The sequence below is a fragment of the Clostridium sp. AM43-3BH genome (assembly GCF_003479985.1).
Lineage (GTDB): Bacteria > Bacillota > Clostridia > Lachnospirales > Lachnospiraceae > Otoolea > Otoolea fessa.
The window spans coordinates 214,079-271,749 of the sequence record NZ_QUIH01000004.1 but is presented as its reverse complement, the minus strand read 5'-3'; the positions used below and the strand labels follow the sequence as shown (position 1 = coordinate 271,749).

Genomic DNA, 57,671 nt, shown 5'->3' with positions numbered 1-57,671 from the left:
CCAGAAGTTCTGCCATCCTGTCAAACTGCTCGGTCAGATAGAGATAGCCCATCAGCGCCTCAAATCCGGTCGCCATCCGGTAATCCTTCATCGTCGCGTGCTTCGGCATCGTAAAAGATTTCGCATTGCGTCCGCGTCGGTATGCCGCCTTCTCCGCATCCGTCAGCTCTTCCTCCAGAAGCAGATAAAAATGTGCCTGTGCGTCCGCCTTGACCAGGTTCGCCGTCTTCTTGTGCATCTTGTTGACCTGCATATTGCCGCGGTTCATGACAAGGGTGCGGATCGCCAGCTCATAGACCGCATCGCCGATATACGCCAGCGCCAGCGGGGAATACTCCCCCGCCTCAACATGTTTTAAATGCAGCGCTTCCTTAAACGCATTTAAGCCCGTTTCCATTTGACGCCCTCTCTCGTATCTTCCAGAATAATTCCCATATCGAGAAGCTGTCCACGGATCTCATCCGCCAGTGCGAAATTCTTGTCTTTTCTCGCCTGCTGGCGTTTTGCGATCAAGTCTTCTACTTCGCTGTCCAGAATCTCTTCCTTCTTCTCCGTGATAATACCGAGCACATCGCAGAGTTTATCCATCGTCTCTTTAACATAGGAAACGTATGCCTTCGTCGATGCTTCCGAAATCGTGGAGTTGCTCAGGCGTACAATCTCAAAAATAGCTGAAATCGCATCTGCGGTGTTGAAATCATCGTCCATCGCCGTCTCGAACTTCTGAACCAACTCCTCGACTGCTGCCTGATTCTGCTTCTCCTCTGCCGTCATCTCGCCCTCTTTCGCTGCTTTCAGGCAGTCTGCCTGATGCTCTGCCGCAGTGCGGATGCGCTCTAAGCTGTTTTTCGAAGCTTCCATCAAATCCGCGCTGAAATTGAGCGGGCTGCGGTACTGGGCGCTCAGCATGAAGAGACGCAGAACCTGCAAATCGTATTTCTCACTGATCTCACGCACAGTAAAGAAGTTTCCAAGAGATTTGGACATCTTGCGGTTATCAATATTTAAGAATGCGTTGTGCATCCAGTAGTTGGCAAAGGTCTTGCCATTCGCGCACTCGCTCTGCGCGATCTCATTTTCATGGTGCGGGAAGATCAGATCCTCTCCGCCTGCATGGATATCGATGGACTCGCCAAGGTATTTCTTGGACATCTCGGAGCACTCGATATGCCAGCCTGGACGGCCCTGGCACCACGGAGACTCCCAGAACGGCTCTCCTTCTTTTTTCGGTTTCCAGAGAACGAAATCGGTCGGATCTTCCTTGCCTTCCTCGCCGGTTACCTTGATCTCACGGAAGCCGGACTGCAGATCGTCCAGATTTTTATGGGACAGTTTTCCGTACTCTTTAAAGGATTTGGTGCGGAAATAAACCGTGCCGTCAGCTGCCACATACGCATGTCCTTTTTCGATCAGCGTATTGATCATCTCGATCATACCGCCGATCTCCTGAGTCGCCTGCGGATTCTTCGTCGCCGGTTTGACGTTCATCATCTCCATATCTTTTTTGCACTCTGCGATATAGCGCTTGGAGATCGTCTCCGCATCCACGCCCTCCTCAATGGCTTTCCTGATGATCTTGTCATCCACATCAGTAAAGTTAGATACATAGTTTACTTCGTATCCTTTGTACTCAAAATACCGGCGGACCGTATCAAATACGATCATCGGTCTTGCATTTCCAATATGAATAAAATTGTAAACGGTCGGTCCGCACACATACATCTTAACCTTGCCCGGTTCGATCGGCACAAACTCCTCTTTTCTGCGGGACAATGTGTTGAAAATTTTCATAACCTCATTACTCCTCTTCTATTTTAAATCTGCTTCCGGTGCTGCCTGACAGCCGCCACAGCCGCCGCATCCACCGCAAGCCGCTGCCTGCGTCATCATTTCACTATCATAACAGTAATTCTCCACTTCCGTCAACAGGGTAATCGCCTGTGAGGAAATGCCCTCGCCGCTGCCTGTAAAACCAAGCCCTTCCTCGGTCGTCGCCTTGACACTCACGCGGCTGACCGGAAGCCCCAGCGCATCTGCAATATTTTCTGCCATCTGTGGGCGGTATGCAGCCAGCTTCGGGCGCTGCGCAATGATCGTGGCATCGATATTTTCAATCACATAGCCGCGTTCCTGCAGAAGTTTCCCTACCTTTTTCAGAAGCTCGATGCTCGACGCACCCTCATATTCCGGATCCGTGTCCGGAAAATGCTGTCCGATGTCGCCCAGTGCCGCCGCCCCTAAGAGCGCATCCATCACCGCATGCACCAGCACATCCGCATCCGAATGTCCTAACAGCCCCTTCTCATACGGGATCGTCACGCCGCCTAAAATCAGTTCCCGATCCGGAACAAGTTTATGCACATCATATCCCTGTCCTATTCTCATCGTATTCCAGTTCCTTTCTTGGTCATTTTGTAACTGTCCGGACTGCCCGCAGTTACTTTATTTGATAAATTATTTTATACTTTTGAAAAATATACACTTATCCAACAATTTTTAATTTTCGCTCAATACAGCGGACTTCCAGATTGCTCTGGTACTGACAGCTCTCGCCGTCCACGTGAACTGCCATCGGGCGTTCCGTGTAGATCTGGACCTCCCGGCAGCTGAAGCACCGAAGCCCCCGGTTGTGGGAGCGCCGGAACAACGCCCGGAGCAGAGTTCCAAGCACCTGCCGCTTCGAGGCATGGCTGACAATGCAGACCTCCAGGTTGCCGTCGCTGCTGTCCGCCTTCGGCGCAAACCAGAATCCGCCACCCTCGCAGGGTTGAATCTGTGCACTGATAAAATAAATATAATTAAATTCCACCCGGCGCGTTCCATCGAGCAAAATATATCCCCGGATCGGTTTCGCCTTCAAATACTGTATAAATCCCAGTATCCGGTACGACAATCGCCGCAGATGAATCCGGTTGCAGATATTTTTGATCGCCGAACGCTGCATATGCTGGCATACCTCCGCATCCAGCCCGATCCCCGCGCTGACGATAAAACGCCGATGTCGGAGCACATCATCGCCATATGCAATCACACCATAATCGATCTGCCGGATCCGCCGCGCCTTAAAAATCCGGCGCAGTCCACGCATCGGTCTTCTCGAAAGCCGGAGCCCGCGCGCCAGATCACTGCCTGTCCCCACCGGAATATAGCCCAGCGTCACCATGTCGCAGGAAACGATTCCGTCCACGACCTCATTCATCGTCCCGTCACCGCCCACGACCACAATCACCCGTGCCTCCTTGCAGTGGGACGTCAGCTTCCTTGCATACTCTGTCGCCTGCCCCGCATATTCTGTCAAATATGCCTGATACTCAACCCCGTCCCGCACAAGCCGCTGCTCTATTTTCTTCCATATCTTATAGCCGCGGTCACTCTGTGAAGCGGGATTAATAATGAAATAATACATTACTCCATCCTCATATTTTGCCATAACGTCCCCTGCTTTCCGAAAATACAGAAACTCCCCTGCTGGGCCGTTATATTTTATCTTTTACCCTGCCAGAATACCTGTCACAGGATACAGCGCCATTACAATTTTGCATGAGATAAGTATACCATACTTCCTTTTAAATGATAAGAAAATTTCTATAAATTATTTTCTCAAAAGTGTTGACAATCTTGAAAATTTATATTATACTTGCAAAGCAGTCGTGATTTGTGCGAGTGTCAGCGGGATCTTAGCTCAGCTGGGAGAGCATCTGCCTTACAAGCAGAGGGTCACAGGTTCGAGCCCTGTAGGTCCCACTTTTTAAAATTTAATATGGCGAGATAGCTCAGTTGGCTAGAGCACGCGGTTCATACCCGCGGTGTCGAGGGTTCGAATCCCCCTCTCGCTATTGATGAAGCAGCTTGCAGTTGAGCAAGCTGTTTTTATTTTACTTAAAGTCCCTGTCCATCCATAAAATTTTTGTTTAACAAATTTCACATTCCATAACCTTTTTCTTAATATTTATAACAATCCCTATTTAGCCTTGAAGTTGGCGGGTGAGTGTGCTATAATCAGACGAACTTGGAGAGATGTTAAAATAATGTTAATTTATTTATGATAAAAAGAAAATCGAGGTTGATTGATATGAAACATTTTCTGAAGGAACTCCTGAAGAAATACGGGCATATATGGATTCTGGGATACGGATTTATCTATCTTCCGTGGTTTATGCATCTGGAAAAAACCGTGACCTCCAATTACCATATCATGCACTCATCGCTGGATGATATGATTCCGTTTAATGAATACTTCGTCATCCCATATTTACTGTGGTTCGCCTATGTGACCGCTGCGATTGCATACCTGTTCTTCAAGAACAAAGAAGAATATTACCGGTTATGTGCATTTTTATTTACCGGCATGACGCTGTCACTCTTAATCTGCACCCTGTTCCCGAATGGAACTGACCTGCGGACCGCCGTAGACCCGGACAAGAACCTCTGTTCCCGTCTTGTCTATATGCTCCACCAGGCTGACACGAACACGAATGTATTTCCAAGCATCCACGTGTACAATTCCATCGGAACCCACATCGCGGTCATGAAGAGTGAATCTCTGAAAAAGCACAAAGTAATTCGGATTCTTTCCGGTATCCTGATGGTCGCTATCTGCATAGCAACTGTCTCGCTGAAGCAGCACTCGGTTCTGGACGTCGCAGGCGCGATTCTTTTAAGCGCAGCTATCTATCCGTTAGTATATGCGGGAAGCACGCAGGAAGAGACAGAGAACGAACCGGAATATATTCGCTAAAGGATTTCTCAAGACAAGTAAACATAAGCTGGCGCCAAAGTATGACAGGTGCCAGCTTTTTATCTGCGATAAATCCCCCCTGCCGCAGCCGTTACGAAAACTAGGTTTCTAACATTCATCACGTGGTAATCCCTTATCGAATCATATCTAATGATTGACATAGAATCAGAAAATCCGACCATCTGGAAACACTCGACTTTCCAGACGATCGGATCTTTTAATTTCACTTTTATGATAGATTTGATTTCGTTTTCTAATCCATATTATTTCAATTTTTATAATGAATTTCTAGTTAAACCCATAAAACTTCTGCGAAATCTTATAGCAGGCGATCGACACCTTCCGTCCGCCTTTTCCCGGCAGGTTTACGCCCTGTCCGAGGAAGCCCCAGCGCAGGCGCATATACAGCGTGAAATTCTGCTGTTTCAGATACTGCCACAGTTCTTTTTTCTTCTTCAGATTCTCCTCTGTCTCCGAGCGGATCGCCAGAATTGAAGTAACTGTCATCATGATCTCCAGATAGCGGACCATGTAGTGGCGCAGCTTTGGATTCTTGATCTTGGTCACATCGTAATATCCCAGCATCAGCTTCGTGACGAGTATCTGCTGATCAATACGGCTGATCATGACTTTTTCATTGACTGACTGATCGTCGCGTCCGATGAAATAGCGGTAAAAATTCACATCCAGGTAGTACATGGATTTTACGTGTGGAAGCGGCTGATATACAAAAATATTATCCACGTAGAACGTATGCTTTGGCAGTTCCAAGCCGCAGTTCCGAAGCATTTCCACACGGTAAATGACCGAATGCATCAGGATATACTGTCCCAGGCGGAAGCCTCTTGCACCGTTCCAGTCGATGAGCTGGCGTTTTGGGAGCGCCATGTTGTAGTTCATGACCTTTTTGTGTTTTGCGCCCTGTTTCTCATAAACGAAGTTGGTAATCAGCATATCCAGCGTCACATTGTCATGGACAAATTTGCGCAGCGTATCCAGAACCTCCATATATGCCTCTTCGTTGACCCAGTCATCGCTGTCCACGACCTTATAATAGACGCCCGTCGCATTGCGCAGTCCCGCATTGACGGCCTCACCGTGACCACCGTTTTCCTGATGAATCGCCCGGCAAATTCCCGGATAGTTTCTCTCATACTCATCGGCAATCTCCGCCGTATTATCTTTTGTGGAACCGTCATCCACGATCAGGATCTCCACCTCATCGCCGCCCGGCAGCAGGGATTCGATGCAGTTACGCATATATGCCGCCGAATTGTAACACGGAATCGCTACCGACAACAGTTTCATTGGTTTATTTTCTCTCAAAACTCCAGTTCCTCCATCTCTTTGTTGACCCGATCCTCACAGGAACGCATGGCGAGAATCGTCTGTTCCATCAATTTGTCTAATTCCCAGCCAAGCTGCTCTGCCCCGCGGCGGATCACATCTCTGGAACATCCAGCCGCAAATTTCTTGTCCTTAAATTTCTTCTTAAGACTTGAAAGCTCCATGTCCTTGGTGCTCTTGGACGGGCGCATCTTCGCCGCCGCCCAGATAAGCCCTGTCAGCTCATCGGCTGCAAACAACACCTTTTCCATCTCATGTTCCGGAGCCACATCCACCCGTATGCCATAGCCGTGGCTGACAACCGCATGGACTAAATCTTCCTCTGCGCCTCCGTCGCGCAGAAGCTCCGGTGCCCGCTCGCAGTGTTCTTCCGGATAAAGTTCAAAATCAATGTCATGCAGCAGTCCTGCCATGCCCCAGAATGCTTTTTCGTCCCCGTATCCCAGCTGCTCAGCATACCACTCCATGACGCCCTCCACGGTCAGTCCATGTAAAATATGAAATGGTTCTTTATTATACTTGCGAAGGAGCGCAAGCCCCTGTTCTCTGCTCAGTGATGTCTGTTTCATCCTCCGTGCCTCTCTTTCCACGTTTCCGTGTCCGGATCCTTGATTCTCAGTAATTCACACTATCTATAGTTATAACAAAATTAACCAGCAAAATAAAGCAGATTTTTGTAAAAGTATTGTGAACAAGTCGTTGCTGTTCACGCATACGTGCCCAGTAATAACAACTCAAACTCCCCATGTCTGCCACATTGACTGAAATTCTCTTTCAAAATAAGTTACGCATCGTCTTAAACACCACTCATAATCAATCTTCTCCACTGTTTCTGCCGCATAGATCGGATAAGCAGCCACCTGCTCGTCATTAATATAATAGGATGCCTGCCCGACCTCCTGTCCTTCATGAACCGGTGCTTCCAGCTCGGTCGGGTACTCATAACGGATGTCTGGCTTCTCGTCCGCGCGCAGAAGCATCAGAAACATCTGTTTTTCCGATGGCAGATTCAGTGTGAGCGCCGTCGTTCCTTTCATGCCCCGCCTCACCTCCACCTCCGGAAATGTTTTCTCCCGGTCAAATATATCATACCAGTTATATGTATCAAATGCATACTGATCGAGTTTCCGCATATCCGCCCATTTGTACGTCTTGTGCGGCGGCCACCCGCAGCCGAGAAGCGCCACCGTAAATGCTTTTCCCTCTTTTTTTAACGCCGCCACATAACAGTACCCGGCTTTCCCGGTAAATCCTGTCTTGCCCGACAGCACCTCCGCGCACTGGCTTAAAAGCGCGTTGTGGTTTGCCAGGTAAAATGAACGGTTTCCCGACTCATCCTGAATCGTCCGTGATGCCGTACGGGTAATTTCCAGAAATGTTTCGCGGCACGGCGACTGGAACGCGCAGTAGCGCATGATCCGCGCCATATCCGCCGCAGAAGCGCTGTGTTCGTTTCCATCCTCATCCGCAACGTCCAGACCGTTCGGTGTCACGAAACAAACATTCTTACATCCTATCTCCCGCGCTTTCCGGTTCATTTTCTCCGCAAATCCTTCCACACTTCCCCCGATGTGCTCCGCCACCGCCACAGCGCTGTCGTTGTGGGATTCCAGCATCAGGGAATAGAGTAGATCCGATAGGCGGTACCGCTCCCCCGCCCGCATATTGAGCTGGACATCCGGCATGGAGGCCGCTTTCTCTGATACCTCGACCCAGTCATCGGGATTTCCCTGTTCCAGCGCGAGAATGCAGGTCAGAATCTTCGTCGTGCTTGCCATCGGATAAGCGGTATCCGCATCTTTCCCCGCCAGAATACGCCCACTGTCCGCATCCATGAGAACCCAGGCGCGGGCGTGAAGGGTCTGTTGTAGAGAAGTCTCTTTCTCTCCCAGAATCTCTTTATTTTCTATGTTTTCACGAACAAAAACCGCCCCGCCGGCCGGAACCAACTGAATCATCGCCAGTATACTTCCTGCCAGCAGAACGGCTATCCATTTTCTGATTCTATCTCCCATCCGGCTGCTCCGGAATCCCTTTTCAGGAGATTATATGAGAATAAACCTGTTTTCTATGACTTTTTCTTTTTATTTTTCCAGCGGCTCATTCAGCTTCTCCGTCCCCGGCAGCGCAAACCGTCCGCCCGCGATGATCTTTACACTCGTTCCATCTGGATGAATCGCCTCGATCGTATCCAGCTCGGAGTACGGGATTGTAATGTCTGTATGGCAGCCAAAATATGCCTCCTGCGGGTTTTCTTTGCGTTTTGCTGAAATCTCATTCTCACGCGCCACCATCTCGCGTCCATCCGGGTTGAAGACCGGGCAGTCCTCCATCCAGCTGTAGCAGGTATCGCCTACCGCAAAGTGCGGTCCCATCTTCTCGGCAATCAGAATCGGGAATTTGTCGAGAATGCCGTAGCGCAGCGCTACCTCATACGCAGTTGTGTTGGTACCAATCGCAAACTCGCCCATCGGCAGCGTCTCATGGTTTTTGAGGATCATCTGTTTCACTAACGCCTTATTTTCCTCTTCCGTCTCAAAGTTTTTGCAGGTATAGGAGACAGCGATACCATTTTCAAACCGGATTTCCAGATCTTTGAACTGAAATTCCCCAATATAGACGCTGCCGACATGCAGAAGCCCGTTTGTCCCAGCAAGCTGCGGGGAGGTAAAGACTTCTCCAACCGGAATATTTACATCCGCCACACAGTTTTCGAAATTCGACTGTTTCGTCGGCCCAGCAAGCGTGTGAAGCTGTACGGTCAGATCGGTACGGTTGCCGCCGCGTCCGCTGATGTGGACTTGCGATGCCTGATCCAGTTCGTTGATCATGATCTGCTGGATGTCGCGGTACAGCTCATAGTCCAGCGTATTGATGCGGATCGTCTCCTTAAAAATCGCCTCAAACTCCGCTCCGATCTCCGGAAGCGGGAATGCAATGATTGTGAAGCTCGTCTCCGTTCCCGGAATATACGCGTCCACAATCTGCATCGCCTCATTGCTGTAGGATAACAGCAGTTTCTCCTGTTTTTCACTTAAAGAAAAGGCTGCTGCTGCATTGACCGGCTCAAATCCGGCCTCGCCGAAGGTTTCCACAACTGCCGGACCGGCATATACCGACGCCAGATCCTTGTATGTCTCATATGCCACCTTCAAAATAGACAGTTTCCGCTCACGAAAGGCCTTGTCCAGGTAAACCGCATTGTCGTAGCGGTGATCATACTCGTACTGGCGGTTCGCCGGTGTGCCATAGTAACCGTTCGTGCGCGCCGCCATCCGGTTCACCGTGCCGATGGAGGCGCGGGCAATGATCGGCTCCAGACCGAGTTCGCGGAAATTTTCCACTGCCATCCGGATCATGCGCTCAAATCCGATGTGGTAACGGATCTGCACCGTTTTCTTGCCCTCATAGCTGCGTCCGGTCGCCGCAAATCCCTTGCGGTAGCCTTCTGTGTAGGTATCTGCCATCCGGCGTACCGTCTCCTCCGGCAGCTCATTCATAAAACGTGCCGTCGCAAGCTCTGTCTCCGAGATATATTCGCCAAACCGGTACAGATAACGCAGATCATTTAAATCACTGTCCATGATGATCGATTTTCCAAAATCCAGCGACGGATCCAGCGTCTCACGCACCCGCCACGGAAGCATCCTGTCGCAATAATCACTGACAAAATAGTAGAGCGGCTCGCGAAGCTCCGTCACCTCCGGAGTACCGCCCTCAAACAGGTTGTAAACCTCAATAAACAGTTCCTCCAACACCGTCACATCCACCAGACGGCTCTCATAGGCGTAAACGATCGCGCTGCGGATCTCCGTATAGAGAAATGACAGCCACGGACCATAGTTCTCTCCCAGCTCTTTTGCCGCATAGTCCGGGTTCGCAAAGCTCTTCCCATACGCCCCTGGAAGTATATCCGCATAAAGCGTCCGGTTAAATTCTGTTGCCTCTTTCTGGCTCATCGCCGCCAGCGTCCCATCCATCTGTTTCTGGAAGGTTTCTTCTATCAGCTCGATAAACTGGACGGTGCGCTCAAAAAATGCCCGGTATGGCTCGCCAACCGTCGCTTCTTCTTTCATATGGCCGATGCGCTCCATCGCGAGCTCATGGCGCTCCGCAACCGCCTCATTTTCTTCTTTCAAAAGTTCCCAATATTTCATGTTCAGATATTTCCCTCCTTCTGCCATCGCCAAATTTCACTTTCAAACCACGCCCGCCGCAAAGGCTCTTACCGGCGTTCCATTGGTCCGGCATTCCAGGCAAGCCACGCATAAAAACCATTCATTCTTAGCCCCGGATGCCAATCAAAATCGTCACAATCCACCAGATGACCAGAAGCCCCGACAAAATCGTACCAATTTTCGCGAATATATAATTTTTTTCTTCTTCTTTAAAAGATTTCCATCCGTACATCAGCGACGCCACGGAAAATAATATGCTCGAAAAGCACATCGACAGCGCGCCGACCGGCGTATTGCCCTGGCTGCGGACACTGAATGCCATCCCTGCCACGCACAGCAGCAGACCGACTCCCGCCAGTCCCAGGCAGAGATAGCCGTGTTCTGCCATCGGCTTGCGGATATAAGAAATCCGGTTATCTGTTTGACGTCCCATGCAGACACCTCCCAATTGCACGTGTAATCCACTGGCAGAGGTAGCCAGCAATTCCACCTAACGTATTTAAAAACATATCATCCACATCAAAACTTCCCACCTTGAATACGAGCTGAATCGTCTCGATGCTCAAAGTCAGAAGGAAGCTCAGAATCAACATCAGGTACCATTTTCCAAATCTCGGACTGATGATCGGCAGGAAAAATCCAAACGGCATGAAGCACACCACGTTGCCAGCCGTATTTAACAGGAACGCTTCCGTCCCCACTATATCACGATAAATATAAAACCGTTTGATTTCCTTAAATAAAACGAGATTATAGGCATACTCCACATGCGGCGCGCGCCCGAATCCGTCCGAAAAAAACATAAAATATATAAGAAGCACCAGGTATGCGACAAAGAATATCCAGCACACCTTCTGATGCGTTTTTGTCCGTTTCCACATAATTCCCCACATAAACTGCCAGAAATGAGAAAAACCGTACACCGTCCCCGGTCATACGGTTTTTCTCTTTCGACTGGGCATATCTGCCCTGTTTCAAATCCAATTTTTAGAATGTAATATCTGATTTGCGTTTCAGTAAAAACGCACCGCTGACGATCGCCATCACACCGGCTGCCAACCCTACCGTGATGATCACGCTTCCAATCACGATATTAATCACACCGGTTCCCTGCATCGTTTTGTAGATCTTTTCCATATCGATCCGCTCCTTCTTACACTCCGTCGCATGGCATTTCCCATTTCAAGCATGCCGCTCCGTGAACCAAATCTCTATTTTGCACCGTACTGCTCATAGTATGCGTCGATCGCTGCTTTCAGTGTATCATCGATCACGACCTTGCCCTGGCACTCCTTGTTGTACAGGCACTCTACGACATCTGACATCGATACGATCGCTGCGGTTGGGAAGCCGTACAGTTCCTTGATCTCATCCAGCGCACACTTTTCTCCCTTGCCGCGCTCCATACGGTTTAAAGATACCATCAGGCCTTTGATCTCCACATCTGCCTGGGATTTGAGGATCGGGAAGGTCTCCTCGATGGATTTACCGGAAGTGGTTACATCCTCGATGATAACGACGCGGTCGCCGTCCTTTAACTTGCTTCCCAGAAGGATGCCGGTATCGCCGTGATCCTTGACCTCTTTCCGGTTGGAGCAGTAACGTACTTCTTTGCCGTACAGCTCACTGATCGCCATCGAGGTGGCAACTGCCAGCGGGATTCCCTTGTAAGCCGGTCCAAACAGGACATCGAAATCCAGACCATAGTTGTCATGAATCGCCTTTGCGTAATACTCGCCCAGACGGCGCAGCTGCGTACCGGTTACATATGCACCCGCGTTCATGAAGAACGGAGATTTACGTCCGCTCTTTAAGGTAAATTCGCCAAACTTGAGCACTTCGCTCTCTACCATGAAATTGATAAATTCCTGCTTATACTGTTCCATCATACTCTCCTATCTTACCGAACCGCACCAATCAGTTCATGTATATCTTCAATGCCATATTTTTCCATGTAGGCGTCGATGCCCTTCACGATCTCCTCCGTCGCATACGGATTATGGAAATTCGCCGTACCGACTGCCACCGCGCTTGCGCCTGCCAGAATAAATTCGATCGCATCGTCCGCATTCATGATACCGCCCATGCCGATGATCGGAAGCTTGACCGCCTGCGCCACCTGGTAAACCATGCGGACTGCCACTGGTTTCACTGCCGGACCGGACAGACCGCCGGTACGGTTGGCTACCGCAAAGGTTCTCCGGTTAATATCGATCTTCATGCCAGTCAGTGTGTTGATCAGGGACAGCACATCCGCACCGCCTGCCTCGGCTGCCTTCGCCATCTCCGTGATGTCGGTAACATTCGGGCTGAGCTTCATGATAATCGGCTGTTTCGCATGGCGTTTTACCTCGCGGGTGATCGCCTCCACTGCTTTCGGATCCTGTCCAAATGCGATGCCGCCCTCCTTGACGTTCGGGCAGGAAATGTTGATCTCCAGCATATCGACCGGTTGGCTCGCCAGTTTTTCCACTACATCGACGTAATCTTCCGTCGTTTTTCCACATACATTGACGATAATCTTCGTATCATACTGACGTAAAAACGGGATATCCCTCGATGCAAATAAATCATACCCCGGATTCTGTAAGCCGATCGCGTTGATCATGCCGCCGTACACCTCCGCAATACGCGGGGTCGGATTGCCTGGCCACGGCACATTTGCCACACCCTTGGTCACAACCGCGCCGAGCTTGTTCAAATCGACCATCTCGCCGTACTCTGCCCCTGAACCAAAGGTTCCGGATGCCGTCATGACCGGGTTTTTAAGCTCTACACCCGCAAGATTGACTGCCATCTGTCTCATAATTCTACCTCCTCGGCTAAAAATACGGGACCATCCTTGCAGATCCGCTTGTTGTGTACATTGCTGTGGTGGTCTACATCCTTCGACTGGCAGACACATGCCAGACAGGCGCCGATTCCACATGCCATCTTCTCCTCCAGGGAAATATAGCACTTGATTCCCTTTTCTGCCGCATACTCCTTGATGGCGCGCAGCATCGGGGTCGGTCCGCAGGCGTAGATCACATCCGCCGTCAGGTTCTGCTCCCGGATCGCGTCCAGGACATTGCCCTTCGTGCCGACGCTTCCGTCCTCGGTTGCCACAAAGACTTCTCCATATGCCTCAAATTCATCCCGGAGGAAGAGATTTTCATCCCGGTATCCTAAAATGATCTGTTTTTCGCAGTTTAACTGTTTCGCCATCTCAAGCATCGGCGGAACACCGATACCGCCGCCGATCAGAAATACATTTTCGCCCTCCTGCGGGAAACCATTTCCCAGAGGTCCCATGATGTCGATCGGGTCTCCGGAAACATATTTGGAAAATTCATCCGTTCCTTTACCGGCAATCCGGTATACGATCCGCAGGCGTCCTTCATCCGGATCTGCCTCGCAGATACTGATCGGGCGCGGAAGAAGTCTGGAACCGTCCTGGCTGTAGACCGAGATAAACTGCCCCGGTCTTGCCTCGTCCGCTATGTCCGTCACGATCCACATACTGAAAATGCCAGGTGCCAGTTCTTCCTGACTATATACAACTGCTGTCTCTTTCTTCTGTGCCATGAGCTCCTCCTTACAGTACGCGTCCAATGTCCGCAATCATATCAATGACAGCCTGTCTCGATGCGTCCGCAAAATGCTCCGGACCGAATTTGGCGTATGCGTCTTTCTTGTATGCTGCGATGATACCGCGGGAAGAATTGACGATCGCGCCCAGTCCATCCTCGTTGAAGCAGTATTTTAAGTCTTCTGCCGTACCGCCCTGTGCGCCATAACCCGGAACCAGAAAGTAAGTCTTCGGCATCAGCTTACGCAGAATCTTGCTCATCTCCGGGTAAGTTGCGCCCACAACTGCGCCTACATTACTGTAGTCGCCATCCATGGAAGCCTCCCCCCACTCAACGACCTTCTCCGCTACCAGCTCATAAAGCGGGCGGCCGTCCACCAGACGATCCTGGAACTCGCCACTGGATGGGTTAGAAGTCTTTACCAGTACAAAGATACCGCGGTCGGATGCGTTGCACTCGTCCACAAATGGTTTCACGCCGTCGGTTCCCAGATACGGATTGACCGTCACATACTCGGTATTGAACGCGGAACAGGTCGTATTTCCAACCTTCACGCTGCCGAGATGACCAGTTGCGTAGGCAGCCGATGTGGAACCGATGTCGCCGCGCTTGATGTCTCCGATGACAATTAAGCCCTTCTGCTGGCAGTATTTGACAGTCCGGTCATACGCTTTCAGGCCTTCGATGCCAAACTGCTCATACATCGCAATCTGCGGTTTGACCGCCGGAATCAGATCAGCCGTCGCATCCACGATCGCACAGTTAAACTGCCAGATCGCCTCTGCCGCTCCTTCCAGGGTCTCTCCGAACTCCGCAAATGCTTTTTCCTTCACGTGCTCCGGAATATATCCAAGCATCGGATCCAGTCCTACACAGATCGGTGCCTTTGTCTTCTGAATCTTCTCAATCAATTTACTAACCATCACGTTCTCCTCCAGAGTATCTCTCATAAATAATCAACTTATTTTATCATAAGTGGAGGGCGCTTTCAAGGGCACGGAGCAAGGAAAAAAGGGTTTTTGCTTATGCCCTTTTGATTGCCCCGAAAGAAGCGCGCCAGCTGTCACGGCATCGGACGGCTGGCGCGCTTCTTTCTTGAGTGTATCGTTTCTTTGAATAATTGGTTTTAAAATTGCAAAATTAGTTTTTCTTGCTCAAATATAAACTATTTCAACATTTAATACAATGAATCAATGCATCTAATGCAGCGTCAACGTCGCCACATAATCTCCATTTTTGTAACTTTTAGCCGCAAAATGTTCCTCCGTCTCCGTCTGAAGTTCCATCCAGAGTTCTTCGGCGGCGAGCATAATGTGGGAGAGCATGATGCCGATGCTGAATTCGCGCATCGCATGGAAGCTCTTGCCCGGAAAGCGGGTTTTTAGGGCGAACACATAGATTCGGTCGGAATAGACGATGAAGCGCCACGGCTGGGTGTTCATCGCGGACGGTGCGAGACGCGCCGCACGGAGAATCGTCTTCATCTGCTCTCCGGCTTCTTCCTTGAAAATACAGAGTTCATTGAGCGGGAGGCGCTTTGCCAGCGGGCTTTCACGGTAGAGCTTGCCCTCCGGGTAGCCGAATGCGACCATCATCAGGCAGCGTTTGCCGCCGCGCACCTTCTGCGCCGGCTGCACGCTGCCCAAATAGCAGGTTCCAAGCCCTTTTGCCGTCATATAGAGCACCATCTGCTCCATCAGATAACCGGCATTGCGCTCGCAGCCTTCCTCCTGGTCCGAATAAATCGCCAGATAGTAGGGAGCATCCACCTTCCAGAGTCCGTGGACATCGGCTTTTTTCTTTGTATTGTCGAATATCACTGCCTCAACCCGGATCCGGTCATTTAACCGGGAGGTCTTATCAAAATAGGACAATATCTGCCCACGCAGCTTCTCCGTGACCTCCCGATCGGTGTATTTTCGAACTGAATGGCGACATCCTATCGCCTCATACAAATTCATCATACCTGCTCCCCTCCTATCTTTTTGCTGCCGTTATCATGCGCATGACCCGCAGTATCTTTTTCTCTGCCTCTCTATGTGCATTCCAATTTCTATACAAATTCTGACCGTTTCAGCACCACCTTTAAATCAGTCCCGACATCAGTGGTACTACCACTACGGTCAAAAGACCGGCGACCGCAATTGACAAGCTGCTCATCGCACCCTCGATCTCGCCTAATTCCAGCGCCTTTGCCGTTCCAATCGCATGGGCTGCTGTTCCAAGTGCCAGACCCTTCGCGATTGGCTCTTCAATTTTAAATATCTGAAACAGCCAGTCGGCTATAATATTTCCCAAAATTCCTGTAATTATAATGCTGATAACCGTCAGCGTCACGATACCTCCCGCTTCCTCGCTGACGCCCATGCCAATCGCCGTCGTAATGGACTTCGGAAGCAATGTCACATAGTGCGTATGCTCCAGTTGAAAGAAACGGCACATCACATAGATACTGCCGACACTTCCCGCTACCCCTGCCACAATTGCAGAAGCAACCGCAATCAGGTGCTGGCGCAAAAGCTCCAGCTGCTTATACAGCGGAATCGCCAGACAGACCGTTGCCGGTGTCAAGAAATAGCCCAGATACACCGCACCGCGGTTATACTCCTTATATTCTATATGAAAAACAGATAAAAATGCAATCACAACTATAATTGCAACCAGCAGCGGATTTAAAATCGCCCAGCCGGTCTTCTTTTTCAGCCAGACGCCCAACATATACGCGCCAACACTGACCAGCATTCCAAAATAAAGAGAAGAATGAATCAGTCCATTCATGCTTTCGCACCTCCTTTATTCTTTCTGCGGATGATGCTCTGCGCCACGCACCCGGTCGCAACCATAACAAATACCGTCGAAATCACGGTAATCACTGTCAGCGGCACCAGGATGGACTCCGCCTCCTGCACGCTGTCAAGCAGACCTACACCTGCCGGTATAAACATAATCGGCATCGTATCCAGGAAGAAATCTCCCACTTCCGCCACATCTTCTGTATGTAATGCACCTGTGCAAAGCAGAAGCAGAAGAATGAACAATCCGTATACGCCGGACGGAACCGGAAACGGAAGCAGATAGTTCAAAAACTCTCCCAGCATTGTGATGCCAAAAATAATTGTCACTTCTTTCAAGTACTTCATGATGTCTTCACCTTTCGTATTTAATGCCTCTATTCTATCACTCCCAAATTTATAGGACAATATGAAAATTAGCATAAATTCTGTCAATTTCCTTGAATTTTTTGCGTCTTTTTTATACGATACAGGTAAGCTTTTCCGATTCGTAAAATCCAGACATTTTCGATCCAAAAAACGTGAAGTTTTTATCCGCAAATACGTTTATCTTTATGAAAGACTTATCTTCTCAGCTGCTTTTGTAGCTGGTACACTTTGTATTGCAAGAAAGAAAGGATTAGAAGTTATGAATTTAATTCAGACAAACTCTCTCTCTGCCAGACAGGCAGAACAGATCCTGGCACTGTTGAATGAATGCCAGAAGACGCAGCCGATCCACATTTCTTTTCCATTTGAAGACGGAAATTGTTTCCTGCTTCTTCTGGATGAATCAGAGACACTTGCAGCCATCATGGGAATGATCCTTCCACCGGATGGCTCTTCGGACGAGGAACCCGTCGAATGCATCGCCTTCACCCGCCCTTCCCTGCGCCGACGCGGATATTTTGCCGCACTCTTAGAAAAAGCCTGCGACATCTCCGGTGAGCACGATATTCTATTTCCGGTTGACCCGGAATCTGCTGATACGGCTGCCACGATGAAAGCCATTCACGCTGACCGCGTTGATCAGGAATATCAGATGAAATGGGACTTTGACCCGGCGGCCGAACGCTTTGACTCTCCCATGGTTGAAAAACGCCCGCTTACCTTTACCTGCACTTCTGCACCGGAAGGTGACGTCAACGAAAGTGTTGATCCCGACAGTTGCTGGGACTGCTTCCACAGCGCCGATGATCCAGATCCGGCCGTTACAATTCTGACCTATGAATTTTTAGAGACTCCGCCGGATCCGATGTGCTCTCCGGCTGCCGTGTGCATGGCGCGTATGCAGCCCGTCTCGGACGTTCCCGGCACATTTCATGCCTGTTTCTACGGTTTCCGGGTCCATGACCTCTGCCGCGGACTAGGAATCGGTGAAGCTGCTTTCTGTCTGGTCTTAAACGATCTGATCGCGCGCGGCTGCACCCGAATTGTTCTTCACGTCAGCAGTGACAATTATCCGGCACTCTCGATCTATAAAAAAGCAGGGTTCCGAATTACCGAAACCCTGTCCTATTTTATGTATTAAAGATATGGCAGGCGCTTCAGCCGCCAAAAGCACCCCGATACATGAGCTATTCGTTTACATCACGACTATTCTTCCTGCGTCGGATGTTTTTCCTCAATCTTCTGACGGATGCTTAACATCTTGCAATCTGTCTCCGCGATGACATCCGCGCACTTTTTCAGCTCCGCACCGATCTCTGCGGCTTCCTGGGCATCCAGCTGCTTTTTATACTTGAGCTGGTGATCCAGACTCGCCCAGAAATCCATGGCGATCGTGCGGATCTGGACTTCCACACGGATATTTTTCTTACTGCTTGAAAAGAATACCGGTACTTCCACGATCATGTGGTAGCTGCGGTAGCCGTTTTCCTTCGGCGCCTTGATATAATCCTTGATCGCAATGATGGTCACATCATCCTGGCGTTCCAGCATCCGGCTGATCTCGTAAATATCGTCCACAAACGAACATATCACACGGACACCCGCTATATCATCCAGGTTGGACTCCATCGATTCGATCGAAAGCGGAAGTCCGCGCCGCTGCAGTTTTTCTACAATACTCTTCGGCTTCTTCACTCTCGCCTTGATCATCTCGATCGGGTTTCTTGCATTCCGCATGGAAAGCTCATCGTTGAGCACTTCCAGCTTCGTCTTAAACTCTCGAATCGCGCAGCTGTACTGCATCATCGCTTCCTGAAACTGCCTTGCCGTCTCCCGGAATGTCTCAGGAATCTCAAACACCTGAGGCGTATTGACCGCGAAATGGCTCAGCTCGCTGTTGGGATTCTGAGCAATATTCATTTGTATTCTTCCACCTCTTCTATATATCTATATTCTTTTATGCCTTCTCCACTGCGTCAGCCGCCGCATCCAGCCATGGGGATTCCACATACTCAACCAGCCCCTCGTCCACCTTGGACGCAATCGACGGATCGATCGGAATCTTCGCAAGCACCGGAATCTCATACTCGTCTGCCGTCTCCTCGATATGGCTTTCACCGAACACAGAAATCTTCTTTCCGCAGTCCGGACATTCCAGATAACTCATGTTTTCAACCAGTCCCAGAATCGGAATATCCATCTTCTTCGCCATGTTGACCGCTTTTGCCACGATCATCGAAACCAGCTCCTGCGGGGAAGTCACAATGATAATACCTGCCAGCGGCAGGGACTGAAATACAGTCAGCGGCACATCGCCGGTTCCCGGAGGCATATCGACAAACATATAATCAATGTCCTTCCAGAGTGCCTCGCTCCAGAACTGCTTAATCACGCCGCCCACAACCGGTCCACGCCAAATTACCGGATCCGTCTCATGCTCCAGAATCAGGTTCGAAGAAAGAATCTCTATCCCCGTCGAGGTCGTGCGCGGCAGCATCAGCTGATCCGCTGTCACACCTACCATGCCGTGAATGCCAAATGCCTTCGGGATCGACGGTCCTGTAATATCTGCATCAAGAATGCCAACGCGGTTGTTTCTCGCACGCATCTTACATGCCATCAGGGATGTCACCAGGGATTTTCCGACGCCGCCCTTGCCGCTGACTACACCAATTACTTTTTTTACTGAACTCTGTGGATTTAACGGCACCCGGAAACTCTCCATCGTCCGGCTGGCACACGTTTCGCCGCAGCTTGAACAATTATGACTGCAATTCTCACTCATACATACTTCTCCTTTTTATCAGGTTGGATTCTGATCGTTCGCTAGTTTTCGTTTTTGCATCCTCTTCAGACGTTTTCCAAGACCAAAAACCTGTAACGCCCAAATCCTCCCCTGTCGTAATCTCCGTACATTTTACCATATTTTCTGCAAAAATGATAGGGGGCAAACACAACTGGCAGCGTTACAAAAGAATGTGCCGTTACTGTACACGTATGCGTGAACAGTAACGTTTTCTATGAGACAAAAACAGACAGCCCGTTTGCTGCACTGCATTCAGACTGTCTGTCTTTTTTATATCCTATTCATTTTTCTCTACAGATACGCCTGTACCATCGGGCGCAGCCGTCTTGCCATGATCGCCGCCAGAATGCAGAGAATATAATCCGCCGGCATCTCCGGCAGGCAGTAAACCAGCACAATCGCTTTCCAGCCGATCGGCTGCAGGGTTACGAGATGGGTAATCAGATAGAAATAAACCATTCCCATTCCATAATATACCACATATCCAGCCGTCGCCGCCGTCATCAGCGCTCCCATTTTCCAGGAATTCAAACATTCACAGACCTTTCCCATGACCCACGCCGCAAGGAGAAATCCCAGCAGAAAACCAAAGGTCGGGCGCAGCAGATACGCCGGACCGCCGCCGCGTGCAAAGATCGGGACGCCCGCAAGTCCAATCAGCAAATAGACACCCACACTGGTAAATGCCCGTCTGGAGCCCAGCAGAAATGCTGCCAGCATCACGAAAAACCACTGCAAGGTGAAGTTCATGGTATCTGCGCCGGTCGGAATGACAACCTTGATAAATGCCCCCACGGCGACCAGCGCCGCAAACAGACCGCAAAGCGCCACATCCTTCGAATGTTCCCGGCTCCGCGAAACTGCTTTTTCTCTCATCTGTTTTCCTCCATCATGCATGATGCATTTTTTCATAAACGGTTCCTTTCATGGCATGCAGCCACCGTGCCTGCAGACTTTCGCTGTCCATGTATGTTTCCTTTTGCTCAAAACGAATCCTCCAGCATCACTCCGCCTGGAATTTACGGATCATCCGCACAAGCCCAAGACTCTCCATCCGTTTTGCAATCAGATAAAAGAGTGCTGCATCCACCGGCCACTTGATGAGATTCTTAAGCACACGCATCGGCAGAAGCACCATCATTGCTTTTCCAGACATCATGCTAAGCCAGAGTGTGTTCAAAAATATGTTGCAGATCAGCGCCACCACCAGATCCGCCCAGAGCGCCCGGCGGAAGGTAAGCGGTTTCCGATACAGAATTGTGCCATATAGCACGCCGCCCAGCATCGCATTCAGCGTAAATCCCGGAAAAAATGCCCCCGTCGGCTTTACGACATATTTGACCAGGTCCAAGACTCCGCCATAGACCGCTCCAGCCACCGGACCGAAGAGGTAGTAGACAAACTGGTTGACCACACCGCCGAATCCGATTTTCAAATACGGACCAGCCTCAATCGTGAAGTATCCCAGAACAACGGAGACAGCCATCAGCATGGCGGCAGTCGTGAGTGTTTTCACGTGTTTCAGTTCCTGAAAGGATGCCTGATAACATACTGCAAATTTTTTCATAAAAAAATACCTCCTTTTCTGCAGATCTCTCGAACCACATCAGGAGATAGATTGTATCAACGATGCAGCGGGATGCGGAATACTGACCGCGAAACCCCGGAAGGTCTCTTCGTCCGGCTGACAACTCCCTGTTCAACCGGCACTTAACGCCTGTATTCCTACTCTGCGTTTCTTTTTTTATCTTTTACATCATACCACAATTTTCCCGCTTTTCAAGCACTTTATAAGCGCATCTGTCATTTTCGAACCAGTCAGCATTTACTCTTCTTTTTGGCTCTGTTCGCTGTATTCCCTAAACGCACGATCCATCTCGATATAGTTGCGTTTCAGGGAAACCGGCTTTCCGTCGCGGGTCAGGAAACAATGGCGGCTCTCGCCCACGCAGCGGATTGCGCCCGTTTCCTTGTCAAAAACCGTGTATTCCAGCGTCATGCGGATGCCGTTGTATTCCTTCATCTGAACCAGCACCTGCACCGTCTCGCCAAACCGCGCCATGCTCTTATAATCGCAGTGAACCGACAGCACCGGGCTTATGATCCCCTGTTTTTCCATGATGTCATATCCCATTCCCATCTGCTCCATCATGTCGATCCGCGCTTCCTCAAACCAGTGTAGGTAATTTGCATGGTGAATGATTCCCATCTGGTCGGTTTCATAATACTGCGCTTTGTGTTCGTAAATTTTCAGTTCCATAAAAACCCCTCTTTTCCATCTAAAAAGGGATACCTGCACAACTGCAATTTCTGCCGTTCTGCAATATCCCCCTCTGGTTCTGATATGTGTGTCACCGTCCGCACACTGTGCAGGCAATGGCTGATACCTTACTGTTCCAGTTCTTCTCCGAGTCCGCTCTCGATCGCCTCGGTAATTGTCTTCAGCGCTTCTTCCTCATCCGGTCCGTCGCAGGCAACCGTGATCTCGGTGCCGCACTTGATACCCGCTGCCATCACGTTCAGCACGCTCTTTGCCACAATATGTTTCTCCCCGCACTCAATCAGAGTCCGGCTCTTAAATTTCATCGCGGTCTGCGAAAGCACGCCAGCCGGCCGCAGGTGAAGTCCCGATGGATTAACCACTTTCACTTTCTTCGATACCATAGCTGTCCCTCCCTCGTCAATTCTTAGTTTCTAATTACTCTAATTTTAGTCTAAGTAGGGCAGACTGTCAAGCGTTAGACCAGCACCTGCTGCGCGTAATTAACAGACGCCATCGCATCGCGGCAATACGCATCCGCTCCGATCATATCCGCGTATTCCTGGGTCAGAACCGCGCCGCCGACCATGACTTTCGCCCACGGTGCTTCCTTGCGGAGCTGCTTGATCGTCTTCTCCATGCTCGGCACGGTGGTCGTCATCAGGGCGGACAGACCGACCAATCTTACATGGTTCTTGATCGTCTCTTCCACGATCGCCTCCGGAGCTACGTCCTTACCTAAATCCAGCACATCATAGCTGTAATTCTCCAATAATACTTTTACGATATTTTTTCCAATGTCATGAATATCGCCCTTGACGGTCGCCAGCACGATCTTGTCCTTCTTCTCTCCTGCTTCCCCGGAGGACTCCATCTGGTTTTTGATGACCTCAAACGCCGATTTTGCCGCCTCCGCACTCATCAGAAGCTGCGGCAGAAAGACGGTGCCTGCCTCAAAACCCTTTCCGACCTTATCGAGTGCCGGGATCATGCAGGAATTGATGACGGTCAGGGAATCCATGGTCTTTAAGAGTGCCCCGGCTGCCGATGCCGCCTGCTCTTTTAAACCTCTCTCCACACTGACCGTAAGCTGATGCTCCGGACCGGATGCCTGGCTGCCAGTGTCCGCACTGCCGGAAGCTCCAGCTGCACCTGCCGCCGGGGCACCCGAACCTGCGCTGCCTGCTGCACCTGCGCCGGAAGCTCCGCCCGCACCTGCCTTTGGAATCGCCAGCTGCGCTGCCTGCTCAATATAATCGCCGCAGTGTTCATCCAGTGCTGCCAGGGCCCGGTAGCTATAATAAGAACGCATCATTGCCGCCGAATTTGGATTGATGATCGCCGCGGTCAGACCGCTCTGCATCGCCATCGTAAAGAAATTGGAGTTGACAATCTCACGCTGCGGTAATCCGAAGGAAATATTTGAAACGCCGAGAATCGTATTGCAGCCAAGTTCCTGGCGGACACGGCGCACCGTCTCCAGTGTCACCAGCGCGCCGGTCGGCTCGGAGCTGATCGTCATACAGAGCGCATCGATCACGATGTCTTTTTTCTGGATGCCATACTTTTCCGCCTCCGCACAGATTTTCCGCGCGATCGCCATACGTCCGTCCGCCGTCGCCGGAATGCCTTCCTCGTCGATCGTCAGCGCAACCACCGTGCCGCCGTAATGTTTTACCAGCGGAAATACAGCGTCCATGACCTCCTGTTTGCCATTGACAGAGTTAATCAGTGCCTTTCCATTATAAATACGCAGCGCCTGTTCCATCGCCTCTGTGTCAGTCGTATCAATCTGCAGCGGAAGCTCGGTCACCGCCTGCAATTCCTGTACGACCTCGCGCATCATCGCCACTTCATCGATCTCCGGCAGTCCCACGTTGACGTCAAGCACCGCAGCGCCATTTTCCTGCTGGGTGATCGCCTCGCGCAGGATATATTCCAGGTTGTGATCGCGCAGCGCCTGTTTGAATTTTGATTTTCCGGTCGGATTGATGCGCTCGCCAATAATGACCGGATCGGTTCCCATCTCAACTACCGACGCGTAGGAAGTGATGAGAGTGTCATTTTTCGGCTCGATCGGCTTTCTCGTTCTGCCCTTACACATCTCTGCCAGCAGACGGATGTGCTCCGGGGTCGTACCACAGCAGCCCCCGACTGCCGAAACGCCCATCTCCAGCATTCCTTTCATTTCCTCGACAAATTCTGGCGGATCAATATCATATACGGTCTTTCCTCCCTCGCTTCGCGGAAGTCCCGCATTTGGATTGACAACCACCGGGATCGACGCATACCGAAGCAGTTCTTCCACAATCGGCTTCATCTGAACCGGACCTAATCCACAATTGATTCCAAGCGCATCCACGCCCAGACCTTCCAAAAGTGCCACAACGGACTTCGGTGTTCCGCCGGTTAAAAGTTTGCCTTTTCCATCGAAAATTGTGGTTGCAAAGATTGGAAGATCGGAATTTTCCTTTGCCGCCAGAACCGCTGCCTTGAGTTCATACGTGTCGCTCATCGTCTCGATCAGAATCAGATCCGCGCCGCCTCGCACGCCTGCCTTTACCACCTCGGTATAGATGGAGACCGCCTCCTCAAAGTCCAGATCACCCATTGGCTTTAAAAGGCGTCCGGTCGGTCCCAGATCCAGCGCTACATAACCACGGCCGCAGTGTTCTACCGCTGTCCGGGCATTTTTCATCGCCGCATCCACGATCTCATCCAGATTAAACTTGGCTGCCTCATTGTATTTCAGGCGGTTCGCGCCGAATGTATTCGATAAAATAATATTCGCGCCCGCGTTCAGATAATCCTCATGGATCTTTACCAGAACCTCCGGATGCTTGATATTCCAGGTTTCCGGCAGTTCGCCCGGTTTCAGCCCGGCTCCCTGTAAAAGACTTCCCATTCCTCCGTCAAATACCAGTATTTTATCGTTCCAATCTTCCCGTATACCCATGTCAGCTTCCTCTCTGTTTTTTGTTTCTTACTTATTTATCTCTCCGGTACAGGCAGTTTTTGTTTGAACAGACCTCACAGCCCTCTTTCACACAGCCCGCCGCTATCTTCGATACTCCGATGACCGCCGTCACCGACTTGGACGGCATCATCAAAAAACTTTCCGTCAATGTAATCCCCACCGTCTTTTCCGCTTCCAGTACCCGGCAGAAATCCGGCTGGCACGAAAGCGGCAGATCTCCATAACCTGGCGAAAAGCGGGGACGCAGATAGAGTCCTTCTTCTGCTGCCTCCGCTTTTAATTTGTCATTGATTTCATTGCAGTAACTCTCAATCCGTGCCGCCGCGCACGCCTGCAGGACAACCGCCCGGCTCATCGAAAGACGGCTGTATCGGCGCAGAAGCAGATCCACACCAGCCCCCAGCGTCGCCGCAAAAAGGATGACCTCCTGGCAGTCCTTTAAATTGCGGCTGAGCGCCCGGCTTTTTACTTTAAAACACGTAAAATCAAGTTCTGAATCTGGCAGCAGCGTCAGCGGATAACGTCTGTAAAAGCTCCGGCAGTTGACGGATCGCTCTAATTCTTCCAGACAGTCCTCCACCAGATCTTTCGTCTGCAGATCCGGCTCCTGCTGCCCTTTAATTCCTAAATACCGATATATTTCTCTCCGATTGACTTCTGCCATTACAGAATCTCCGACAGGTTGTTCTTAATCTGCGCCGCTACATCCGGTTTATTCATCGAATATACATGGATTCCATTTACATGGTTCGCAATCAGATCGATGATCTGCTCAGTTGCATAGGCGATACCTGCCTGCTTCATCGCTGCCGGGTTATCACCAAAACGATCTACGATCGCCTTGAAGCGTGCCGGAAGGTAGGTGCCGGACATGCTGCAGATGCGCTTGATCTGACTTATGTTTGTCACCGGCATGATGCCTGCGACAACCGGAACCGTGATTCCTTTTTCTCGGATACGGTACAGGTAATTATAAAGGATATTATTGTCAAAGAACATCTGGGTCGTCACAAAATCACAGCCCGCTTCCACTTTTTCTTTCAGATGCCCGATATCCACCGTCTTGTTGACCGATTCCACATGTCCCTCCGGATAGCAGGCTGCGCCGATGCACAGCTCCGGGCAGGTCTCACGGATCTCGCGGATCAGCTGGGATGCGTACTGATAATCTTTTTCTACCTTGCCGTCTTTCGGAATATCGCCGCGAAGTGCCAGGACATTCTCAATTCCGTGTGCCTGAATCTCGCGCAGGACACTGTGCACCTTCTCACGGGTCGAGGAGACGCAGGTCAGATGTGACAGCGCCGGCACCTGGCAGGTGCTCTGGATATCCGATGCGATCTGGACCGTATACTGGCTTGTGCCGCCGCCTGCTCCGTAGGTCACGCTCATAAATGACGGATTTAACTTTGCAATCTCAAGCGCCGCTTTCTCAACGGAAGCGAAGTTGCTCTCCTCCTTCGGCGGGAACACTTCAAACGAAAGCGTCGGCTGTCCTTTGGCTAAAATATCCTTAATCTTCATCGTATTTATCTCCTGTTCTCATCATTTCGTCCGGTTCTGCCCCGGACCTCTATTGCCTATGTATTCTATATGATTTTTGCTCAGTATACCATATTTCCCCAATGAACGCCAGACTTCCGGCAGCTATCTTCTGGATTGATTTTCTATATCTTGCCATAGGTAAAATCTATAGGAACCAAATAAAATACATAAACATACGATACAGATAATTAATTCCAGACAAAGCAAACAAAATCAGCAAAATCACCAGCACAAGGCTCATTTTCCCCTTCTTTTTCTGATTTTTTCCTTGCTGCACCGCGCTTCGTCTCTGCGTTGTCTGATACGACATACTGTTCTGGTTCTGTGTCCGGACGGATGCCTGTCTGCCTGCGCCTGCTGCTTTCTGCGTCTGGGAATATACCTTCGCCCGGTCCGCAAGCGTGCGGATGGCATCTGTGCCTGCCCTTGCACTCGTTTCCCACGAGGCAGATCCCGCATTGTGGTACTCACAGTCCGTCTCATGCGCCGGGTGGCGCTCATTCAGATAATAAGTTGCATTGACATAGTTAGGATTCCGGATCCACTGTTTACAAAAAGAACAATAATGACCATACTTGATCGGATGGTCGCAAATCGGACAAATTCGTCTCTGCATGAAATACCTCCCCTCGAATCGAACATACTTTTTCGAAAACACCTCGTCAATTATTTTTTATTGTATCATAACTTTTTTACTTTTTTCTATATTTTCTCTTGTATTTTCTCCATTTCGTGTTAAAATACAAACGTCCATTACACCTGTCAAGACAGGTGTAAGCCATTTATTTGACCGGAATGGCTGAAACGATTCATTCCGTTCACAATTATTTTACTCTGGGAGGTTCTATCAATATGGAACGTGTGAAAGCTTTTCTGAAACGGAAGCAGGTTGTCATCTCCGTTCAGACGTATCTCATCGATGCGCTGGGCGCGATGGCATTTGGTCTGTTTGCTTCTCTTCTGATCGGTACCATTTTCGGCACGCTGGGGGAAAAAACAGGCGTTGTAATTTTTACTACGATCGCAGGCTACGCCAAGAGCGCGACCGGTGCGGCGCTCGGCGTCTCGATTGCCTACGCCTTAAAGGCACCGACGCTCGTCCTTTTCTCCGCCGCTACCGTCGGCATCGCGGGCAATGAACTCGGCGGTCCGGTCGGCGCGCTCGTTGCCACCATCATCGCAGCCGAGCTTGGAAAAATCGTCTCCAAAGAGACACCGGTTGATATTCTCGTCACCCCGGGCGTTACCATCATCTCCGGCATCCTGGCCGCACAGTTTGTCGGTCCGGGCGTCTCCGCATTCATGACCGCTTTCGGAAATCTGGTGAAGACAGCGACCGTCATGCAGCCGCTTTTCATGGGTATTCTGGTTTCTGCCCTGATCGGCATCGCCCTGACGCTTCCGATCAGCAGTGCGGCAATCTGCATCATGTTAAGCCTCGACGGTCTGGCAGGCGGTGCCGCCACCGCAGGCTGCTGCGCGCAGATGGTCGGATTTGCCGTTTTAAGCTTCTGTGAAAATAAATGGGGTGGTCTTCTGGCACAGGGACTCGGAACCTCGATGCTCCAGATGGGAAATATCGTCCGGAACCCGAAAATCTGGATTCCACCGACACTCGCCTCGATGGTCACCGGTCCGCTCTCCACGATGGTCTTCCATCTGGAAAATATTCCAGCCGGTTCCGGCATGGGAACCTGCGGTCTCGTCGGACCGATCGGCATCTACACCGCCATGCAGGGAAGTGGAAATTCGATGATGTGGCCGGGCATCCTGCTCATCTGCTTCGTGCTTCCGGCTGTTTTGACCCTGTTCTTCGGCGCACTTTGCCGGAAAGCCGGATGGATCAAGGAAGGCGATTTGAAGCTGGATCTATAATTATAGCTCCATGTGCTTCCAATTATCCATCATTCCTATCTGGCATCTGTCCTTAGAATCAGCCAGATTGTCACGGTTCACGCATACGTGCCCAGTAACGCCAGATTCAAAGACCTATGACAGCAAAACAGGCATTGAAATGCTCTTCATCCACCACTGTGTGGATAGCAAGCATTCCAATGCCTGTTTTTTGATCCAGTTATCTTTTCTTTTCCCTATTCCTTATCGTTCTTCTTTCCCCAGCAGCTCCCGCATACTTGCGAGCAGCTTCGCCTCTTTGTCTTCCTTATATTCTCCGAGCAGGACCTCTTCAAACTCCTTCTCCACCTTCATCCGGCGGAAATACGAGCTCATTTCATCCGCCATGCCGGAGAGCCGGTTTAACAGGCGGGAGAAATCGCGCAGCATCACGTCGTCCTTGTGGTACGGATAAACAATGTCGTGGTCAACCTCACTCCATCCCTCCTCGAACAGCGTTCTCGCCTGAATCTCGACGTAGTAACCGCGGTATTTGATGATGTAGTGAAGGGAACGGTAGATACCGCCTGACTTGATTTCGATCACATTTTCATCGTAGATCCGGCTGTCCCCGTTTCGGCGGTATACCTTCGGACGCTCTGCAATGTAGCAGTGTGTCTCATCGTTGTCAAAATCGCGCTCACGGTCTTTTACATACTGCTCCGGGGCATTTTCAAACGCCGATGTGATGTATTCATGGAAATGACGCCAATCCTCACGGTACAGGAAGAATACACGGATACCGATAAGGTCCGTCACGTATTTCCAGTAATTATCAACTCCCAGCTGGGCAAATTTCTCCGGCTGCTCTTTTTTCTTGCGGATGATCTTCTCCAGCAGATGCCCCGGTGCCTTGGTACGGTAACGGTAGGAATGGATCCCCGCTTTTTCAATATCATACAGATACTTATCTACAAAATCCTTGCCAATCTCCCGCAGCTTTCCCTCGATCGTCGCATAATGATCCGCGATCGCAGTCAATTCCTCCCAGGAAACGCCCGCCGCGTCAAAGTCTTCCTGTTCGATCCGATATTTTCTTAAAAATAAATCTCTCTCCATTATCTCCTCTTTATCGGAAGCCCACTGAGCGCAGGAACCGGGCAAATGCCTCCCTGCCTTCCGGCGTACACTTATATACGCCCGCGTCTTCCAGTACCTGCTCAAAGACAAGACCTACCTCTTTTTGCAGGATTTCGTTTATATTTTCACTTGTTATATGCTCATACTTCGGCAGGAACTCATCCACCCAGTCCGCATGCTTTTCAAGCTCTGGATTGGAACGGATATCGCCTCCGGAAAGGATCGCCTCCGCCAGATCGGCAAGCTCCTGTTTCAATCTGGACGGGAGCACCGCCAGACCCATGACCTCGATCAGACCGATATTTTCTTTCTTGATGTGATGCAGCTTCGCGTGCGGATGGTAAACACCAAGCGGATACTCATCCGTCGTGATGTTATTGCGGAGCACCAGATCCAGCTCATAGAAATCGCCATTCTTTCTGGCAATCGGCGTGATCGTGTTGTGCGGTTCTCCGTCCGTCTCGGCATAAATAAAGGCATCCTCATCCGTATAGCTGCGCCATGCACACAGCACTTTTTCGCCAAGATCAATCAGGCGGTCCGGATTCTTGGAACGGGTCCGCAGAACTGACATCGGCCATTTAACGATTCCGGCTTCCACATCCTCGAAGCCTTCCATCTCAAATTTCTGTTCAATCGGCGCTTTTGCCATCGCAAACGTGTAATGTCCGCCCTGGAAATGGTCGTGACTTAAAATCGAACCGCCGACGATCGGCAGATCCGCATTGGACCCCAGAAAATAGTGCGGGAACAATTTCACAAAATCAAACAATTTGACAAACGTTGCCCGTTCGATCTTCATCGGCGTGTGCACACCGTTGAACACGATGCAGTGCTCATTGTAATACACATACGGCGAATACTGAAAGCCCCACTGGCTGTCATTGACCGTGATCGGGATAATGCGGTGGTTATTGCGCGCCGGATGGTTGACACGTCCGGCATAGCCTTCATTTTCCTTGCATAAGAGGCATTTCGGATAACCGCTCTGCTTTGCCAGTTTGGCTGCCGCGATTGCCTTCGGATCTTTCTCCGGCTTAGATAAATTAACCGTGATGTCCAGCTCCCCGTATTTTGTATCTGTTTTCCATTTCATATCTTTGGAAACACGGTAACGGCGGATGTAATTGGAATCCTGGCTCAATTTGTAATAATAATTGGTTGCCGCCTCCGGCGATTCCTCATACAATTTCCAGAAATGTCCAATCACCTCGCTCGGGCGCGGCATCAGGCAGTTCATCAGCTTCGTGTCGAACAGATCGCGGTACACCACGCCGTCCTCCTTCAAAACGCCCGTCTCATGTGCATAATCAAGCAGGGCATCCAACGTCTCTTCCAGTGAAATCTCCCTGCATGCGCCCTGTGGTTCTTCATATTCATCCAGTCCCAGAACCTCGAGAATCTGGTTCGTCGCGTAAATGCGATCCGACTCCTGAAGAAGCCCCGTATTGACTCCGTACTGTACTAAATTTCTGATTGCTTCATATACTGCCATACCCTATCCTCCTGACTGAAAAACAACCTTGCTGTTTCATTCTTATCCTTTTTATAACTTTAGCTGCCCGTATACCATTGCGCCACCTTATCTCATGGCATTTTCGGTTCCAAAAATGCCTGCATATGAACAGTCACTGTACATCCTCTTACTCTTGTGACTTCCATTTACATAAATTTTGTCAAATCCAGACATTTTAAGCGGTTTACCAGGATTCCTCCGAGAAGCCCAATCAGCGCCCCCGCTGCCGTTCCGGCTGCCAGAAGCACCGGAAGATAGTAGAACAGACTCGCATTTTCCACCACCAGCGCCGCCACGATAAGCTGCCCGATGTTGTGTCCCGCACCACCCAGGATGCTGACACCGGTCACGCCGAACCAGTCCAACCGGCGGAACACCACCATCAGAAGAAGGCTGACCGCAGCACCTGCCAGACTATACAGCATCATCGACAGGTTTCCAAATGTAAATCCTACCAGCACGATACGCACCAATGCAATCGCCGCTGCCGCACCGGCTCCCAGCAGATACAGGCTCACGATCGACGCCAGATTCGCCAATCCCAGCTTGACCCCCGGAACGCCCAGGTTGATCGGTATCAGGGTCTCAACATAGCTCAGCAGAAATGCCAGCGCTGTCATCATTCCATATAAAGCGATTTTTCCGGCTCTGGATGTGCCTGCTCGTCCTTTTTTCTGCATTTCTTCCTCCTCTGTATACCTCTATAAATATATTAGTAAAAATTTTTAGTTTTGTAAAGCGCGTAACGGTTCACAGATAGGAATTTTCTGAACTAAAAATTCCGTACGATACAGTTCTGGCGTTACTGTTCACGCATACGTGCCCAGTAACGTTCTGGCTGCCGGTGCATTTAGTTTCTGGGCCGTAATCTTGACTTTCCTATCAACCTTTGTTAGAGTAGTTGCAGACATTTTTGCAAACATAGTTTCAAACCGAATTTTCGATATTTTTAAGAATGGAGCTCTTTATGAAAAAAAAGGATTTATCCGCGCTTCTGACACTTCTTGCCGTCGTATTTTTTGGCTGCGGCGCGGCGCTTCTTTTCAGCAAATCCCGCCGGGAGCCGATCAGCCGTTCCGCGTTTCTGCTGAATACATTTGTCAACATCACACTCTATGATTCGCAGGATGAAGCGATCCTTGACCACTGTGTGGACATGTGCCAGGAGTACGAAAACCGTTTCAGCAAGACGATCGAGGGCAGCGAGCTTTACAAGTTAAACCACCGCAGTGCCGACGAGACGACTTTTACCGTCTCCGACGATATGGCGGCGATGATTTCTGAAGGACTGCATTACAGTGAGGTTTCCCATGGTGCCTACGACCTGACGATCGAACCGCTCAGTTCTCTCTGGAATTTTACCAGCGACGAGCACGTGATCCCGGCGGAGGATGACATAACAGCGGCGGCAGAACGCGTCAACTGGAAAAATGTGAAACTTGACGGAAATACTTTAACCTTCCTCTCCCCGGACACGACGATTGACCTCGGCTCCATCGCCAAGGGCTACATTGCCGACCGCATGAAAGACTATCTGACCGAATCCGGCGTCGAAAGCGCCATCATCAACCTGGGCGGCAACGTACTCTGTGTCGGTGAGCGCACAAACCACCAGCCGTTCCGCATCGGGCTGCAGAAACCGTTTGCCGACTATGCAACGGTCTTTGCCGATCTGAATATTGATGACATGTCCGTTGTCTCCTCCGGCGTCTATGAGCGCCATTTTGAAAAAAACGGTGTCAATTACCATCACCTGTTAAACCCGAAAACAGGCTATCCGTACCAGAACGGACTGGTCTCCGTGACGATCGTCTCCCCGCGTTCGATGGACGGCGATGTACTCAGCACGACCTGTTTCTCGATGGGACTGGATAAGGGTCTGGAACTCATCAATTCGATGGATGGCATTTATGCTTATTTTATCACGGATGATTATGAACTGATTTACTCGGATGGAGCGGAGGCATTTATTGATGAAATCAAAGAAAAATAGAAATGATTTTGTTTTGATTCTGGTTCTTCTAGCCGTCATACTCATCGGTTTTCTGGTTGTGCGCTTGCAGCGCCAGAAGGATGCTTTTACCGTTGATGTCAGTGTCAATGGAACAACCGTCGCCACCTACCGGCTGGATGAGGAGATAGACACCTGGATCGACGGGTATCAGGGGGGACAAAATCATCTGGTGATTCAAGATGGATGTGCCCGGATCGAAGAGGCAGACTGCCCGGACAAGCTCTGTGTGAAGCAGGGAACCGTTTCAGAGAGTGGGGAATCGCTGGTTTGCCTGCCGAATAGGGTGGTTGTGGCGGTTAAATAGATATGGTTTGCCAACACGGACGGAAACGCCCAGCGGGTACGCATAATTGCGCCGCTGGGCGTTTTCTGTTTATTTTATTCCACAAATTTGATCGATTTTAAGCAGCTCTTCCTCGCTCAACGGTGCCCCATCCAACATTTTCAGATTATCTAATATCTGCTCCGGTTTGGACGCACCGATGAGAACGCTGGTTACCACAGGATCCTTCATGACCCATTTGAGCGCCATCTGGGAGAGTTTTTCGCCTCTCTGTCCAGCCATCTCGTTGAGGGCGCGGATCTGGCTGATTTTTTCTTCGGTGAGCTGGTCTTTTTTGAGAAATCTGCCGTCGGTCATGACGCGGCTGTCGGCTGGGATGCCGTACAGATAACGGTCGGTTAAGGTTCCCTGTGCAAGCGGGCTGAATGCAATCAGACCTTTCTTTTCTTTGACAGCGGCTTCTTTTAAGCCGTTGTTTTCGATCGTGCGGTCAAAGATGCTGTAGCGGTTCTGATTGATGACGAACGGGCATTTCAGATCACGCAGGATCGCAGCGGCTTCCTGCATTTTTTGTCCATTGTAGTTGGAAAGTCCTGCATAGAGAGCTTTTCCGCTCTTAACTGCCTGATCGAGTGCTCCCATCGTCTCCTCAAGGGGCGTCTCCGGGTCCATCCGGTGATGATAGAAAATGTCTACATACGGAAGTCCCAGGCGTGTAAGGCTCTGATCGAGGCTTGCAAGCAGGTATTTGCGGCTGCCCCAGTTTCCATAAGGGCCGTTCCACATCTCGTATCCGGCTTTCGTGCTGATGATCAGCTCGTCTCGATATGGCATGAAATTTTCCTTTACAATCCGTCCCAGATTTTCCTCAGCACTTCCCGGCTCCGGTCCATAATTGTTGGCAAGGTCAAAGTGCGTGACGCCATTGTCAAAAGCGGTAAAACACAGCTTCCGCATTGTCTCATAGACGCCGGTGCTGCCAAAATTATGCCAGAATCCCAGCGAAACTGCCGGAAGCCTGAGTCCGCTGCTGCCGCAGCGGTTGTAGGTCATTCCATCATATCTTGCGTCTGCTGCCTGATACATATACTCTTTCCTTTCCTACTCCCGTCCAGCCTCTGCCTGAACCTCGCGGATAGCTGCGTCGATCTGTGCCTCTACGGATACCGGCTTCTGGACCGGTGCTTCCGGCTGCTTCTTTACTTTCTGTACGGTCAGCGGCATATTAACGCCCAGCGGATTGAGAACGATGCCCTTTGCCTCCTCCGGGAGTACCTGAGCCAGCTTGAGCGCATCTACGACAACCGGGCGGAATTTCTTCTCACGGTTGAAACGCTGGAACTCGATCACATCCGTAAAGATCGGCTGGAAAATATCTCCGCTCTTTAATTTAACCAGCGGAATGCCATTTCCTTCCTCTGGAAGCGGCACGATATAGCGGCCCTTCGTGAAGTGCGCGCCGATCTCCTCCTGTAAATCGTTTAATTCCGGCGTAATCTCCTGATTTGGATGACGGCGCAGATCCTGCATATAGTAAAGCATCGTCAGGTGCAGCTCCGGGTTCTCCACCCAGACTTTTCCATTCTTGCTCTCCTCCGGGTCTTTGCGTCTTACAAACTCGGTCAGCTGAATCATCTTCTGCTCCTCGCCCACGTGTACCTGGATAGCATTGACACCCATCGTGTAAAGGCTGGTATAGAAAAGCAGAAGGCTCTTTCTGTCTACCTTCGCGATTCCTACCGGAATCTGCTGCTCTGCCAGCTTCTGTGCGCCTACCTTTGCGCCCTCTTCGTCCGTAAACAGCAGGATGGCATCATCCATTGTTTCCGGATCACAGTATACATACGGCTCTTTCGTACATCCGGAAAGAATGGCATATAAGGAATCTGCCTCTCTTAACTTCTGTGCGAAGATATCCGGCTCCTGTTCATTCGTATTTGTCTGCTTTGTCTCGTTTTCCATCCGTCTAATCTCCTTTTTATTGAATCGTCATCAATGCCTCAAAATCAGCCCGTGCAAATCGGTGGTAAATCGTGTGCCCCATCTCCTCACGGATGCAGTAATCATATGCATCGATGCTGCTGTCTGTAAAATAAATGACATAATCAAAATCCATGCCGTCCGGCATCTGCCGGCACTCATACGCGCCGAATTTTTCAAACACAGCGGTAATCTCTTCCTTTGTGCAGGCGTGCTTTTCCCGAAACAACTGAATCAGCTCTTTTAAAAACGGCGGTTCCGGCACCTGCTCATGGACATACTCCACAAAATCCGGCGGGATCGTAAAGACGATCCGATCGGCGTGGATCCGAATCTGGGTATCTCCCATTTTCTCCTTCTTCGCCTCCAGCTCATGCCGTATCTTCTTCGCCAGCTCCCGGATATCCGTCTCCTGCATCTCCAGCATCGCATTCAGGGAAGAAAGCGGATAATAAAGGCGCATCGTCTCCCTGGCATAACCAAGTTTTAGCTGCGCCTCTTTGATCTGATCCGTCATATTTTGAATTAAAGCTTCCAGTTTCATGTCATACTCCTGCCTCGGAAACGAAACCTCCGTCCCCGGCATCTTTATTGGGTTGATTGAATCATTGATAAGTACCTTTTTCACAATCTCTCTCATTATAACAATTTACCGAAAATGCGTCAATATGCGGATATTTGCTTTTTCGGTTTCTGTTCACGCATAGTTACTGGGCACGTATGCGTGAACAGTGACACGCATATGTGCCCAGTAACAGACCTCTACAAATAACAGGTCGTAAAATGCGCCTCGCCCTCGTCATCCAGATCCATGAGCATGTAGCTCGGGCGTCTGCCCTCCTGGCGCGGAAATGAAAGACTGCCCGGATTCAACACAGTCAGATCCCCGCGCCGCTCCAGATACGGCTTGTGGGTATGTCCAAACATCGCAATCTGCACGCCGCGATCCTGTGCCTCATCGATCAGGCGCTCCGTCCCAACCGATACGCTATAAAAATGACCGTGGGTCAGAAATGTGCGGTATTTTCCAATCGAAATCTCCTTCTCACGGTCCAGATGGGAGAAAAAATCATTATTTCCCAGCACCATATAGACCTCGCAGTCCGGGTTCTGCTCCTTACACCACGATGTAATCATGTCCTCACTTCCCTCGGCGTCACCCAGATGAATGAACATGTCAAACGGTGCTTCATTCTGGATGACTTCCAGCAGATTACCATCCCGACGGTGGGTGTCGCTTGTAATTAATATCTTTTTCATCTCTCGCCAAGCGCCTCCTTCAGCGCATCTTTCATCCGCTCCAGCGCCTTGCCCCGGTGGCTAATACGGTTTTTCTCCTCCATCGTGAGCTCTGCTGACGTTTTGCCGTACTCCGGCAGCCAGAGAATCGGATCATATCCAAATCCGCCGTTTCCAGCCGCTTCCTTTGCAATCTCGCCCTCCATCGCCGCTTCTGTGTGAAGCACTCTGCCATCCGGCAGCACTGCCGCGATATTGCACATAAAACGGGCGCTCCGCTCTTTTCCTTTTGCATCCTTCACGCGCTCAATCAAAATCCGGTTCTTTTCCTCATACGGTGTGTCCCCTAAATACCGCGCTGAATAAACGCCCGGCTCGCCGTTTAAATAATCTATCACCAGTCCAGAATCATCTGCCAGCACAATGCCGCCCGTCTTCTCCCAGACTGCCTTCGCCTTGATCTCTGCATTCTCGCGGAAGGTGGTTCCATTTTCCTCGATCTCGCCTTCAAATCCAGCCTCGCGCATCGTAACAATCTCACGGTTTAAATCCTTTAAAATCTCACGGATCTCTTTCAGCTTTCCCGCATTTCCCGTCGCAAATATAATTTTCTCGCTCACTTTTCCTCGCTCCTTTATCCTCAAACAGCATGGCTTTTCATATCCCGACATTCCGAATCACCGTTCTTCAAAAACGGCTTCCGCCATACCTTCACATCCGTACCAGCAATCAATTCCAGGAATCCACATTTCTCGTATACGCTTTCAAACACACATTGCAGTTTTGCTCCGCCTCCACGCGCTCCCAGGAGGAACCGCGGTAACTGATATAGCCTTCACCGTCGCTTAAATCGACCGTCAGTCCCTTATCCGACGAACTGTACTCGATCGCCACCGGATGAATCGCTCCCGGCGTCGTGATCTCGACAATCACGGCAAACCGTTCGCCTGCCTCCAGCGTCACCGTCTTATCCAGCAAAACCGTATAATATCCGGCGTTCACAACCTCCCCGGAAGCCACCTTTCTGCGCCGCCCGAACTGGGAGCTGCCCTCGGCGTCCGTCACGGTATATACCTGATACGATGTATTTTCCCCGGTTGCATAGAAACCGACTGCCTCCAGCTCTTCTTTCTCCTCTGCCGTATAAATATTGGCAAAAAATGCCGATTCTTTTCCGTAACCGAGCTGCCCGACCCAGCCGCACAGATCTGTCTGGTAAATGTGGTCGTAATTATCTGCCGACTCGATTCCAGAATAGAGAATGTTGTGGATCCCAATATTTGTATCATAGTAGGACACGTAAAAATACCCATCGTCCCCAAATTCGCCGCCCCAGCTGTTGGCGCAGATAAACGCGCCATCCCCCTCCGGCGGCTGGTTAAAATTGTCTCTCGAATAGTGGTCATCCCAGCCGATGATCACAACGTCATGATTTGGCTTCTCATCGCCATTATACCAGTACGCCCCTGTCTCTTTCCGGTAATAATGCGTGTCGTCGCGGTCACTGACCATCGCCGTATACAGGGAGCTCTGAACGCCTCCGTACAGATAAACCGCCCGTTTAACCGCCTCATAATCCTTCTCCGGCAACACCTGTATCTCCTGCACATGACAAGCAGGGCTTAAACCGTCAGGCGAATAGCCGTCGCCGTATGGATCCTGTTCTTCCAGCACCGGCCCCTGCCACGCCAGCAGATACGCCATCGACATCGTATACTCACCCCCGGCATTCTGTGAAAAATGGAAGCTGTTCCGGAGGGACATATGATCCTCCGAAAAGCTGACATTCCACTCCGGCCGGACACGACTTTCCAGCGCCATTACCGATGCAAACGCCCAGCACGTTCCGAGACTCCCCTGGTTTTTAACCGCCGGTGCCCGGCCAGCCTTCCGGTAATCATAGGATTCCGACAAAAACGTGGCTGGATCCTCTGACCCGGTCAGTTCCATTTTCCGGTTCTCTGCATCCCAATTTTCTTCATAGGAAAATACCTCCGTCACCGCCTCAAGCGGCACATACAGGATTCCATTTTCCCACTCTGGGGGTGCTGCAATCGTCTGGCTCTCCTCCCCAAGCAAAAGTTCCGGGCTTCCGACCGTCATCTCCGCATGAGTATTGCCGCGCTCCATCACAAGCCGGTTTCCATCGTAGAGAAGCGCCGCACAGGAAAGCGCGTCCGGCAGCATCCCATACGGTATCATAAACTGCCCGTCCTGCGACATTCTCAAGCTTCCAAGCTGCGGATCGACCATTGTTCCATCGACTTCCAGCGTGATCGGGCTGTCATTAATCTCCTCGGCCATCTGCTCATACCACTCCGGCTGCCACTCGGCGCTCTCCTCCGTCTTTTCCACCTGCTTCGGAATATGAATCAGACGGTTCTCGCGTACCAGAAATCCCAGCAGAAGCACCAGAAGCGCCCCATAGAAAACATTACGCTTCAACCTGATCCCCCGTTTTTCTTCTCGGCGGCTTCGGACCCATAAACTGATAATAATACGTCTTCATCATACCATTGTAGATTTTCCGGTTCTTGTCCGCTTTCCTGCCAATATAGCGCTCTGCGTCCTCATACGCGGTAATCAGGTACATCGACCAGGAATCCAGCGCCTTAAACCGTTCACCGATCGTCTTATAGAGCGCTGGAAGGTTCTTTTTCTCCTCGATACGCTCGCCGTAAGGCGGGTTTGTGATAATAAAGCCATATTTCTTCGGATGGCTCAGCTGCGCCACCGGGCGCTCCTGGAAATGAATCATGTGATCCACTCCGGCTCTCTCCGCATTTTCCCGCGCCGCCTTGATTACCTCGCCGTCAATATCGTAGCCCTGAATGTCTACCTTTACGGTATCATCCACCATCTCGGTCGCTTCATCGATCGCGTCGTACCAGCATTTCTTCGGAATCAGGTTTGTCCAGCTCTCCGACAGGAAGGAACGGTTCATGCCCGGTGCCATATTGGCCGCGATCATCGCCGCCTCGATTGGGAAAGTACCGCTTCCGCAGAACGGATCGACCAGAATCCGGTCCGCTTTCCACGGAGTCAGAAGAATCAGCGCCGCTGCCAGTGTTTCCGTGATCGGCGCCTTACTCGTCATCTGACGGTAACCGCGCTTGTGCAGCGACTCGCCGCTCGTATCGATACCGACTGTCACCTGATCCTTATAGAAAAAGACGCGCAGCGGATATTCATTGCCCGTCTCCGGCATCCGGTCCAGATCGTAATATTCCTGCATATGACGGGCAATCGCCTTTTTCATAATTCTCTGGATATCCGACGGGCTGAACAGCTTACTCGAAATAGACGACGCCTTTTTAACCCAGCATTTACCGTCCTTCGGAAGATATTTCTCCCACAGAATCGCACGAGTCGCCTCAAACAGCTCGTCAAAGGTCACTGCCTTGAAGCTTCCCACTTTTAAAAGGACGCGCTCCGCCGTCCGCAGAAAAATATTCGCACGGCAGATCGCCTCCGCATCGCCGATAAAGGTTACGCGACCATTTTCCACCTCGGTAACCTCATAGCCCAGATCCACTACCTCTTTTTTTAACACTGCTTCCAGTCCAAAATGACAGGGAGCAATCAGTTCATATCGTTCCAATCTTTTTTCCTCTTATCTCTCTGTGGATTCATTGCCAAATCATTTCATGCAAAGAATCCTTTTATTTTCATTACAGTCTTCACCATTTTTATTCTAGTTGACTGGTCTGCATCTGTCAATGAAAAGCCGCGGCAAAAGTGTCTATCTCAGGCTGCACTGATACTTCCCCTGATAAAAGCGGTAACCGCCGCCCAGATTATAAACTTCATATCCCATCCGGTCATACCAGCCGCACACCAGAAGGCTTTCACTCCCCCGCGCACAGTAAAACAGAAGCGGACGTTCACCTGTAAGTGTCTGCCGGTTATCCTGAAGCCATAAAAATGGAATATTTTCCGCCTCGCAGAGGTGAGACACATTATATTCTTCCGGCGTCCGAAGGTCAATCAGCCGTCCCGTGTACCCTTGCTCCAGCCACGCGTCCAGATACCGCACCGGTATGGTCTGATACATCCGTCATCCCTCCTCATTTTATACAAAAACGGTTTCTGACAGAACCCGATTTCTTTTTTAACTCTATGTAATATTAATATATGCTTTGTCCGGCGGACAGGTGTCGGAGGAGATGCGGCAGCCTCTTCCATTGGCACGAAAGTACAAAAGACTGTGCCTTGGCACATCCGGGTGTCTCGCGCGGTCGCTTGCGACATGTTTCTGCTTTGCGCAAGTGCACATCCTAGCGGAGCGTTTTTTGTTTCATAGGACGTAATTTCCTATGAAACGAACAAATGCCGGGAAACGGTGGATATTCCGCATTCCCGGCATTCACTATTTTTTCTCTTATCTGCCTATCTCATCAGTCACAATCGCTGTAATCATCCTCTGTCTTGTCCTGATACTGGTTTTTAGAGCTATTTCTGGAACGGTTCTGGCTCTGGTTCTGCATGCGGTTCTGGCTCTGGTTCTGCATGCGGTTCTGGCTCTGGTTGGAACCATAATTAGAGCTGTTCTTGGATGCATTTTTGGTGCTGTTTTTCTCGGCACTGTTATCATAGTTGCTGTAACTGTTTTTGCTTGACATAAGTCATTCCTCCTAAATTCCTGCCCTGTCAGGTTTTCTACGTGTCGGTTCCGGCTTCCTGTGAACAGCCGCTTAACCGTCACTTTCTTGTTACAGGTCTTAGTATGGAATTTTACTGCGAAAGTATGCAGGGTAATTCTTACTTTTTATGCCAGTAATATTTTTTTGTTTCATCGGACGCAATTTCCTATGAAATCAAAAAACATCTGCATCCAACCCTTTTTTCATGAAAAGGTTCAATGCAGATGTTTCGTAAATTCATTCTTAACCCAGCACGTTCACAATCTTAACCGGTGTGCGGTAGTTCCATGGGGAAGTCTTGATGCCAGTTCTTTCAGTTGAAGCATGTACCACTTTGCCGTCGCCGATATACATCGCTACATGGTTGATACCTCTTCCGCTTCCGTAGAAAATCAGGTCGCCCGGCTGCATCTGGTCAGCGCTGATTGCTGTACCCTGCTTGGACTGGGAAGTTGAAGAACGGTTCAGGCTCACACCGGCACCGTGCTGCATCACATATTTCGTAAAACCAGAACAGTCAACCCCTGTGTGCGGGTCGCTGCCGCCAAATTTATAACGTCCACCTACAAACTGCAGTGCATAATTGACTAACTGCTCTCTGGTCGAGAGATTGCTCTGCTCTGCGACAAATGCATCTGCGACTGCAGCTGCTTCCTCTGCCTTGCTGAGCATAACGCTACTCTGAACCTTCAAATAGCCTTCCATCTCACCGGCCGCTACCTTGATCCAGCTGTCATCTGCCTTTCCAACTACGTCATAGGACTCGCCCTTTTCAGCCATCGCTACTACTTCTGAGTTTTCATCCTCATCCGCATAGATCGAAAGGTCTGCTGCCACGGTTGCCACCATGTCGCTCTCATAACCTGTAGACGGCCCCGCAAAAGCTGCCTGCGCGCTGCCAATGGTCAGCATTGAGCACACGCATACCATACTGAAAAGTTTCTTTGTTCTATTTAAATTCATGCTTCAAAACTCCTTAATTAGATTTTGTGATTCCCGCAGATATTGCTGAAACAAAAGAATCGAGTCCCAATCGCTGTGGTGTTATCTATCGGTCGAAATGTTACATAATTATTAAATCTTGTTACGTTATTATTATATTTTCTTTTCTTTTCGTTGTCAAGGAAATGACGGATCTTTTATATTTATTTAAGATTTTAATTTCGGACAAAAAAACGCAAAAATACAGGGAATTTCAACCATATTGGGACAAAATATTTTTGCCCCAGGCTGCCGAAATTCCCTGTATTTTCAAGTGTTTTTTATATCATCTCATATATAATGCAAATCACGATTCTGAAACATATTTCATAATTCTAAGATTCTGTCTCTGGCAAAATTTTATTTTCATTTTTCACCAGCCGTGTCCAGCGTAAACCAGAACTCCACACCGTTCTCATGGTTCTTCACACCGCACGCCTTATGGTGCATCTCCATGATCGCCTTGACGATCGAAAGCCCGATGCCGCTGCCGCCATATTCCCGCGTTCTCGCTTTATCTACCTTGTAAAACTTCGTCCAAAGGTTCGGAAGCGCTTCGTCCGGGATCGGATTTCCCGTGTTAAATACTTCCACGCAAACCTCTTTTCCATCGCGCCGGTGGTCAATCCGAATCTGAATCTTCTTCTCCCTGCCACCCACATGATGAATCGCGTTCGTCAGGTAATTGGTGATGACTTCCTCTATTTTAAATTCATCGCCCATGACGTAGACTGGTTCCTTCCCGTCAAAATCCACAGTCAGCTCATTCTGCTTAAGCAGCACACCGGAAGAAGAAATCACACTGGCAATCAGCTCCGTCAGGTCAAACCGCTCCACAGACAGCCGTTCTCCCCCAAATTCCAGCGCCGTCAAGGTCAGAAGTTGGCGCACCATCCGATTCATTTTTCCAGCCTCGTCCATGATAACGCCGCAGTAATAATCGCGGTTCTCCTTGTCCTCCGCCATGCCCTCGACGAGTCCTTCCGCATAGCCCTGAATCAGCGCGATCGGCGTCTTTAACTCATGCGACACATTCGCAATGAACTCCTTCCGCATCTCATCGATCTGCACTTTCTCGTCAATATCCTTTTTAAGCTGTGCATTCGCCTCTTTCAGTTCCCCGATCGTTGTCTTGAGGCGCTCCGAAAGCACATTCATGCTGTTTCCAAGCGTATCAATTTCCTCCGTCGAGCGGCGGCTTGTCTCATAGCGGGCATCAAAATCCAGGTTCGACATCTTTTCCGACAGCTCCGACAGCCGTTTGATCGGCATTGTAATGTGCCGGGTAATAAAATAAATCAGAATACTTCCCGCCAGAATTACCACGATTCCAACAAACATCAGAAACCGGTTTGAGATAGCCGCGCTCTCATGGATGCTCTCCATCGGCATCGTCATGATGAAAATGGTCGCATTATCCGAGAAAAATCCCCAGCTTTCCAGATAAAACGTCTTGCTGAGCGGGTCAAACGTCTTCTGAATCATGTAGTTGTCATATTCCCGCAATACATCCCGCTTCGCCCCCGCATGACCGACGATATAGCGCCGCACCCGGTCACGCATGACTTCCACATCCCGCGCCGAGGAGACGAGTGTCTGGTCACTCTCGCTGTCATATAAAAGCAGGGAAATATTCGACCGGTCACGCAGCTCGCGGATCACATTTGCCAGCCGGACACCGCCGCTCGAAGCTTCCTCCCTATCCAGTACATCCGCCGATGCATCCTCCGAGTCATCCTCCAGCACCACCGTGTCACCTTCCGCATATTCACCCAGCGCATCCTGTGTCTCATCGCCAGCCCTATCACCGGTTCCATTTTTACCAGACTGAGCCGAACCGCCATCCGCACTGTCCATATCAGAACTTCCATCTTTCGACTTCTGGTACTCTTTCCAACCCGAATTCAGCTCCGCCTGTGCGTCCTCCAGCGAACTCTCGCCATTCCGGACCTCATCCTGGATAATCGCGTCAATCGCCCGATATCCCTTTTCCAGCGTATGAATCTTATAATTCTGGTAATATCCGGACAGAAACCAGTTATTGATACACCAGATAAGCGCGATTGCAACCGTCATCAACCCGGCAAATATGATTGTAAATTTCCATCGGACCGAACGTTTCATTCGCTTACCTCAAATTTGTAGCCCATGCCCCAGATCGTCTTGATGTACTCGCCTTTCTCGCCCAGCTTACTCCGAAGCTTCTTCACATGCGTATCGATCGTCCGCGCATCGCCGAAATAATCATAATTCCATACATTATTCAGAATTTTTTCTCTCGAAAGCGCAATTCCCTGATTCTCTGCAAAATACGTCATCAGCTCAAATTCCTTGTAGCTTAAATCCACCGGTTTTCCATCCACACTGACCTGATGTGCCGTCTTATCAATGTGGATGCCGCCCACATCGATCACATCCTGGCTGCCGCCGTTGCTGCGGCGCAGGATCGCCTCCACACGTGCGACCAGGATCTTCGGACTGAACGGTTTGGAAATATACTCATCCACGCCCAGATTAAAGCCCTGCAGCTCGTCGCTCTCCTCGCCTCTCGCCGTCAGCATGATGATCGGCACCTGCGAATACTTGCGGATCGTCTTCACAACCTCCCAGCCGTCCATCTTCGGCATCATCACATCCAGAAGAATCAGCGCAATGTCCTTCTGCTGGAAAAACAGATCCACCGCCTCCTCGCCGTCCCCGGCTTCCAGCACCTGATACCCTTTAATCGAAAGGAAGTCCTTCACCAGCTTCCGCATCCTCGCCTCATCGTCCACGACCAGTATTTTAATCTTATCCATAAAATCTTCACCTCATTTATTTTACTCTGCCGTGTATGACAGAACCTCTTTCCACGCTGTCATATCCTGATTACATTCTCAATCTGTCTGTATTTTAGCAGATTCGGGTGGGAGATTCCATAGGTTCACAAAAGATTCATAGTTTCTGCCACATATAGAAAAGCGCCTATTATAAAAAAGAATGTGCCTTGGCACATTCTCAGACTGTAGACAAAATCCTTTTCCATCCTCCTGGGCTCCCCAATGCAAGCAATTTATATATTCAGTTGCCAAGGACAAATGGAACTTTTTCATCTCACACGCAAAACAGGACTGTCCGACAAAATCCAGTATTTCCCTGCATTTCTCATCCAGCCCTGTTTGCTTTCTATTTCACAGTCTTCCCAGGCTGTTCCATATCTTATATTTTATTCTTCGGTCTTCTCCGCTTCATCGCTCTCGACCACACCAATGGAAAGATCTTCAAGCTGTTTCGGATCAACCTGAGACGGTGCTTCCATCATCAGGCAGGAAGCATCTTTTACCTTCGGGAATGCGATGACGTCGCGGATGCTGTCTGCGCCGACCATCAGCATAACCATACGGTCCATACCGTAAGCCAGACCAGCGTGCGGCGGTACTCCGTATTTGAATGCGTCTAACAGGAAGCCGAACTGCTCCTGTGCTTTCTCCTTCGTGAATCCAAGTACCTCAAACATCTTCTCCTGGATGTCTGCCTGATGGATACGGACAGAACCGCCGCCCATCTCGGTACCGTTCAGGACGATATCGTATGCTTTTGCACGTACCTTGCCCGGATCGGTATCGATCAGCGGAAGATCCTCTTCCATCGGCATGGTAAATGGATGGTGCATAGCTACGTAGCGATCCTCTTCCTCTGAATATTCAAGCAGCGGGAACTCGGTTACCCACAGGAACTTGAAATCATCCTTCTTTAAGAGGTCAAGCTGTCTAGCGATCTCCAGACGTAAGTTTCCAAGTACATCAAATACAACTTTATCCTTGTCAGCTGCGAACAGAAGCAGATCGCCCGGCTTACCGCCCATAGCAGCCACCAGTGCATCCAGCTCTTCCGGCTTCATGAACTTGGAGAAGGAGCACTTGTAGGTACCGTCCTCATGGATTGCCAGATATGCAAGACCTTTTGCACCAAAGCCTTTTGCGTACTCAACCAGCGCATCGATCTTCTTTCTCGGCATAGCGCCCTGTCCTTCTGCGTTGATACCGCGGACAGAGCCGCCATTTTCCAGTGCACTCTTAAATACAACGAACTCGCAGTCTTTTACTACATCCGATACGTTTTTCAGCTCCATGCCGAAACGCAGATCCGGCTTATCGGAACCGAAACGATCCATTGCCTCGCGCCAGGTCATACGCTGGATCGGAAGCTGCAGATCGTAATTGCAGATCTCCTTGAAGAGCTTCTTTAACAGACGCTCATTGACATCCAGAACGTCCTCAACGTCAACGAAGGAAAGCTCCATATCGATCTGGGTAAACTCAGGCTGACGATCGGCTCTTAAGTCCTCGTCACGATAGCAGCGTGCCAGCTGGAAGTAGCGGTCATATCCAGAACACATCAGAAGCTGTTTTAACAGCTGCGGAGACTGCGGCAGTGCATAGAAGCTGCCCGGATGTACACGGCTCGGTACCAGGTAGTCTCTCGCGCCCTCCGGAGTACTTTTAATCAGAGTCGGAGTCTCAATCTCAAGGAAGCCTTCCTCTGCTAAGAATGCACGGGTCAGGATAGCCACGCGGCTTCTTGTCATCAGGTTTCTCTGGATATCTGGACGTCTCAGATCCAGGTAACGGTATTTCAGGCGAAGATCCTCTTTGGTCTTGGAGTTCTCCTCGATCGGGAACGGCGGTGTCTCAGACTCTGCCAGAATGCGGAGGTAATCCGCGCGGATCTCAATCGCACCTGTCTTTAAGTTTTCATTTACTGCACCGGAACGTGCCTCTACGCGTCCGGTTACGGCGATAACGAACTCGCTTCTCAGCTTTTCTGCCTTTGCAAAGCTCTCAGCGCCGCAGTCAGCTTCCTCGAAGATCAGCTGCAGGATACCGGAACGATCCCGCAGATCCACGAAAATAATGCCGCCTTTATTTCTGCTCTTCTGAACCCAGCCCATAACGGTTACTTTCTCACCGATATTGGCAGTTCCCAGCTCGGTACAGCGATGGGAACGTTTCAGTCCTGCCATAGATTCTGCCATGATAATATTTCCTCCGTTTATTATAGTTTTATCTGAAAAATTCAAAAACTGAATCACTTCAAACTGTCTTTGTAAAATTCCACGATCTCCTCGTAGCCGTCCTTCGCCAGCTGCTCCTTCTGGAATTTCTTGTTCTTGTTCATCTGTGCGACTGCCACGCGGGTGCCGTTAGCGCGCTCTTCCTGTGCTTTCTTTAAGACGGCACGGAACTGCTCGCCGCTTAAACCTTTCTCATACAGGAATGCTTTCTTGCCGGCTGCCTCCGGTACTTTGAAACCGGAATCCATCAGGATCGTGATGATACGCTCAAAACCGATGGAGAATCCACACGCCGGTGTATCGACGCCGGTAAATTTGCCGATCAGCTTGTCGTAACGTCCGCCGCCTGCAACGGAGCCGCCGAAGCCTTCCATGGAAACCTCAAAAATCGTTCCGGTATAGTAGCCCATGCCGCGCACCAGCGTCGGGTCAAATTCAAGACCGAATTCGATGTCTGCAACCGCTTTAACAGTCTCCATGATCGTTGCCAGATTCTCCGCCTTTGCCGGATCCATCACGCCGGAGAGCTTCTCGCCCAGCGCGCGGACGCCTGCCGCATCGTTCTGAATCTCCGCCAGAAGTCCGGTGTATTTCTCAACCGCCTCTGGCGCATAACCTTCTGCAAGCAGCTCTTCGCGGACACCGTCCAGACCGATCTTATCCATCTTATCGAGAATGATAAATACCTTATCGGTCTCATTTTCCGGGAATCCGCTGTAATCTGCCATGCCCTTTAAGATCGCACGGTCATTGACGCGGACAGTGTATGCCTTGTCCGGGCAGATGCGCTTCAGCGCCTTGGTAAGCGCCAGAATCTCCTCGATCTCAGCCAGGTTTGTCGCATCACCTAAAATATCGATATCACACTGTACAAACTGACGGAAACGTCCCTTCTGCGGACGATCGGCACGCCATACGCTTCCGACCTGCAGCGCCTTGAACGGCGCTGATAAATTAGCAGAATTGTTTGCATAATAACGGCTGAGCGGCAGAGTTAAGTCATAGCGGAGACCACCGTCTACAACATCTGCCTCTGTCTGTGCTGCCTCGACGTTCAGCTTCTCGCCTCTCTTTAAAATCTTGAAGATCAGCTTCTCATTGTCGCCGCCCTGCTTGCTGGTCAGGTTCTCAATGTGCTCCACGCACGGAGTCTCGATCGCCGAGAAGCCGTATCCGCGGTAGGTATCTTTGATGATATTCAGCACATAATCCCGGATCTCCATCTCGCCCGGAAGAATGTCCTTCATGCCTGTAACTGGTTTTTTCTTTAAAGCCATGTGTCAAACTCCTTCTATGTCTTTCTGCAACCATATTTCCTGTGCAAAGGAAACTTCACTTTTCCATGCTGGAAACTGGATTTTTATGTTTCTCTGTTACAAAGTGTTTTTCTGCATCTGACACCCTGTATCTGTGAATTTTTCGTTTTTACTCTCTTCGTCCAAGCAGCTTCTCTTTCCGCCCGATCATCTCATCGATCCGGTCGATATACTGCTCAACTTCCTTGACATTCTCCGCCCTCTCAATCCGGTTTTCTGCCGGGAAATAAACCTTGGTGGTCGTTCCCGCACCGCAGGCGGCGATCGTCTGTTTTTCTTCCATAATCAATATATTATAGAGACATTCCTTGCCCGGAACCGCATAACCGACATTTTCAAAATTGCCCGCCATATTTTTCTGGCGGTAGAGATAGTACGGTTTCAGTCCCATCTCCTCGGCATACTGCGCGGTCAGGTCAATCATCTCCTGTGTATTGACAATCTTCAGATTTCCGTAGCGCTCCTTATAGATATTCAGGCGCGCCGCGCGCTTGATCGCCAGCGAATGCACCGTCACGCTGTCCGGTCTGAGTGCCTTGATCTCCTCCATTGTCTGGCGGACATCGTCGATCGTCTCCTCCGGCAGACCCACGATCAGGTCCATATTGATATTGTCAAATCCCAACTCCCGCGCCAGCAGGAATTTTTCCTTCACATCCTCCACCGTATGACGGCGTCCGATGAGGTCAAGCGTCGCCTGCTTCATCGTCTGCGGATTGATGGAAATACGGGAAATGCCGTGATTCCGGAGCACCTGCAGCTTTTCGCGCGTGATGCTGTCCGGACGTCCCGACTCAACGGTAAATTCAACTGCCTGTTCCACCGGGAATAATTCTTCCACCTTTGTCAGGATCTCATCCAGATCCTGCGGATTTAACGAGGTCGGTGTGCCGCCTCCAAAATAGATGGTCGAAAGCGGGCGATCCTTCATCTGCTCCGCCACATATTCCATTTCCTTAAAAAGCGCCTCTTTGTAGAGGTCCATCCGTTTTTCCCATTTCACAATCGGAAACGACGTAAACGAACAGTACAGGCAGGTTGTCGGACAGAACGGGATTCCCACATACAGGCTGTACCCATTCTCATAATCGATCGTGGACAGCAGGCGTCTCTCGCGCTCCGCCACGTCGATGCTCAGATCGATCTTTTCCTTGCTGGTGAAATACGTCTCGCGCATATAGGTCTCGATCTGCTCGTCCGTCCAGCCATCATACAGCTTCGTGAGCGCAATCTTCGTCGGACGGATGCCGGTAAGCGTCCCCCACGGAAGCTCTCTGCCGGTCTGGGCACTCAAAAGACGGTATAACGTCTGTTTGATCTCATTTTTCGTCTGAAAACGGTTGGAAAAATCCGGATAAATCAAAGCAAAGTGAACAGCTTCTTTCTTCACCGGCGTCACATCCAGTGAAAACGAGTTTCCGTCCCGGACTCCCCGTACAATCAGCTCCGTCTCCCCGGCTTCCTCTTCCTTGTGCGTAAATGTCTCGCCCGGATAAAATGCCATCAGGAGCTCACGGATATCCTGTTCAAAGGACGCGTCATTTAACAAAATCGCTATCATGCTTCGCGCCCCCTGTATCCCGCCAGCGGATTGTACTGTTTTTCGTCGGCGATCGTCGTATATCCCATGTGTCCCGGATATACATTCGTATCATCCGGCAGGTTCAGAAGGATATCTGCCACCGAATGAATCATCTGACGTCCGCTTCCAGTCGGGAAATCGATGCGTCCGTAAGAACCTTCAAATAAGGTATCTCCCGAAAACAGCACCTTCTCTGATTTTACATAATAACAACAGGAACCTTCTGTATGTCCCGGTGTATGAAGCATCTGGAACGTGTAGCCCGCTGCCTCGAACGTCTCTCCATCCTTCAAAAGCATATCCGCTTTCAGATGCAGACCGCCGCCCTGAAACTGGACGGACAGGTTCTTATCCGGATCCGCCAAGACCGCCTGCTCCTGCTCACAGGCATAGACCGGCACGCCCAGATCCCGTCTCAGCTCTTCCATCGCCGTCACATGGTCAAAATGTCCATGAGTCAGCAGAATCGCCTTTGCCTTCGCTCCGGTCTGCGCCAGTGCATCCTCAATCCGCGCCGCCTCATCGCCCGGATCGACAATCACAGCTTCTTTCGTCTCCGGATGCACCGCAATATAACAGTTCGTCTGGACCATTCCCACGATCAGCCGTTTTATCTCCATCTTTTCCTCCTAATAATATGTGAAACTTTCACAGGGTGTAAGTACCTGTGAAATATAGAGAGAACCGCTTATCCGGCAGTTCTCTCTATATCTAATACTCCTTCAATCTGTCTGAGTTTATCAGATAATTTATTTAATTCCTCAATTCCGTGAATATCGAACGTCATGACGATCGTCGCCTTGCCCTGCTTACTTGTCCGCACATTCATCGAGGTAATGTCGATCTGGCGCTCGGTAAATACCTTGGAAATATCCACAAACATGCCGATGCGGTTGTTCGCATAGATCTTGATTTCGGTGGAGTATTTTTCCGTGCCCGTCTGTGCTTCCGGCTGCTGCCACTCGGCTTCAATCAGGCGCTCACGCTCTTCCTGCGGCAGATTCATCACATTGATGCAGTCCGTCCGGTGGATCGAGATACCGCGTCCCCTTGTGACAAATCCGACGATCTCATCGCCCGGAACCGGGCTGCAGCACTTCGAAAAACGAACCGCCAGATCGTGGATTCCCTTGACAACGATACCGCTCTTCGACTTCCCGGCTGCGATCACCGGAACCTTGTTTCCATCCGACGCCATGTTATCGAGGATCGTCGTGTCGGTTACTTCCTTCTTTAACTTCTTGTTGCGCTCATCCAGCATCTTGTTGATGACCTGTCCCTCTTTGAGGGCGCCATGTCCGATCGATGCCAGAACGGAATCCCAGTCACGGTACGCATAGCGCTTCATGACCTTTTCCATATATTCCGGTTTATTTAACTCTGAATAATTGATGTCCTTCGCCTTACAATATTTATCCAGAAGCGCACGGCCGCGCAGAATATTGTCCTCTTTCAGCTCGCTCTTGAACCACTGGTTGATCTTATTCTTCGCCTGTGTGCTCTTAACCAGTTTCAGCCAGTCGCGGCTCGGTCCCTTGGAATTCTGGGAGGTAATAATCTCGACACGGTCACCATTTTTAATGACATAATCGATGTTGACCAGTTTTCCGTTGACACGGGCACCAACCATCTTGTTGCCGACCGCACTGTGGATCGAATACGCAAAATCGATCGGGGTGGAACCGCTCGGCAGGTTCTTGACATCGCCCGTCGGGGTAAAGCAGTATACATCATCCGTAAAGAGGTCCAGATCACTCTTTAAGAGACTTAAGAACTCTTTATTATCGGACATATCCCGCTGCCATTCCAGGATCTCACGCAGCCAGGAAAGCTTTGCCTCGGCGCTGTCGATCGCCGCCTTGCTGCTGCCGCTCTCCTTATATTTCCAGTGTGCCGCGATACCATACTCAGCGGTACGGTGCATCTCATAGGTGCGGATCTGAATCTCAAACGGCTGTCCGCTGCTGCCAATCAGAGTCGTATGCAGCGACTGGTACATATTCGGTTTCGGCATGGCAATATAATCTTTAAAACGTCCCGGAATCGGTTTGTACATCTCATGGATGACACCGAGCGCCGCATAACAGTCCTTCACGCTCTCCACGATAATCCGGACCGCAAAAATATCATAGATCTGATCCAGCGTCTTGTCCTGGTTTACCATCTTTTTATAGATGCTGAAGAAATGTTTCACACGGCCGTCTACCTTGGCTTCGATGCCCGCATCGTCCATATGTTTCTTGACTTCATCCATAATCTTATGGATAAACGCCTCCCTGGTGTCCTTACGGAGCGCCAGTTTTTCGGACAATTCTTTGTAAACCTCCGGCTGGAGATATTTGAGAGACAAATCATCCAGCTCGGTCTTGATCTTGGAAATACCGAGACGATCAGCAATAGGCGCGTAGATATCCATCGTTTCACGCGCCTTTTCTTTCTGTTTTTCCGGCTTCATATATTGAAGCGTCCGCATATTGTGCAGACGGTCTGCCAGCTTAATCAGGATAACCCGGATGTCCTTCGCCATCGCTAAGAACATCTTACGCAGGTTTTCCGCCTGAATCTCTACTTTATCGATCGTCCACGAGATCTGGGTCAGCTTGGTAACGCCGTCTACTAAAAGTGCTACCTCCTCGCCAAAGATCGCCGTGATCTCCTCCTCTGTCATGACCGTATCTTCCACGACATCGTGCAGGATACCTGCCACCAGAGTCTCTTTATCCAGCTCCAGATCCGCCAGAATGATCGCCACACAGAGCGGATGAATGATATACGGTTCACCTGATTTACGCCTCTGGTCCTTGTGTGCGTCATACGCGATCTGGTACGCTTTCTCAATCATGCTGATGTCATCCGACGGATGGTACTTGCGAATGGCGGCAATCAACTCATTATACAGTACCTCCGGACTCGTAAAATCCGCCGGCGCTTCAATTTCCTGATCCAGCTTTTTTATTTTATCCAAATTTCCCATATATGCCTCCTGACCCTTCCGTAGATAACTGAAACGCCTGCCGTTCGGAATCCGGAAAGCGGTTCACGCAAATGAAATAAAATATTATATAGAATACACCTATTATACGAATATTTGACAAAAAATGCAACGGCAAACTATTTTGTTACTGTTCACGCATACATGCCCAGTAACGGAATTTGCCGTGGCTTCGCATTTAAATACGGCAAATTCCTGCTGTCGCCACGTTTTCTTACGGCACTTTCGGTTCCAAAAGTGCCTACCCGTGAACCGTTATCTATTTCCCCTCATAGGTAATTAGGGCATCCACCGCATATCCGTTCAGTTTTTCGCGTCCCTTTAAGCCTGCCAGCTCCATCACGCAGCAGATTTTTACAACCTCGCCGCCCATCTTCTCGATGAGCTTGACAATCGCCTCGGTCGTTCCGCCGGTTGCGATCAGGTCGTCAACGATAACTACCTTCTGTCCCGGTTTAATGGCATCCTCATGCATCTCCAGAACCGCGCTGCCATACTCCAGATCGTAGCTTACAGATACCGTCTTGCACGGCAGTTTGCCTTTCTTGCGGATCGGCACGAATCCCTTGTGCATCGCATATGCAACCGGCACGCCGAAAATAAACCCGCGGGACTCCGGACCAACCACGATATCATAATCCACGCCCTCTAAAGATTTCTGGATTCCGTCGATCGCAAGCTGCAGTCCGTCTGCATCCTGTAAAATCGTAGTAATATCGCGGAAAATAATACCCGGCTCCGGGAAGTCCGGAATGCTTCTTACATATTCTTCCAGCTTTTTCATGATTTTAACCTCTTTTCTATAAATTTTGTATCTCAATTTCTCAGTTTCAAATCTCCATCCGGCTCTTTTTCCACCGTTCTTCTCATTTTTGCAGAAGTTTTCCCCTGCTTCTTCTTCCTTATATACATAGAAGCCACAATCACCGCCAGCACAAACAGCGCACCTCCGCTGATCAGCAGTCCCTCATGCAGTCCCTGCGGATAATACCTGAGTTCCACCGTATGGGTTCCCGCCGTCAGTTCCACGCCGGTAAATGCCTTCCAGACCGGACGCGTGATAGCTTCTTTTCCATCCACCGTGACCGTCCAGCCCTCGTCATACGGGATCGTGAGGAACAGCGTTCCGCCCTCGCCCGCGTCGATCGTGCCCTTCATCGCCTCCTCGCCCAATGTTTCCAGTTCAAATGGATGCTGGTTGAGGCGCTCATAGAGCGCACGCAGCCCGGCTTCGTCAAAGCGGTACGCGCTCGCGTCCATGCTTCCGGCACTGTCATTGCTCTCCAGCAGAATCAATGTGCCTGCCTTCACATATCCGGTTTCCACCAGATACCCGCGTTTCAACGTATCAATGCTGCGGCTCTCCCCGCCGACATCCAGTTTAACCGAATCAATCTGACGGTTTGCGACACTTATATAATACTCCCCATCTTCCGGTGCTGTAAAGGAAAAACGATTCCCCTGCTCCTCCCCGTCCGTGAAAATCAGGCACTCCGGCACGCCCAGCACATCCGATAAATCATTCTGGACATCCGCTGGCGAAGAAAGATCGCGCTTCCAGCCCGTTTCTACTATGTCCGGCAGGATAAAGCCGAGCGGCAGCGTCCACGGATTCTCATAGAGGTACGTGTCACCTGAAAATGCATAGAGCGACAGGCGCGGATTGTCCTGCTTGCCCTCATAGAGTGCATATTTGATTGAAAATAACGAATCCACCAGCGGCGTACTTCCCACGATGCTGTATGCGTTCGTCGAACCTTCGCAGCCCATCTGTTTGAAGAAATCCGTCACCCCGGCATTTGCCACCGATGAAAACAGTGATACGGATGGAAAATGCATCCACGCGCCATCATTTTTCGTGCGCGCATTCGTTTTATCAATCCGGTAAAATTCCGTCTTTTTGAGCGGCTCTGTCACCGCTGCAACATCCTGATTGTCTGCCACATAATCAGTCCGGCTCGTCGTCGGAATGCTCGTTGCCGCCATATTGGCAAGCGCCTCCACACTTACCAGCGCCATCGCCAGAAGCGCCGCCGTGAACGCGAAATGTTCTTTATTTTGATAGAAATAAAAGACGCCCAGATACAGCAGCAGAAGCACCACTGCCACATACCAGACAACCGGCTCAAACGCATCGTCCGTCACCAGCTTTTCTGCCAGAATCACGTAGCCAATCGTGGCGGATGTCACCCCGGCAAACTGCCGTTTGGATATTTCATCCAGATATAGATACGCCCGGAAACACATCGTCAGCACCAGCGCGATATAGATAAACGACTGGCGGCACGGCAGGCTGTTCGGGTAATGGAAGCCATGCCAGATAAAATTCAGCACATTGAACGAAAAGCTGGCATAGAAAAAGAGCAGCAGCACACCGTACACAACCTTTTCCCGGATCGCAATCCGGCGGTTCAAAAAATACAACCCCATAAAAATGTAGACTGCCACGCCGCAGTAGAGGTTCGGCCAATGGTCGAGTCCCGTCTCCACCTGTACATTTCCGATGTGCCGCGCGATCATATCAAAGATCGGGAAGTAGATTTCCAGTGTGGTCGGAAAATTAAAATCGCCAGACGCCGTACTCTGCAGCGCCGCAATCTCCGGAAGAAGCACCGCAGCCGCCAGCGCACCCGCCAGAAGCGAATACACACCAAACAGGAAAAAGCTGTGCAGACAATCTTTCCATCCCGGCCGTTTCTCCAAAAACAAGAGCGCCACATAGTAAATCACCATGAAGAGACATATCATAATTGATATATAGTAGTTGGACAGGATTGAAAGTCCCAGCATCAGGCAGTAAAAAAGCCCTTTTTTTTCGCGCACCAGCCGCTCCAGGCCGTGCAGGATCAGCGGCAGCAGCACGATGCAGTCCAGCCACATGATATTCCAGCTATACGCCGCCATATAGCCGGACAGCGCATAGAATACGCCGAAATAGCACGCTCCAAACTTCTGCGAACCCGTGTGCTTTTTCAGATACCACGCCATCGAAAGACCCGCCAGACCGCTCTTGAACACGATCATGTAGGTCATAAATTCGATAATCAGGGACGACGGGCATAACAGCAGCAGCCAGTTGAACGGGCTCGCCAGATAGTACGCATAGAGCGCGGCAAAGTTTACGCCCATGCCGACATCCCAGCTGTAAAGCAGGCTCTCGCCACTTAAAAGCTTATGCCGGAATTCCGAGAAAAATGGCGCATACTGGTGGTACATATCCGTCCGCAGGAAGCTTTCCTGCCCAAAAGGGAAAATACCGCGGTATGCAAAAATCAGGATCAAAATCACCACCGGCAGGAAAAATGCCGCCAGGAGATCATCCGACGGACGGAAAACCGCAGCCAGGCGGCCCATTCCGCGGGGTGATTTCTCTGGTTCATCCCACTCATCTAATTCATCTAATTCTTCCTGCTCCCAGTCATCATCATTCAACTCTTTAATGACATCTGCTCTGGACTCTGAAAGTTTAGATTTTCTGGCATCTTCTTCCTGTCTCCAGGCCGGCATTCGTTCAGCACGTCTCATATCTGTACAAGCGGTCTCCGAATCCACGTCCGCACCTTCCCGCTCGTTCCCATACTCCTCTATTTTCCCCGTTGTTTCCGCTCCCGTAAGCTCCCTGAGTGCTTCTTCCAGTTTACTGGAACTTTCGTCTCGTTCTCTTTGCTCCATCTTCCCTCCATCCAGAATCCTGTTCAGGCGGCGTTTTCTCTACTCTTTCCGGCTTTTCCGGTCTGACTACAGCATCCATTTCCGCTGTCATTTCTCCACACAGCCCTATTTCGAGGATTCTTTCTTTTTGAAAATAAATAATTTACTGCAAATATAATTCAGCACCAGCGAGATCGCTGATACCACAATCTTACAGATCATATCCTGTTTGATTCCCATGCCGTCTACCATCACGATCATCGCCACATACGTGAACACCGATGTGAGAATACGGCAGGAGAAAAACGAAGCCATTTCCTTAAGAAGATATACAGGGTGGAAATTGTAGCTTCGGAATACCCAGATCTTGTTTGTCACATATGCAAACAGGATCGCCGCCGCCTGACAGCAGATCGTCGCCATACGGTAGTTCATGCCGTTGTGGCGAAAAACCGCATAGGAAATCCAGTCCACCAGCGTCGTCAGAACGCCGAATATCAGATACGATATCGTCTCCCTGTTTACAAACTTCCCCCAGATCAGGGATAACTTTTCCTTTATCATCACTTTTTCTCCGAAAAAAGAATTGTATGGGCAGCGGTCCTTCGACATACCCATACAATTCCTGTACTTCTTGGTTTAATATTACATTTCCTCTAACAACTTGTTGACACTGACCAGCTTGACGCAGAGTGCAAACAGCTCGGTTGCAGTGATCAGATCCTGCAGCGGCGGATAAGATGGAGCAATACGGATGTTGCGATCCTCCGGATCCTTGCCATATGGATAAGTTGCACCGGCTCCGGTCATGACAACGCCTGCTTTCTTGCACTTCGCAACGATATCCTTCGCACAGCCATTCAG

General features: G+C 50.2%; 58 protein-coding genes, 2 tRNA genes and 1 riboswitch (2 of these 61 running past the window's edge). Of the genes, 7 read left to right on the top strand and 53 right to left on the bottom strand.

What is annotated here, in order from left to right:
- The 4 genes from DW931_RS08680 to DW931_RS08665 form a co-directional block, all read right to left on the bottom strand.
- Positions 1-397 carry the 5' portion of a ribonuclease III domain-containing protein gene (locus tag DW931_RS08680; protein WP_107000477.1) on the bottom strand. Its footprint begins 41 nt before the window's first position, so 397 of the gene's 438 nt are visible here — the first part of the coding sequence; the start codon lies at positions 395-397; its stop codon lies off the left edge, out of view.
- On the bottom strand, positions 382-1,791 hold the full coding sequence (cysS, locus tag DW931_RS08675) for a cysteine--tRNA ligase (protein WP_107000478.1): 1,410 nt from the start codon (positions 1,789-1,791) through the stop codon (positions 382-384). The genes DW931_RS08680 and cysS overlap by 16 nt, the downstream gene beginning before the upstream one ends.
- 18 nt (positions 1,792-1,809) lie before the next feature.
- On the bottom strand, positions 1,810-2,385 hold the full coding sequence (ispF, locus tag DW931_RS08670; RefSeq protein WP_107000479.1) for a 2-C-methyl-D-erythritol 2,4-cyclodiphosphate synthase: 576 nt from the start codon (positions 2,383-2,385) through the stop codon (positions 1,810-1,812).
- Positions 2,386-2,482: 97 nt separating this feature from the next.
- The gene (locus tag DW931_RS08665; protein WP_233430198.1) at positions 2,483-3,430 is read right to left on the bottom strand and encodes a YegS/Rv2252/BmrU family lipid kinase; all 948 of its coding nucleotides are present in this window, start codon (positions 3,428-3,430) and stop codon (positions 2,483-2,485) included.
- 241 nt (positions 3,431-3,671) lie between these two features.
- Between DW931_RS08665 and DW931_RS08660 the strand changes: the two genes are divergently transcribed.
- The 3 genes from DW931_RS08660 (at position 3,672) to DW931_RS08650 (ending at position 4,738) form a co-directional block, all read left to right on the top strand.
- A tRNA-Val gene (locus DW931_RS08660) sits at positions 3,672-3,744 on the top strand.
- Between the two features lie 18 nt (positions 3,745-3,762).
- Positions 3,763-3,836: transfer RNA gene (locus tag DW931_RS08655), tRNA-Met, on the top strand.
- Positions 3,837-4,072: 236 nt separating this feature from the next.
- Complete coding sequence (locus DW931_RS08650; protein WP_118468328.1) at positions 4,073-4,738, top strand: phosphatase PAP2 family protein; 666 nt, start codon at positions 4,073-4,075, stop codon at positions 4,736-4,738.
- Between the two features lie 288 nt (positions 4,739-5,026).
- Here DW931_RS08650 and DW931_RS08645 read toward each other — a convergent pair whose 3' ends face one another.
- From DW931_RS08645 to DW931_RS08585, 14 genes are all read right to left on the bottom strand, one after another.
- Positions 5,027-6,046, bottom strand: a complete 1,020-nt coding sequence (locus DW931_RS08645) for a glycosyltransferase family 2 protein (protein ID WP_107000480.1) — start codon at positions 6,044-6,046, stop codon at positions 5,027-5,029.
- A gap of 14 nt (positions 6,047-6,060) precedes the next feature.
- Positions 6,061-6,654, bottom strand: coding sequence for a hydrolase (locus tag DW931_RS08640; protein ID WP_118468127.1), 594 nt, complete (start codon positions 6,652-6,654; stop codon positions 6,061-6,063).
- Between the two features lie 165 nt (positions 6,655-6,819).
- Complete coding sequence (locus DW931_RS08635) at positions 6,820-8,100, bottom strand: D-alanyl-D-alanine carboxypeptidase family protein (RefSeq protein WP_118468129.1); 1,281 nt, start codon at positions 8,098-8,100, stop codon at positions 6,820-6,822.
- Positions 8,101-8,169: 69 nt separating this feature from the next.
- Positions 8,170-10,242 (bottom strand): aminopeptidase, encoded by a 2,073-nt coding sequence (locus tag DW931_RS08630; protein ID WP_118468131.1) that lies wholly within the window; start codon positions 10,240-10,242, stop codon positions 8,170-8,172.
- Between the two features lie 127 nt (positions 10,243-10,369).
- Positions 10,370-10,696 carry a hypothetical protein gene (locus tag DW931_RS08625; RefSeq protein ID WP_107000483.1) on the bottom strand — a complete coding sequence of 109 codons (327 nt, stop codon included), beginning with the start codon at positions 10,694-10,696 and terminating at the stop codon, positions 10,370-10,372.
- Positions 10,677-11,156: a VanZ family protein gene (locus tag DW931_RS08620; protein ID WP_022359366.1), complete on the bottom strand. Its 480-nt coding sequence runs from the start codon at positions 11,154-11,156 to the stop codon at positions 10,677-10,679. Before DW931_RS08620 ends, DW931_RS08625 begins: the two co-directional genes overlap by 20 nt.
- Before the next feature lie 94 nt (positions 11,157-11,250).
- A complete protein-coding gene (locus tag DW931_RS15930; RefSeq protein ID WP_022359365.1) occupies positions 11,251-11,400 on the bottom strand; it encodes a hypothetical protein in 150 nt (49 codons plus the stop codon).
- Positions 11,401-11,474: 74 nt separating this feature from the next.
- Positions 11,475-12,149 carry an orotate phosphoribosyltransferase gene (gene pyrE, locus DW931_RS08615; protein ID WP_107000484.1) on the bottom strand — a complete coding sequence of 225 codons (675 nt, stop codon included), beginning with the start codon at positions 12,147-12,149 and terminating at the stop codon, positions 11,475-11,477.
- A 14-nt stretch (positions 12,150-12,163) separates the two neighbouring features.
- The gene (locus tag DW931_RS08610) at positions 12,164-13,069 is read right to left on the bottom strand and encodes a dihydroorotate dehydrogenase (protein WP_022359363.1); all 906 of its coding nucleotides are present in this window, start codon (positions 13,067-13,069) and stop codon (positions 12,164-12,166) included.
- A complete protein-coding gene (locus DW931_RS08605) occupies positions 13,066-13,830 on the bottom strand; it encodes a dihydroorotate dehydrogenase electron transfer subunit (RefSeq protein WP_107000486.1) in 765 nt (254 codons plus the stop codon). Before DW931_RS08605 ends, DW931_RS08610 begins: the two co-directional genes overlap by 4 nt.
- 10 nt (positions 13,831-13,840) lie before the next feature.
- Entirely contained in the window at positions 13,841-14,758 is a 918-nt protein-coding gene (pyrF, locus tag DW931_RS08600; RefSeq protein WP_022359361.1) for an orotidine-5'-phosphate decarboxylase, read from the bottom strand.
- Between the two features lie 276 nt (positions 14,759-15,034).
- The gene (locus DW931_RS08595) at positions 15,035-15,799 is read right to left on the bottom strand and encodes a nitroreductase family protein (RefSeq protein WP_333489839.1); all 765 of its coding nucleotides are present in this window, start codon (positions 15,797-15,799) and stop codon (positions 15,035-15,037) included.
- Between the two features lie 121 nt (positions 15,800-15,920).
- Positions 15,921-16,613, bottom strand: coding sequence for an LrgB family protein (locus tag DW931_RS08590; RefSeq protein WP_107000487.1), 693 nt, complete (start codon positions 16,611-16,613; stop codon positions 15,921-15,923).
- Positions 16,610-16,975 (bottom strand): CidA/LrgA family protein, encoded by a 366-nt coding sequence (locus DW931_RS08585; RefSeq protein ID WP_107000488.1) that lies wholly within the window; start codon positions 16,973-16,975, stop codon positions 16,610-16,612. The genes DW931_RS08590 and DW931_RS08585 overlap by 4 nt, the downstream gene beginning before the upstream one ends.
- A 280-nt stretch (positions 16,976-17,255) precedes the next feature.
- On the opposite strand from DW931_RS08585, the gene DW931_RS08580 reads away from it, so the two are divergent.
- The gene (locus DW931_RS08580; protein WP_181357181.1) at positions 17,256-18,137 is read left to right on the top strand and encodes a GNAT family N-acetyltransferase; all 882 of its coding nucleotides are present in this window, start codon (positions 17,256-17,258) and stop codon (positions 18,135-18,137) included.
- A gap of 65 nt (positions 18,138-18,202) precedes the next feature.
- On the opposite strand, the gene DW931_RS08575 is transcribed toward DW931_RS08580, so the two are convergent.
- The 10 genes from DW931_RS08575 to DW931_RS08530 all read right to left on the bottom strand — a co-directional run bounded on the left by DW931_RS08575 (position 18,203) and on the right by DW931_RS08530 (position 27,200).
- On the bottom strand, positions 18,203-18,916 hold the full coding sequence (locus DW931_RS08575; RefSeq protein ID WP_107000490.1) for a GTP pyrophosphokinase family protein: 714 nt from the start codon (positions 18,914-18,916) through the stop codon (positions 18,203-18,205).
- Between the two features lie 37 nt (positions 18,917-18,953).
- Positions 18,954-19,781, bottom strand: a complete 828-nt coding sequence (locus DW931_RS08570; RefSeq protein ID WP_022359355.1) for an Mrp/NBP35 family ATP-binding protein — start codon at positions 19,779-19,781, stop codon at positions 18,954-18,956.
- A gap of 312 nt (positions 19,782-20,093) precedes the next feature.
- On the bottom strand, positions 20,094-20,678 hold the full coding sequence (locus DW931_RS08565) for a biotin transporter BioY (RefSeq protein ID WP_022359354.1): 585 nt from the start codon (positions 20,676-20,678) through the stop codon (positions 20,094-20,096).
- Positions 20,679-20,805: 127 nt separating this feature from the next.
- Entirely contained in the window at positions 20,806-21,369 is a 564-nt protein-coding gene (locus DW931_RS08560; RefSeq protein ID WP_022359353.1) for a folate family ECF transporter S component, read from the bottom strand.
- A 63-nt stretch (positions 21,370-21,432) separates the two neighbouring features.
- Positions 21,433-21,537, bottom strand: a riboswitch (THF riboswitch).
- A gap of 90 nt (positions 21,538-21,627) precedes the next feature.
- Positions 21,628-22,062: an acyl-CoA thioesterase gene (locus DW931_RS08555; protein WP_107000491.1), complete on the bottom strand. Its 435-nt coding sequence runs from the start codon at positions 22,060-22,062 to the stop codon at positions 21,628-21,630.
- A gap of 128 nt (positions 22,063-22,190) precedes the next feature.
- Entirely contained in the window at positions 22,191-22,466 is a 276-nt protein-coding gene (locus tag DW931_RS08550) for an HPr family phosphocarrier protein (protein ID WP_022359351.1), read from the bottom strand.
- Positions 22,467-22,540: 74 nt separating this feature from the next.
- The gene (locus DW931_RS08545; RefSeq protein ID WP_118468133.1) at positions 22,541-25,018 is read right to left on the bottom strand and encodes a homocysteine S-methyltransferase family protein; all 2,478 of its coding nucleotides are present in this window, start codon (positions 25,016-25,018) and stop codon (positions 22,541-22,543) included.
- A gap of 31 nt (positions 25,019-25,049) precedes the next feature.
- Positions 25,050-25,703, bottom strand: a complete 654-nt coding sequence (locus tag DW931_RS08540; protein ID WP_118468134.1) for a vitamin B12 dependent-methionine synthase activation domain-containing protein — start codon at positions 25,701-25,703, stop codon at positions 25,050-25,052.
- Complete coding sequence (gene metF / locus DW931_RS08535) at positions 25,703-26,563, bottom strand: methylenetetrahydrofolate reductase [NAD(P)H] (RefSeq protein WP_107000494.1); 861 nt, start codon at positions 26,561-26,563, stop codon at positions 25,703-25,705. The genes DW931_RS08540 and metF overlap by 1 nt, the downstream gene beginning before the upstream one ends.
- Before the next feature lie 166 nt (positions 26,564-26,729).
- Positions 26,730-27,200 carry a hypothetical protein gene (locus DW931_RS08530; RefSeq protein ID WP_117796165.1) on the bottom strand — a complete coding sequence of 157 codons (471 nt, stop codon included), beginning with the start codon at positions 27,198-27,200 and terminating at the stop codon, positions 26,730-26,732.
- Between the two features lie 236 nt (positions 27,201-27,436).
- On the opposite strand from DW931_RS08530, the gene DW931_RS08525 reads away from it, so the two are divergent.
- Complete coding sequence (locus tag DW931_RS08525) at positions 27,437-28,459, top strand: PTS sugar transporter subunit IIC (protein WP_022359346.1); 1,023 nt, start codon at positions 27,437-27,439, stop codon at positions 28,457-28,459.
- A 222-nt stretch (positions 28,460-28,681) separates the two neighbouring features.
- Here the strand turns inward: DW931_RS08525 and DW931_RS08520 are convergent, their stop codons facing one another.
- The 3 genes from DW931_RS08520 to DW931_RS08510 form a co-directional block, all read right to left on the bottom strand.
- Positions 28,682-29,536 (bottom strand): RelA/SpoT domain-containing protein, encoded by an 855-nt coding sequence (locus tag DW931_RS08520; protein WP_265104151.1) that lies wholly within the window; start codon positions 29,534-29,536, stop codon positions 28,682-28,684.
- 10 nt (positions 29,537-29,546) lie between these two features.
- Positions 29,547-31,052 carry a UDP-glucose--hexose-1-phosphate uridylyltransferase gene (gene galT, locus DW931_RS08515; protein ID WP_118468136.1) on the bottom strand — a complete coding sequence of 502 codons (1,506 nt, stop codon included), beginning with the start codon at positions 31,050-31,052 and terminating at the stop codon, positions 29,547-29,549.
- 167 nt (positions 31,053-31,219) lie between these two features.
- The gene (locus DW931_RS08510; protein WP_022359343.1) at positions 31,220-31,753 is read right to left on the bottom strand and encodes a Gx transporter family protein; all 534 of its coding nucleotides are present in this window, start codon (positions 31,751-31,753) and stop codon (positions 31,220-31,222) included.
- A gap of 287 nt (positions 31,754-32,040) precedes the next feature.
- Between DW931_RS08510 and DW931_RS08505 the strand changes: the two genes are divergently transcribed.
- A complete protein-coding gene (locus DW931_RS08505) occupies positions 32,041-33,066 on the top strand; it encodes an FAD:protein FMN transferase (protein ID WP_118468138.1) in 1,026 nt (341 codons plus the stop codon).
- Positions 33,047-33,391 carry a NusG domain II-containing protein gene (locus DW931_RS08500; protein ID WP_181357182.1) on the top strand — a complete coding sequence of 115 codons (345 nt, stop codon included), beginning with the start codon at positions 33,047-33,049 and terminating at the stop codon, positions 33,389-33,391. Before DW931_RS08505 ends, DW931_RS08500 begins: the two co-directional genes overlap by 20 nt.
- A gap of 69 nt (positions 33,392-33,460) precedes the next feature.
- Here DW931_RS08500 and DW931_RS08495 read toward each other — a convergent pair whose 3' ends face one another.
- From DW931_RS08495 to DW931_RS08395, 22 genes are all read right to left on the bottom strand, one after another.
- Positions 33,461-34,456, bottom strand: a complete 996-nt coding sequence (locus DW931_RS08495) for an aldo/keto reductase (RefSeq protein WP_107000500.1) — start codon at positions 34,454-34,456, stop codon at positions 33,461-33,463.
- A 15-nt stretch (positions 34,457-34,471) separates the two neighbouring features.
- On the bottom strand, positions 34,472-35,332 hold the full coding sequence (locus tag DW931_RS08490) for an SseB family protein (RefSeq protein WP_118468140.1): 861 nt from the start codon (positions 35,330-35,332) through the stop codon (positions 34,472-34,474).
- A 16-nt stretch (positions 35,333-35,348) separates the two neighbouring features.
- Positions 35,349-35,978, bottom strand: coding sequence for a DUF3877 family protein (locus DW931_RS08485; protein WP_182426639.1), 630 nt, complete (start codon positions 35,976-35,978; stop codon positions 35,349-35,351).
- 134 nt (positions 35,979-36,112) lie between these two features.
- Positions 36,113-36,610, bottom strand: coding sequence for a metallophosphoesterase (locus DW931_RS08480; RefSeq protein ID WP_117796169.1), 498 nt, complete (start codon positions 36,608-36,610; stop codon positions 36,113-36,115).
- A complete protein-coding gene (gene rdgB / locus DW931_RS08475; protein WP_107000503.1) occupies positions 36,607-37,209 on the bottom strand; it encodes an RdgB/HAM1 family non-canonical purine NTP pyrophosphatase in 603 nt (200 codons plus the stop codon). The genes DW931_RS08480 and rdgB overlap by 4 nt, the downstream gene beginning before the upstream one ends.
- 109 nt (positions 37,210-37,318) lie before the next feature.
- Positions 37,319-39,034, bottom strand: coding sequence for a lectin like domain-containing protein (locus DW931_RS08470; RefSeq protein WP_118468144.1), 1,716 nt, complete (start codon positions 39,032-39,034; stop codon positions 37,319-37,321).
- Positions 39,024-40,190, bottom strand: a complete 1,167-nt coding sequence (locus tag DW931_RS08465; protein ID WP_118468146.1) for a class I SAM-dependent RNA methyltransferase — start codon at positions 40,188-40,190, stop codon at positions 39,024-39,026. Before DW931_RS08465 ends, DW931_RS08470 begins: the two co-directional genes overlap by 11 nt.
- 141 nt (positions 40,191-40,331) lie before the next feature.
- The gene (locus DW931_RS08460; protein ID WP_022359332.1) at positions 40,332-40,643 is read right to left on the bottom strand and encodes a rhodanese-like domain-containing protein; all 312 of its coding nucleotides are present in this window, start codon (positions 40,641-40,643) and stop codon (positions 40,332-40,334) included.
- Positions 40,644-40,986: 343 nt separating this feature from the next.
- Positions 40,987-41,211 (bottom strand): hypothetical protein, encoded by a 225-nt coding sequence (locus tag DW931_RS08455; protein WP_118468148.1) that lies wholly within the window; start codon positions 41,209-41,211, stop codon positions 40,987-40,989.
- A 264-nt stretch (positions 41,212-41,475) separates the two neighbouring features.
- On the bottom strand, positions 41,476-42,195 hold the full coding sequence (locus DW931_RS08450) for a C40 family peptidase (RefSeq protein WP_022359330.1): 720 nt from the start codon (positions 42,193-42,195) through the stop codon (positions 41,476-41,478).
- 384 nt (positions 42,196-42,579) lie between these two features.
- Complete coding sequence (locus tag DW931_RS08445; RefSeq protein WP_118468150.1) at positions 42,580-44,337, bottom strand: HAMP domain-containing sensor histidine kinase; 1,758 nt, start codon at positions 44,335-44,337, stop codon at positions 42,580-42,582.
- Positions 44,334-45,011: a response regulator transcription factor gene (locus tag DW931_RS08440; RefSeq protein WP_022359328.1), complete on the bottom strand. Its 678-nt coding sequence runs from the start codon at positions 45,009-45,011 to the stop codon at positions 44,334-44,336. Before DW931_RS08440 ends, DW931_RS08445 begins: the two co-directional genes overlap by 4 nt.
- 407 nt (positions 45,012-45,418) lie before the next feature.
- Complete coding sequence (gene aspS, locus DW931_RS08435) at positions 45,419-47,227, bottom strand: aspartate--tRNA ligase (RefSeq protein ID WP_107000508.1); 1,809 nt, start codon at positions 47,225-47,227, stop codon at positions 45,419-45,421.
- A 53-nt stretch (positions 47,228-47,280) separates the two neighbouring features.
- The gene (gene hisS / locus DW931_RS08430) at positions 47,281-48,543 is read right to left on the bottom strand and encodes a histidine--tRNA ligase (RefSeq protein WP_107000509.1); all 1,263 of its coding nucleotides are present in this window, start codon (positions 48,541-48,543) and stop codon (positions 47,281-47,283) included.
- 148 nt (positions 48,544-48,691) lie between these two features.
- The gene (hemZ, locus tag DW931_RS08425; protein ID WP_118468152.1) at positions 48,692-50,143 is read right to left on the bottom strand and encodes a coproporphyrinogen dehydrogenase HemZ; all 1,452 of its coding nucleotides are present in this window, start codon (positions 50,141-50,143) and stop codon (positions 48,692-48,694) included.
- Entirely contained in the window at positions 50,140-50,784 is a 645-nt protein-coding gene (locus DW931_RS08420; RefSeq protein ID WP_022359324.1) for an MBL fold metallo-hydrolase, read from the bottom strand. Before DW931_RS08420 ends, hemZ begins: the two co-directional genes overlap by 4 nt.
- A gap of 68 nt (positions 50,785-50,852) precedes the next feature.
- A complete protein-coding gene (locus tag DW931_RS08415) occupies positions 50,853-53,138 on the bottom strand; it encodes a bifunctional (p)ppGpp synthetase/guanosine-3',5'-bis(diphosphate) 3'-pyrophosphohydrolase (protein ID WP_022359323.1) in 2,286 nt (761 codons plus the stop codon).
- Between the two features lie 277 nt (positions 53,139-53,415).
- Positions 53,416-53,940: an adenine phosphoribosyltransferase gene (locus DW931_RS08410; protein WP_022359322.1), complete on the bottom strand. Its 525-nt coding sequence runs from the start codon at positions 53,938-53,940 to the stop codon at positions 53,416-53,418.
- 32 nt (positions 53,941-53,972) lie between these two features.
- Positions 53,973-56,828, bottom strand: a complete 2,856-nt coding sequence (locus DW931_RS08405) for a YfhO family protein (protein ID WP_118468154.1) — start codon at positions 56,826-56,828, stop codon at positions 53,973-53,975.
- Entirely contained in the window at positions 56,794-56,919 is a 126-nt protein-coding gene (locus tag DW931_RS16385; protein WP_279220882.1) for a hypothetical protein, read from the bottom strand. Before DW931_RS16385 ends, DW931_RS08405 begins: the two co-directional genes overlap by 35 nt.
- 14 nt (positions 56,920-56,933) lie before the next feature.
- Positions 56,934-57,371 (bottom strand): GtrA family protein, encoded by a 438-nt coding sequence (locus tag DW931_RS08400; RefSeq protein WP_118468332.1) that lies wholly within the window; start codon positions 57,369-57,371, stop codon positions 56,934-56,936.
- An 81-nt stretch (positions 57,372-57,452) separates the two neighbouring features.
- On the bottom strand, positions 57,453-57,671 hold the 3' end of the coding sequence (locus DW931_RS08395; RefSeq protein WP_118468156.1) for an aminotransferase class I/II-fold pyridoxal phosphate-dependent enzyme. 1,068 nt of this gene lie beyond the right edge of the window; 219 of the gene's 1,287 nt are visible here — the last part of the coding sequence; its start codon lies beyond the right edge, outside the window; the stop codon is at positions 57,453-57,455.

Bases quoted from the DNA above. Each gene is read 5' to 3' on its own strand.
- galT (WP_118468136.1), bottom strand. From the start codon at position 31,052: ATGGCAGTATATGAAGCAATCAGAAATTTAGTACAGTACGGAGTCAAT.
- DW931_RS08610 (WP_022359363.1), bottom strand. From the start codon at position 13,069: ATGAGACAGATGGCAGTCAATCTTGCGGGTGTAGAGCTTAAAAACCCG.
- DW931_RS08445 (WP_118468150.1), bottom strand. From the start codon at position 44,337: ATGAAACGTTCGGTCCGATGGAAATTTACAATCATATTTGCCGGGTTG.
- DW931_RS08460 (WP_022359332.1), bottom strand. From the start codon at position 40,643: ATGTATCAGACCATACCGGTGCGGTATCTGGACGCGTGGCTGGAGCAA.
- DW931_RS08620 (WP_022359366.1), bottom strand. From the start codon at position 11,156: ATGTGGGGAATTATGTGGAAACGGACAAAAACGCATCAGAAGGTGTGC.
- DW931_RS08545 (WP_118468133.1), bottom strand. From the start codon at position 25,018: ATGGGTATACGGGAAGATTGGAACGATAAAATACTGGTATTTGACGGA.
- DW931_RS08625 (WP_107000483.1), bottom strand. From the start codon at position 10,696: ATGGGACGTCAAACAGATAACCGGATTTCTTATATCCGCAAGCCGATG.
- DW931_RS08540 (WP_118468134.1), bottom strand. From the start codon at position 25,703: ATGGCAGAAGTCAATCGGAGAGAAATATATCGGTATTTAGGAATTAAA.
- DW931_RS08630 (WP_118468131.1), bottom strand. From the start codon at position 10,242: ATGAAATATTGGGAACTTTTGAAAGAAGAAAATGAGGCGGTTGCGGAG.
- DW931_RS08640 (WP_118468127.1), bottom strand. From the start codon at position 6,654: ATGAAACAGACATCACTGAGCAGAGAACAGGGGCTTGCGCTCCTTCGC.
- DW931_RS08665 (WP_233430198.1), bottom strand. From the start codon at position 3,430: ATGGCAAAATATGAGGATGGAGTAATGTATTATTTCATTATTAATCCC.
- DW931_RS08590 (WP_107000487.1), bottom strand. From the start codon at position 16,613: ATGAATGGACTGATTCATTCTTCTCTTTATTTTGGAATGCTGGTCAGT.
- DW931_RS08490 (WP_118468140.1), bottom strand. From the start codon at position 35,332: ATGGAAAACGAGACAAAGCAGACAAATACGAATGAACAGGAGCCGGAT.
- DW931_RS08510 (WP_022359343.1), bottom strand. From the start codon at position 31,753: ATGCAGAAAAAAGGACGAGCAGGCACATCCAGAGCCGGAAAAATCGCT.
- DW931_RS08585 (WP_107000488.1), bottom strand. From the start codon at position 16,975: ATGAAGTACTTGAAAGAAGTGACAATTATTTTTGGCATCACAATGCTG.
- DW931_RS08605 (WP_107000486.1), bottom strand. From the start codon at position 13,830: ATGGCACAGAAGAAAGAGACAGCAGTTGTATATAGTCAGGAAGAACTG.
- DW931_RS08420 (WP_022359324.1), bottom strand. From the start codon at position 50,784: ATGGAGATAAAACGGCTGATCGTGGGAATGGTCCAGACGAACTGTTAT.
- pyrE (WP_107000484.1), bottom strand. From the start codon at position 12,149: ATGGAACAGTATAAGCAGGAATTTATCAATTTCATGGTAGAGAGCGAA.
- DW931_RS08480 (WP_117796169.1), bottom strand. From the start codon at position 36,610: ATGAAAAAGATATTAATTACAAGCGACACCCACCGTCGGGATGGTAAT.
- DW931_RS08550 (WP_022359351.1), bottom strand. From the start codon at position 22,466: ATGGTATCGAAGAAAGTGAAAGTGGTTAATCCATCGGGACTTCACCTG.
- DW931_RS08500 (WP_181357182.1), top strand. From the start codon at position 33,047: ATGAAATCAAAGAAAAATAGAAATGATTTTGTTTTGATTCTGGTTCTT.
- aspS (WP_107000508.1), bottom strand. From the start codon at position 47,227: ATGGCAGAATCTATGGCAGGACTGAAACGTTCCCATCGCTGTACCGAG.
- DW931_RS08575 (WP_107000490.1), bottom strand. From the start codon at position 18,916: ATGAATATTGCTCAGAATCCCAACAGCGAGCTGAGCCATTTCGCGGTC.
- DW931_RS08595 (WP_333489839.1), bottom strand. From the start codon at position 15,799: ATGATGAATTTGTATGAGGCGATAGGATGTCGCCATTCAGTTCGAAAA.
- DW931_RS08645 (WP_107000480.1), bottom strand. From the start codon at position 6,046: ATGAAACTGTTGTCGGTAGCGATTCCGTGTTACAATTCGGCGGCATAT.
- DW931_RS08415 (WP_022359323.1), bottom strand. From the start codon at position 53,138: ATGGGAAATTTGGATAAAATAAAAAAGCTGGATCAGGAAATTGAAGCG.
- DW931_RS08525 (WP_022359346.1), top strand. From the start codon at position 27,437: ATGGAACGTGTGAAAGCTTTTCTGAAACGGAAGCAGGTTGTCATCTCC.
- DW931_RS08505 (WP_118468138.1), top strand. From the start codon at position 32,041: ATGAAAAAAAAGGATTTATCCGCGCTTCTGACACTTCTTGCCGTCGTA.
- DW931_RS08520 (WP_265104151.1), bottom strand. From the start codon at position 29,536: ATGGAGAGAGATTTATTTTTAAGAAAATATCGGATCGAACAGGAAGAC.
- DW931_RS08410 (WP_022359322.1), bottom strand. From the start codon at position 53,940: ATGAAAAAGCTGGAAGAATATGTAAGAAGCATTCCGGACTTCCCGGAG.
- DW931_RS08565 (WP_022359354.1), bottom strand. From the start codon at position 20,678: ATGAGAGAAAAAGCAGTTTCGCGGAGCCGGGAACATTCGAAGGATGTG.
- hisS (WP_107000509.1), bottom strand. From the start codon at position 48,543: ATGGCTTTAAAGAAAAAACCAGTTACAGGCATGAAGGACATTCTTCCG.
- cysS (WP_107000478.1), bottom strand. From the start codon at position 1,791: ATGAAAATTTTCAACACATTGTCCCGCAGAAAAGAGGAGTTTGTGCCG.
- DW931_RS08580 (WP_181357181.1), top strand. From the start codon at position 17,256: ATGAATTTAATTCAGACAAACTCTCTCTCTGCCAGACAGGCAGAACAG.
- DW931_RS08570 (WP_022359355.1), bottom strand. From the start codon at position 19,781: ATGAGTGAGAATTGCAGTCATAATTGTTCAAGCTGCGGCGAAACGTGT.
- DW931_RS08650 (WP_118468328.1), top strand. From the start codon at position 4,073: ATGAAACATTTTCTGAAGGAACTCCTGAAGAAATACGGGCATATATGG.
- DW931_RS08405 (WP_118468154.1), bottom strand. From the start codon at position 56,828: ATGGAGCAAAGAGAACGAGACGAAAGTTCCAGTAAACTGGAAGAAGCA.
- hemZ (WP_118468152.1), bottom strand. From the start codon at position 50,143: ATGATAGCGATTTTGTTAAATGACGCGTCCTTTGAACAGGATATCCGT.
- DW931_RS08455 (WP_118468148.1), bottom strand. From the start codon at position 41,211: ATGTCAAGCAAAAACAGTTACAGCAACTATGATAACAGTGCCGAGAAA.
- DW931_RS08400 (WP_118468332.1), bottom strand. From the start codon at position 57,371: ATGATAAAGGAAAAGTTATCCCTGATCTGGGGGAAGTTTGTAAACAGG.
- ispF (WP_107000479.1), bottom strand. From the start codon at position 2,385: ATGAGAATAGGACAGGGATATGATGTGCATAAACTTGTTCCGGATCGG.
- metF (WP_107000494.1), bottom strand. From the start codon at position 26,563: ATGAAGATTAAGGATATTTTAGCCAAAGGACAGCCGACGCTTTCGTTT.
- pyrF (WP_022359361.1), bottom strand. From the start codon at position 14,758: ATGGTTAGTAAATTGATTGAGAAGATTCAGAAGACAAAGGCACCGATC.
- DW931_RS08555 (WP_107000491.1), bottom strand. From the start codon at position 22,062: ATGGAACTGAAAATTTACGAACACAAAGCGCAGTATTATGAAACCGAC.
- DW931_RS08560 (WP_022359353.1), bottom strand. From the start codon at position 21,369: ATGAAAAAATTTGCAGTATGTTATCAGGCATCCTTTCAGGAACTGAAA.
- DW931_RS08635 (WP_118468129.1), bottom strand. From the start codon at position 8,100: ATGGGAGATAGAATCAGAAAATGGATAGCCGTTCTGCTGGCAGGAAGT.
- DW931_RS08450 (WP_022359330.1), bottom strand. From the start codon at position 42,195: ATGAATTTAAATAGAACAAAGAAACTTTTCAGTATGGTATGCGTGTGC.
- DW931_RS15930 (WP_022359365.1), bottom strand. From the start codon at position 11,400: ATGGAAAAGATCTACAAAACGATGCAGGGAACCGGTGTGATTAATATC.
- DW931_RS08440 (WP_022359328.1), bottom strand. From the start codon at position 45,011: ATGGATAAGATTAAAATACTGGTCGTGGACGATGAGGCGAGGATGCGG.
- DW931_RS08530 (WP_117796165.1), bottom strand. From the start codon at position 27,200: ATGCAGAGACGAATTTGTCCGATTTGCGACCATCCGATCAAGTATGGT.
- DW931_RS08495 (WP_107000500.1), bottom strand. From the start codon at position 34,456: ATGTATCAGGCAGCAGACGCAAGATATGATGGAATGACCTACAACCGC.
- DW931_RS16385 (WP_279220882.1), bottom strand. From the start codon at position 56,919: ATGACAGCGGAAATGGATGCTGTAGTCAGACCGGAAAAGCCGGAAAGA.